At 71.0% G+C, this 50,236-nt stretch carries 31 protein-coding genes; 19 read left to right on the top strand and 12 right to left on the bottom strand.

The window, feature by feature from the left end; all coding sequences use genetic code 11:
- Positions 1-136: 136 nt before the first annotated feature.
- Both ABZ463_RS39215 and ABZ463_RS39220 read right to left on the bottom strand, forming a co-directional pair.
- Positions 137-607 (bottom strand): pyridoxamine 5'-phosphate oxidase family protein, encoded by a 471-nt coding sequence (locus tag ABZ463_RS39215; RefSeq protein ID WP_352012448.1) that lies wholly within the window; start codon positions 605-607, stop codon positions 137-139.
- Complete coding sequence (locus ABZ463_RS39220; protein ID WP_352012447.1) at positions 604-1,938, bottom strand: MFS transporter; 1,335 nt, start codon at positions 1,936-1,938, stop codon at positions 604-606. Before ABZ463_RS39220 ends, ABZ463_RS39215 begins: the two co-directional genes overlap by 4 nt.
- 97 nt (positions 1,939-2,035) lie before the next feature.
- On the opposite strand from ABZ463_RS39220, the gene ABZ463_RS39225 reads away from it, so the two are divergent.
- Positions 2,036-2,467 carry a helix-turn-helix domain-containing protein gene (locus ABZ463_RS39225; RefSeq protein ID WP_362784760.1) on the top strand — a complete coding sequence of 144 codons (432 nt, stop codon included), beginning with the start codon at positions 2,036-2,038 and terminating at the stop codon, positions 2,465-2,467.
- A gap of 149 nt (positions 2,468-2,616) precedes the next feature.
- Here the strand turns inward: ABZ463_RS39225 and ABZ463_RS39230 are convergent, their stop codons facing one another.
- The 6 genes from ABZ463_RS39230 to ABZ463_RS39255 all read right to left on the bottom strand — a co-directional run bounded on the left by ABZ463_RS39230 (position 2,617) and on the right by ABZ463_RS39255 (position 7,631).
- Positions 2,617-2,928, bottom strand: a complete 312-nt coding sequence (locus tag ABZ463_RS39230; RefSeq protein WP_362784763.1) for a hypothetical protein — start codon at positions 2,926-2,928, stop codon at positions 2,617-2,619.
- A 188-nt stretch (positions 2,929-3,116) separates the two neighbouring features.
- On the bottom strand, positions 3,117-3,953 hold the full coding sequence (locus tag ABZ463_RS39235; protein WP_362784766.1) for an NAD(P)H-binding protein: 837 nt from the start codon (positions 3,951-3,953) through the stop codon (positions 3,117-3,119).
- Positions 3,950-4,852 carry an NAD(P)H-binding protein gene (locus ABZ463_RS39240; RefSeq protein WP_362784769.1) on the bottom strand — a complete coding sequence of 301 codons (903 nt, stop codon included), beginning with the start codon at positions 4,850-4,852 and terminating at the stop codon, positions 3,950-3,952. The genes ABZ463_RS39235 and ABZ463_RS39240 overlap by 4 nt, the downstream gene beginning before the upstream one ends.
- A 234-nt stretch (positions 4,853-5,086) precedes the next feature.
- Complete coding sequence (locus ABZ463_RS39245; protein WP_352012442.1) at positions 5,087-5,728, bottom strand: response regulator transcription factor; 642 nt, start codon at positions 5,726-5,728, stop codon at positions 5,087-5,089.
- Positions 5,725-6,837 carry a histidine kinase gene (locus ABZ463_RS39250; RefSeq protein WP_362784772.1) on the bottom strand — a complete coding sequence of 371 codons (1,113 nt, stop codon included), beginning with the start codon at positions 6,835-6,837 and terminating at the stop codon, positions 5,725-5,727. Before ABZ463_RS39250 ends, ABZ463_RS39245 begins: the two co-directional genes overlap by 4 nt.
- Positions 6,837-7,631 (bottom strand): hypothetical protein, encoded by a 795-nt coding sequence (locus ABZ463_RS39255; RefSeq protein ID WP_362784775.1) that lies wholly within the window; start codon positions 7,629-7,631, stop codon positions 6,837-6,839. The genes ABZ463_RS39250 and ABZ463_RS39255 overlap by 1 nt, the downstream gene beginning before the upstream one ends.
- 263 nt (positions 7,632-7,894) lie before the next feature.
- On the opposite strand from ABZ463_RS39255, the gene ABZ463_RS39260 reads away from it, so the two are divergent.
- Positions 7,895-9,070, top strand: a complete 1,176-nt coding sequence (locus ABZ463_RS39260) for an MFS transporter (protein WP_362784778.1) — start codon at positions 7,895-7,897, stop codon at positions 9,068-9,070.
- Here the strand turns inward: ABZ463_RS39260 and ABZ463_RS39265 are convergent.
- On the bottom strand, positions 9,050-9,691 hold the full coding sequence (locus ABZ463_RS39265) for a helix-turn-helix domain-containing protein (protein ID WP_352012438.1): 642 nt from the start codon (positions 9,689-9,691) through the stop codon (positions 9,050-9,052). The genes ABZ463_RS39260 and ABZ463_RS39265 overlap by 21 nt on opposite strands.
- Positions 9,692-9,816: 125 nt before the next feature.
- Between ABZ463_RS39265 and ABZ463_RS39270 the strand changes: the two genes are divergently transcribed.
- Positions 9,817-11,076: an MFS transporter gene (locus ABZ463_RS39270; RefSeq protein WP_362784781.1), complete on the top strand. Its 1,260-nt coding sequence runs from the start codon at positions 9,817-9,819 to the stop codon at positions 11,074-11,076.
- Here the strand turns inward: ABZ463_RS39270 and ABZ463_RS39275 are convergent.
- Entirely contained in the window at positions 11,073-12,011 is a 939-nt protein-coding gene (locus ABZ463_RS39275) for a LuxR C-terminal-related transcriptional regulator (protein ID WP_352012436.1), read from the bottom strand. The two genes, ABZ463_RS39270 and ABZ463_RS39275, sit on opposite strands and share 4 nt — an antisense overlap.
- A gap of 213 nt (positions 12,012-12,224) precedes the next feature.
- On the opposite strand from ABZ463_RS39275, the gene ABZ463_RS39280 reads away from it, so the two are divergent.
- From ABZ463_RS39280 to ABZ463_RS39330, 11 genes are all read left to right on the top strand, one after another.
- A complete protein-coding gene (locus ABZ463_RS39280; protein WP_352012435.1) occupies positions 12,225-12,557 on the top strand; it encodes a hypothetical protein in 333 nt (110 codons plus the stop codon).
- A gap of 177 nt (positions 12,558-12,734) precedes the next feature.
- On the top strand, positions 12,735-12,893 hold the full coding sequence (locus ABZ463_RS39285; protein ID WP_352012434.1) for a hypothetical protein: 159 nt from the start codon (positions 12,735-12,737) through the stop codon (positions 12,891-12,893).
- 346 nt (positions 12,894-13,239) lie between these two features.
- Positions 13,240-14,046 (top strand): alpha/beta fold hydrolase, encoded by an 807-nt coding sequence (locus ABZ463_RS39290; RefSeq protein ID WP_362784786.1) that lies wholly within the window; start codon positions 13,240-13,242, stop codon positions 14,044-14,046.
- Between the two features lie 34 nt (positions 14,047-14,080).
- The gene (locus ABZ463_RS39295; protein ID WP_362784788.1) at positions 14,081-14,296 is read left to right on the top strand and encodes an MbtH family protein; all 216 of its coding nucleotides are present in this window, start codon (positions 14,081-14,083) and stop codon (positions 14,294-14,296) included.
- 37 nt (positions 14,297-14,333) lie between these two features.
- Entirely contained in the window at positions 14,334-23,675 is a 9,342-nt protein-coding gene (locus ABZ463_RS39300; protein WP_362784791.1) for an amino acid adenylation domain-containing protein, read from the top strand.
- A gap of 30 nt (positions 23,676-23,705) precedes the next feature.
- Positions 23,706-36,884 (top strand): amino acid adenylation domain-containing protein, encoded by a 13,179-nt coding sequence (locus ABZ463_RS39305; RefSeq protein WP_362784793.1) that lies wholly within the window; start codon positions 23,706-23,708, stop codon positions 36,882-36,884.
- Between the two features lie 27 nt (positions 36,885-36,911).
- The gene (locus ABZ463_RS39310; RefSeq protein WP_362784796.1) at positions 36,912-37,937 is read left to right on the top strand and encodes a hypothetical protein; all 1,026 of its coding nucleotides are present in this window, start codon (positions 36,912-36,914) and stop codon (positions 37,935-37,937) included.
- 2 nt (positions 37,938-37,939) lie between these two features.
- Positions 37,940-40,030, top strand: a complete 2,091-nt coding sequence (gene hppD, locus ABZ463_RS39315) for a 4-hydroxyphenylpyruvate dioxygenase (protein ID WP_362784799.1) — start codon at positions 37,940-37,942, stop codon at positions 40,028-40,030.
- The gene (locus ABZ463_RS39320; protein ID WP_362784802.1) at positions 40,027-41,139 is read left to right on the top strand and encodes an alpha-hydroxy acid oxidase; all 1,113 of its coding nucleotides are present in this window, start codon (positions 40,027-40,029) and stop codon (positions 41,137-41,139) included. The genes hppD and ABZ463_RS39320 overlap by 4 nt, the downstream gene beginning before the upstream one ends.
- On the top strand, positions 41,136-42,428 hold the full coding sequence (locus ABZ463_RS39325) for a PLP-dependent aminotransferase family protein (RefSeq protein WP_352012416.1): 1,293 nt from the start codon (positions 41,136-41,138) through the stop codon (positions 42,426-42,428). The genes ABZ463_RS39320 and ABZ463_RS39325 overlap by 4 nt, the downstream gene beginning before the upstream one ends.
- An 88-nt stretch (positions 42,429-42,516) precedes the next feature.
- The gene (locus ABZ463_RS39330) at positions 42,517-42,975 is read left to right on the top strand and encodes a DUF5990 family protein (RefSeq protein WP_352012415.1); all 459 of its coding nucleotides are present in this window, start codon (positions 42,517-42,519) and stop codon (positions 42,973-42,975) included.
- 40 nt (positions 42,976-43,015) lie between these two features.
- On the opposite strand, the gene ABZ463_RS39335 is transcribed toward ABZ463_RS39330, so the two are convergent.
- Positions 43,016-43,726 carry an NAD(P)H-binding protein gene (locus ABZ463_RS39335; RefSeq protein ID WP_362784806.1) on the bottom strand — a complete coding sequence of 237 codons (711 nt, stop codon included), beginning with the start codon at positions 43,724-43,726 and terminating at the stop codon, positions 43,016-43,018.
- Between the two features lie 101 nt (positions 43,727-43,827).
- On the opposite strand from ABZ463_RS39335, the gene ABZ463_RS39340 reads away from it, so the two are divergent.
- Positions 43,828-44,529: a TetR/AcrR family transcriptional regulator gene (locus ABZ463_RS39340; RefSeq protein ID WP_352012428.1), complete on the top strand. Its 702-nt coding sequence runs from the start codon at positions 43,828-43,830 to the stop codon at positions 44,527-44,529.
- 385 nt (positions 44,530-44,914) lie between these two features.
- Here the strand turns inward: ABZ463_RS39340 and ABZ463_RS39345 are convergent, their stop codons facing one another.
- Positions 44,915-45,832 carry a S1 family peptidase gene (locus ABZ463_RS39345; RefSeq protein WP_362784809.1) on the bottom strand — a complete coding sequence of 306 codons (918 nt, stop codon included), beginning with the start codon at positions 45,830-45,832 and terminating at the stop codon, positions 44,915-44,917.
- 320 nt (positions 45,833-46,152) lie between these two features.
- Here ABZ463_RS39345 and ABZ463_RS39350 point away from each other — a divergent pair, with 320 nt between their 5' ends.
- The 4 genes from ABZ463_RS39350 to ABZ463_RS39365 all read left to right on the top strand — a co-directional run bounded on the left by ABZ463_RS39350 (position 46,153) and on the right by ABZ463_RS39365 (position 50,147).
- Positions 46,153-46,425: a carbohydrate-binding protein gene (locus ABZ463_RS39350; RefSeq protein ID WP_352012412.1), complete on the top strand. Its 273-nt coding sequence runs from the start codon at positions 46,153-46,155 to the stop codon at positions 46,423-46,425.
- Between the two features lie 609 nt (positions 46,426-47,034).
- Complete coding sequence (locus ABZ463_RS39355; RefSeq protein ID WP_362784812.1) at positions 47,035-48,225, top strand: serine hydrolase domain-containing protein; 1,191 nt, start codon at positions 47,035-47,037, stop codon at positions 48,223-48,225.
- Between the two features lie 621 nt (positions 48,226-48,846).
- Positions 48,847-49,155 carry an EthD family reductase gene (locus ABZ463_RS39360; protein WP_352012410.1) on the top strand — a complete coding sequence of 103 codons (309 nt, stop codon included), beginning with the start codon at positions 48,847-48,849 and terminating at the stop codon, positions 49,153-49,155.
- A gap of 110 nt (positions 49,156-49,265) precedes the next feature.
- Entirely contained in the window at positions 49,266-50,147 is an 882-nt protein-coding gene (locus tag ABZ463_RS39365) for a PhzF family phenazine biosynthesis isomerase (RefSeq protein ID WP_362784815.1), read from the top strand.
- The last annotated feature ends 89 nt before the right edge of the window (positions 50,148-50,236 follow it).

Genomic DNA, 50,236 nt, shown 5'->3' on the forward strand with positions numbered 1-50,236 from the left:
CCCCGCCCGCGGGGCGCCCGGCCCCCCCCCGCCACGCGGGCCGCCCCGCCGCGGCCCGGCCGCCCCCCGCCCCCACGCCTTCGGCGGCGGCCCCCCCCCCCCCCCCCCCCCCCCCCCCCCACCCCTGTAGCCCGCGTCATACCGGAGGCGTCCAGATGCGGCTGCGCAGATCCGTGCCGCGGATCACCTGGATGCGCCAGGGCTCGAGGCGCAGGACGTGCAGCCTGGGGTCGGCGGGTGACTTCCAGAAGGCCCCGAGGTCGTATCCGGCCCCGCGCGGGCTGGTCGCCCGGTAGAGGTCCCAGACGTGGCGCTTGGTCTCCAGGTCGTCGTCCCAGGTGGCCGTGGCCTCGATGGCGACCGAGCTGTTGCCGGGCTTCCAGTAGGAGAAGGAGGTGTGCGGGTTGCCCGCCAGGTGGGCCGCCTTGACCGGGGTCTTGTAGGTGGCCAGCCACCCGCGCGGCTTGCCGTCCACGTTCTCCCAGATGGGAATGAGGATGCGCGTGCGGGGGCGGTTCCCGGAGTCGACGGTGACCATCGTGGCGTACCGGATGGCACCGATGTAGGCGTTGAACTCGCTCTCGATCTCGGCGAAGGACGTGGTCATCGGAGGGACTCCTTCCGCAGGCCGTACGCGCTGAAGGCGGCGGCGAGAACGGCGGCGACGATGGGGACGGACAGGGCGGCGCGGTAGGCGCCGAGCGGATCACCTTCGCCGGCGGCGACGATGACGGCGGTGCTGGCGGCGAGCCCGAGGGCCGCGCCGAACTGGAAGGACGTGTACAGCAGGCCGCCGGCCAGCCCCTGCTCGCTCTCGTCGACACCCTCGGTGGCGACGATGGTCAGCGGCCCGTAGGCCAGGGCGAAGGACAGGCCGAGGATGAGCATGGTGGGGAACATCGCCAGGTAGACGGTGTCCGTCCCGATCGGCAGGAACAACACGTAGGACAGGACGGCCAGCAGCAGCCCGCCCAGGATGACCTTGGCGTTGCCGAACCGGGTGACCAGCCGAGGGGTGAGGGTCGGGGCGAGGATGGCGTCCGCGCCGATGGCGAGCATGGCCAGGCTGGTCTGCATCGAGCTCCAGCCGCGCAGTTCCTGCAGGTAGAGCACGGCGATGAACTGGAAACCGAAGAAGGCGGCGGCGAACAGCAGGCCCGCAAGGTTGGCCCGGACCAGCGATCCGGAGCGCAGGATGCCGAGCCGCAGGAGCGGAGCCGGGGACTTCCGTTCGATCAGGACGAACAGCACCAGGAGGGCGAGTCCGGCCAGGAGGATGGCGGCGGTCAGACCGGCGCTCACGTGGGCGGCCCGCTCGATGCCCAGCACCAGCAGCATGATCGCGCCGGTGATGGTGACCGCGCCCGGCACGTCCACCCGCCGGTCCGTGGCCTGCTCCGCCGGGGTCGTGGGAATCAGCCGTACGGCCAGCACGAGGATGACCAGGGCGAGCACCGCGGGCACGAACAGCACCAGCCGCCAGTTCACCTCGGCCAGCAGGCCGCCGAGCACCAGCCCGAGCGAGAAGCCGCCCGCCGCCGTACCGGAGTAGACGAGCAGAGCCTGGTTGCGCTGGGGGCCCTCCTCGAAGCTGGTCGTGATGATCGACAGCCCGGCGGGGGTCATGACGGCGGCCGCGACGCCGGCCACGAACCGGGCCGCGATCAGCACCCCGCCGCTGTCGGCGACGCCTCCCAGGGCCGAGACGACCAGGAAGACCCCGAGCCAGGCCAGGAACATCCGGCGGCGGCCGAACAGGTCGGCCGCACGGCCGCCGACCAGCATGAACCCGCCGTAGCCCAGGACGTAGGCGCTGATGACCCACTGGAGTTCGCCGGTGGACAGGCCGAGTTCGGCCCGGATCGCCGGCAGCGCCACGTTGAGCATGGCGACGTTGATGCCCTCCAGGAAGATCGCTCCGCAAAGAACGAACAACATCCCCCAGGTCCGGGGGGATCTCACGATGGTAGACACAGTGACTTCTCCCGTGGTTCTCTTTAGTAACGAAGGAATCTTGCGTCACCGTGGGGGAACTATGGAAGACGGCACTTCAAAGGCACTGAGTTACTGCACGGGAACCGATGCCGACCAGGCAAGACAGTGGGACGTCCGGGCGGACTGCGACGTACGGAACATCCTCGACCGTGTCGCCGACAAGTGGTCGCTGCTGGTGATCGCCCTTCTTGACCGCCAGACGATGCGCTTCTCCGAGTTGCGCCGCACCGTTGACGGCGTGAGTCAGCGCATGCTCACCGTCACGCTGCGGAACCTGGAGAGGGACGGGCTGGTCAAGCGGACCGTCTATCCCGTGGTGCCGCCTCGGGTCGAGTACGAGCTGACCCCGCTCGGCATCTCTCTCCACGAGGTGATCAAAACGCTGGTGATCTGGACGGAGGACCACCAGCAGGAGATCTCCGACGCCCGCTCCGAATTCGACCAGAGGGAGCTTGAGCCCGCCGTCCCGTAGCCGCGCCCCCGCGCGTCTCAGCGGGCCTCAATACGAAACGGCCCCCGCGCCGACCGGAGTCGGAGCGGGGGCCGTGCGTCCGGCGGGTCGTCCCGCGCGGGCGAGGGGGTGCGCCTGGCCGCGCGGGACGAGCGACGCCTTGGAACGTCTTACGGAACACGCTGGCAGCCGAGGGCGACAACGCCGTCAGGCAGCTGCGCGCGGCCCCCGTCCCTGCACTGGAACTTCAGCCGCGGCTCCTGGCGGGCGACCACCAGGGACTCGCCCTGGAACTCGCCCTGGGCGACCGCGCCGTTGGAGGCGACGCAGTTGCCGTGGCCCAGCACGACACGGCCGGGCAGGGCGACGTCGCAGGTGTAGGTGGGGATGGCGTCGGCCTGGGCGGGGGCTGCGACGGCCAGGGCGCCGGCCGCCGAGACGGCGGCGAAGGTGATGGTGAGCAGGTGGCTGGAGAAACGCATGGGGGTGGTGTCCTTTCTGAGATAGGAGAGACAACCACCCGTTATGTTACCGACGGTAGTCGGATGACTATCTAGCGTTACAGCTGGGTTGATGTAACCTTCGCTCCCCACTTCGGGTGCCCTTTTCGTAAGCCCCGCGGCCCATGCCGAACCCGGGAAGGGGGCCCGGCCCCCTTCCCGGACGGGAACTACCTGAAGGCCGTCACGTGATCGGCGGCCCACTCCTCGAAGGTCCGGGCCGGGCGGCCCGTGAGACGCGGGACGAGCGTCGCCCACTCCTCGTTGAGCGGGGCGGGATCACGCGCCGACTCGGCCCATATCCCGAACAGCCAGTCCACCACGGTGGCCGGATAGCCGTGCCGAACCCACTGCTCCCGCGCCGTCACCGGGTCCTGCTCCTCGAAGCGCACCCGCTCGCCGAGAGCCCGCCCGATCGCCTCGGCCTGCTCGGCGACGGTGAGCGACCGCGGTCCGGCGAAGGTGTAGGTACGGCCCGCGTGACCCTCCCCGAGGAGGACCGCCGCGGCGACGGCGGCCACGTCCGCCTCGTGGATCGGCTGGGTCACCGCCCCGCCGTACGGACGGCGCACGACCCGCTCCGCGCGGATCGACGGCGCCCAGTCCAGCCAGTTGCGCGCGAACTCCCCCGGCCGGATGTGCGTCCACTCCAGACCGGACTCCTCGACGGCGCGCTCGACCACCTGGTAGCCGTCCGCGAACATCGCGTCGTCGGCCAGGGCACCCGACAGGTTCACGATCCGCCGCACCCCGGACTCGGCCGCCAGCGCGACGACCTCGGAGATCGCCTGTGGCACGGGAAACAGATAGAGCCGTTCCACGCCGGTCAGCGCCTCCCGCAGCGACTCGGGGCGCTCCAGGTCCCCCTCGAACACCTCGACCCCGCCGGGCAGGCCGGCGGCGGCGGAACGCCGGGTCAGGGCCCGTACGGCGTGGCCGGACCTCAGCAGCTCCGTGACGACGCACCGGCCCACCTCACCGGTCGCCCCGGTCACCAGGATCGTCATGCCGCCTCCCCCGTGAAGTCCGCCGCGTGGTCCCGGGCCCACCTGGCGAAGGTGCGCGGCGGACGGCCGGTTATCTCCTCGTACGTGCCGGTCGGCGCCAGCGCGCCGGTGCCCTCGACGGCGGCGGCCAGCAACTCGACCAGCCAGTCGGCCATCTCCGGTGGGCAGCCCTCCGCGAGCCACCGGACGCGGGCCTGTGACGGGGTCAGCTCCTCGAAGCGCACCCGCGCGCCGATGGCGGCGCCGATCGCCGACACCTGCTCGGTCTGGGTGACCTTGGCCGGGCCCGTGACGGTGTACGCCGCGCCGAGATGCTCGTCGGTCAGCAGCGCGGCCACCGCGACCTCGGCCACGTCGGCCTCGTGGACCAGCGGATACCCCGAGGCGGGGTACGGCTCGCGCACCGTCCGCTCGGCGCGGATCGAACCCGCCCAGCCGAGGGCGCGCGCGGCGAGCAGACCCGGGCGGACGTGGGTCCACTCCCTGCCGGTGGCCTCGACCGCCGTCTCAAGGCCGCGATGGGCCCGGCGTTCCTCCTCCAGGTGACGGCCCAGCGCGCTCGGATCGTCGGACGGGGCGAACCCGGCCGCGGCGGCCGAGTGCACCACGAACCTGCGCACCCCCGCCGCCACGGCCTCCTCCGTGAATCCGGGCCCGGCGGACCCCGGCTCCCGGTAGGCGTACGGGAACAGATAGACCCGTTCGACCGCCTTCAGCGCCCGCGGCCAGGTGTCCGGCCGGGTGAAGTCCCCGTGGACCAGTTCGACCCCTTCGGGAAGCCGCGTCCTGGCCGCCCGCGGGTCGCGGACCATGGCGCGTACCCGCTGGCCCGCGCCCACCAGCCCCCGCACCACATGGCGGCCGATGTTGCCGGTCGCCCCCGTCACTAAAATCGTCACGTTGCTCCTCTGAACTCCGGATGGGCAATGGGGGCCGCCGCGTCCGTTGCCGTGGTTTCGCGGCGGCGCCCCGGCCCCGGGATGGTAGGCCGGTTCCCGAGGAGCTCGCATATGGATCGTTCCAGGGCGTCACGGCGGAGCGCCGCCTGAGAACCGCGTGACCACCGGAAACGGTGCTCGACGGGCCCGTGAGGCGCCTCCGCCCGCCGGGTCGTCCCGCGCGGGAACGCGGGCTCAGGAACGGTTGTTCAGGCCGTGTTCGTACGCCCAGATGACGGCCTGGACCCGGTCGCGCAGCCCGAGCTTGCCCAGGATGCGGCCGACGTGGGTCTTGACGGTGCCCTCGGCGAGGAACAGCGATCCCGCTATCTCGGCGTTCGTCTCGCCCCAGGCGATGTGCCGCAACACCTCGCGTTCGCGTTCCGTCAGCGGGTCCGGCGTGACGTCCGGCAGGCGCCGCGCGACGTGGTCGAGCAGACGCCGCGTCGTGGACGGCGCGATCACCGCGTCCCCACGGTGGACGGTCCGCACCGCGGACAGCAACTCGTCGGCGGGGGCGTCCTTGAGCAGGAAACCCGACGCTCCGGCCCGCAGCGCCGCGAAGGCGTATTCGTCCAGGTCGAAGGTGGTCAGGACGATCACCCTCGGCCCTTCGTCCGTCATCGGCAGCCGCCTGATCGCCTCGACCCCGTCCATGCGCGGCATCCGCACGTCCATGAGCACCACGTCCGCCGTCACCGCGCGCAGCCCCGCCAGGGCCTCCGCCCCGTCGCGGGCCTGCCCCACCACGCGCATGTCCTCCTGCGCGTCGATCACCATCGCCGTACCGGTACGCACCAGATCCTGGTCGTCGACGACGTAGACCCGAATCGTCATGCCCGATACGGCAGGCGCGCCTCGACGACGAACCCGCCCGCCTCCCCCGTCCGGATCTCCAGGGTTCCGCCCACGGCGCCCACCCGCTCCCGCATTCCCGTCAACCCGTTCCCCGTCCCTGTCGCCCCCGCCGGGGGCTTGCCGTCGTCGCTGACGGTGAGGCGCAGGTCGTCCTGTGCCCACTCCAGCATGACCGTGCCGCGGGCACCGGGGCCCGCGTGCTTGAGCGTGTTGGTCAGCGCCTCCTGAACCGTCCGGTAGACGACGAGTTCCATGCCCGGTCCGAGAGGGCGGACCGTGCCCCGCACGATCTCGGTCACGGGAAGCCCCGCCCCCCTGGTGCGCTCCAGCAGTTCCGGCAGGTCGGCCAGTCCCGGTGACGGCCGCGCCCCGCCGGGTACGGCGCGCAGTACGCCGACGGCGGCCCGCATGTCCGTGAGCGCCATGCGCCCGGTGTCCTCGATCGTGGCCAGGATCTCCGCCGCGCGCGCGGGCGCGAACCGGCCGCCCCTGGCCTGGGCGACGATGACCGCCAGCGCGTGCGCGACCACGTCGTGCATCTCCCTGGCGATCCTGGCCCGTTCCGCCGCGGTCGCCCGCGCGGCGGCGTCACGGGCCCGCTCCCGCAGCAGGTCGACGTAGGCGAGCTGGGTCCGCCGGTACAGACCGAACCCCCACGCCGAGACCACCACCGCGGCCAGCAGCCCGAACAGCAGCCACGGGTTCGGCCCCAGGGCCGCGGCGGCCACGCTGGAGTCGGTCGCGAACCTGGCCGCCGCCACCCCGGCCCCCGCCAGGCCCACGGCCAGCGGAGGGCGGCGCCGGTCGTACGCGGCGCAGGAGTAGACCATGAACGGGAAGACCAACGCCGACGGCAGCACGAGGAACAGCCCGGTCACGGCGACCTGGACGGCGAAGGCGGCGGCGACCACGAGGAACGCCCAGTATGCCCGGCGGTACGCGACGGCCACGTGCGCCACCAGGCATGCCGCCACGAGCAGGCCCGCACGCGCTCCCGGCACCGAGAGCACCGCGACCACCACCGACAGCGAGAACAACGGCACCCCGGCGACGAAGGCCGACACCATGTCCGCGCGCCGTGGCGTCATCACACCGTCGCCCGCTGGTAGGCCAGCGTGGCCCCGCCGACCGCCAGCCCGAACAGCAGCCAGCTCCCGTACACCAGCCCGACCGTCACCACGGCCGCGGGATCGGCCAGCGGTACGGGCCCCCGCGTGAGGCCGAACAGCTGCGACAGCGTACCGAAAACGGACATGGTTCCCATGGTGGTCAACATAGCGGCGCCCGTCCAACCGCCCACCAGCACCAGCCTCCGCGGCAGCCACCGCCCCCACCGCTGGACCAGCGCCAGGGAACCGGCCGCCCCGACGACCAGCATGATCAGCTCGCCGTACGGCAGGCCCTCGTCGTACCCCGTGGGACGCAGCAGCGTGCCGCCGAACGACCAGTACAGCTTGGCCGTCGGATAGACGAACCCGACCGCGAAGGCGCTGTACCCGAGCCACGACCCGCCGGGCACCCGGATGTGACGCAGGACCAGCGCCCCCAGCAGCGCGCATCCCGCCAGGCTGAGCCCGCGCAGCGCCATCCCGGGCCAGTCGACCCGCGCGAACTCCCCCGCCGGGATGCCCGTGACGGCGAAGAACGCGCGGAACGCGTCAAGCACGATGCCGCCCGCCGACCACAGCAGCAGGACGGCGGGCAGCAACCCCGCGGCGTGCGGCCGCACCACGAACACCGCGCCCAGCACGGCGGCCGATACGGTCACCCAGTGGGGAGCGAAGCCCGTGGTGTAGGGAAGCGCCGGCAGCGGCACGAGGGCGAGCGCGGCGGTCAGCGCGAGGACGATCAGCGCCGAGATCTGCATTCGTTGGAGTCTCATGACGTCAACGATTCCGGCCGAGGCCCGCGGGCCGCGTCTCCGTCAGGTCCGGACGAGATCTGACCTGAGAGGTATTGACACGGCCCGCACCCGGCGGGTCAGTGCGTCCATGAGAGATCGGCCCGGTGCTCGGCCGCTCTCTCATGGAGACCCCGGCCACCGCGAAAAGGAATCGGTCAGGTCTGAAACATGCCGGTACCCGGTGCTTCGTCGCTGCTTGGCTGAGTGCCCGTACGCCACACGCACCTGTCCGAACGGGAACCATGTCCACCATCACGCTCGCCCGGCCCCGCTCGCCCCTCATCGGCTGGCTCGCGGTCGTCTCACTCATGCTGGGCATCTTCACCATCGTCACCAGCGAGATCCTGCCGATCGGCCTGCTGCCCGTCATCGGCGCCGACTTCGGCGTCTCCGACGGCACCACAGGGCTGACCATGACACTGCCCGGAGTCGTCGCCGCGGTCGCCGCGCCCACCGTCACACTGACCACCGCGCGCCTGGACCGCCGCGTGATGCTGTGCGTCCTCATGGCGGTGCTCGCCATGGCCGACGTGCTGGCCGCGGTGGCGACCTCCTACTGGGTCATGCTGATCTCCAGGGCGCTCGTCGGTCTCACCATCGGCGGCTTCTGGTCGATCGGAGCGGGGCTGGCCGGTCGCCTGGTGCCCCCGCCCGCCGTCGGCACCGCCACCGCTGTGATCTTCTCCTCCGTACCGCTGGGCTCCGTGCTCGGAGTACCGGCCGGTACCCTCATCGGCGACCTCGCCGGTTGGCGGACCGCCTTCCTGGTCCTGGCCGCGCTGGCCGTCCTGGTTCTGGCCGCCCTGCTGACGCTGCTACCGCCACTGCCCGCCCAGCAGGCCACCAGCCCTCGTGTCCTGCTCGACCTGTTGCGCGCCCGGGGTACCGCCGTCGCCCTGTCGGCGACCTTCCTCGTCGTCCTGGCCCACTTCGGCACCTACACCTACGTCACGCCCTTCCTCCAGGACGTCACCGGCCTGGCTCCCGCGGCCGTCGGCGCCGTCCTGCTGGCGTACGGCGTCGCGGGAGTCGCAGGCAACTTCCTGGCGGGCAGGGCCGTCGTCGCACACCCGCGAGCCACCTTCGCGGTCTGCGGTTGCCTGATCGCGGCCACCACCCTGGTGCTGCCCTCGGTCGGAGGAACAGCCGTCGGGGCCGTGGCGTCGCTCGTGCTCTGGGGCCTGGCGTACGGAGGTGTGCCCGTCTGCTCGCAGGCGTCGTTCATCGCCGCGAGCCCTCACACGCCCGAGGCCGCCACGGTCGTCTTCACCTCCTCCTTCCAGGCGACCTTCGCCCTCGGCGCCTTCCTCGGTGGCCGTGTCGTCGACGCCTTCTCGGTCTCCACCGTGATGATCTGCGGCGGGCTGGTCGCCCTGCTCATGGCGGTGTCCCTGTGGTCACTCGCCAGGCCCCGCTGAGGGCGCGCGTTCCTCCAGGGTCGGGTAGAGGAGGGCGTTCATGACGACGGGAAGGGCGCCGGGGCTCTCGTCGCTGTAGGCCTCCCTCTCGATCAGTTCGGTGATCGCGGTGCGCACCCGCACGTACCGCTCCGGCGTCATGTTCACCCGGACGCTGCTGATCTGGAGGCTGAGGTCGGGGCCGTAGGCGGGCGGGTCGAGCGGGACCCGGCCCGCGCGCAGGTCGGCGCGCAGCCGGTCACGTGCCGATTCGAGGAGTGCCAGCGTGGTGTCGCTGAAGTCCTCCGAGTCCTGGGCCAGGTTGAACACGTCGTTCTCGATGGTGAGCCTGCGATACGTCGGCCGGTAGCGCTTCTCGATGATCCCGGAGACCACCCTGGTCTGCGCCACGTAGATCAGGTTGGCCTCTTCGAGCTGTTTGATGTGCCGGTACAGCTTCGTCTGGTTCTCGCCGAGCCGTTCGGCCAGCTCCTTGACCGTGAGGGGGTCGGCCTGCTCTCCGCTGGGGAAGGCGGCCAGGATCGACAGGCGCAGGGGGTCCGCGACCATGCGGAGGGTCTCCAGGTCGGTGATCCTGCGGACGTCGACGACCGCGCTCTCGGACAGGCTGGCTTCCATCATCTCGGGCTCCATCGCCGGTCAGCTTCACTGGTTGCGTTACAGTAGCGCATCCGTCAACATTCACGTTAGCATGAATGAGTGTGATGATGTGAATGATCACGGCGTCGAGAACGAGAGTGAAGACGATGACGGTGACAGAAACGCCCCAGGCGCAGGCAGACTCCGCTGACCTGCCGTTACGCAGGAACCGGCGCTTCCAGGCCCTGTGGGTCGGCGGCGCGGGCGCGGCGATGTCGGTGAACATGGCCCTGGTCGCCATCCCCGTGCTGGTGCTCGCGGTGACCCGGTCGGCGATGGTCGCCGGACTGTACGGCCTGGTCACCGGGGTGGCCGCCTTCGCGGCGGGCGTCCCCGCCGGGGCGATGCTCGACCGCTACGACCGCAGGACCCTGCTCATCGTCTCCGAACTCGTGCGGGCGCTGGCGTTCGCCACGCTCCTGCTCGCCCTGGCCTACGACACGTTCGGCGTCGTTCACCTCCTCGCCGTCGCGGCGGTCACCGGAGCCACGCAGCCGCTGTCCAGCGGGGCCCGCATGCTGGCCACCCGAAGCGTCGTCCCGCCCGCCCAGCTGACCAGCGCGCTGACCCAGGAGGAGGTCAGGTCGCACAGTGCCTCGATCATCGGCCCGGCGCTCGGCGGCATGCTCTACGCCGCATCCCGCACCCTGCCCGTCATCGGCATCGCGGTCGGGTACCTCCTGTCCGCGCTCTGCGCGCTGGCCGTACCCCGGGACAGGGAGGCCAGCAGGGAGCGGCGCGCGCGGTCCGGCGGAGGCATGCTGGACGGGCTCGCGCTGCTGCTGCGCGTCCCGGTGCTGCGCGCCTCGATCATCGCGCTGAGCGTGCTCAACCTCGGCGGCTCCGCGCTCGACCTGCTGGTGGTCGTCCTGATCAAGACCAACGGAGGCTCGGAGGCGGAGGTCGGGTTCGCCTTCACGATCGTGTCGATCGGCGGGCTGGCCGGAGCCGGTCTGATCGGAGTTCTGCACAGCAGGCTGAGCCCCGGCGCGCTGCTGATCGGGCTCTACGCCTGGGGCGGCGCCCTCACCGCGGCACTGGCCGTGCCGCTCGGCTTCTGGTGGTACGGCGTGGTGCTGGCGCTGGCGGTCCTGCCGCTGCCCGCGACCATGGTGCTGGTCGACATTCTGATCTTCCGCCAGGTCGAGGACGCCCTGCGCGGGCGGACCATCACCGCGACCATCACCATGCTCACGGTCGGCGCGGCCCTCGGCCCGTTCGTCGCCGGGCTCCTGCTGCAGTACGCCGGGCCCGTTCCCGCGGTGCTCACCGTCAGCGGCGTCTTCCTGGCCGCCGGGGTCTACGCCCTGAGCAAGCGTGTCATCCGCACCGCCCGGTGGCCGCAACCACAGGACTCGGGGGCCTAATGCTCAAGCCAGCCCTGGCGCACCGCCCGCACGCCGGCCTCGAACCGGCTGCGGGCTCCGAGCCTTTCGATGAGCGTGGCGGCCAGCCGCCGGGAGGTCCTGGGCGAGACGCCCAGCCGTTTGGCGATGGCCTCGTCGGTGTGACCCTCGGCCAGCAGGGCCAGCGCGCTCTGCTCCTGCGGCGACAGGCCGTGCGCGTTGATCGGGACGGCGCTGGACAGCGGCCTGGCGTTGGCCCAGACGCTCTCGAACAGCGCGCACAGGGCGGTCACGGTGCCCTCACCGGTCAGGACGACCGCCCCGGCGGCGGTGTTGTCGCTGGAGACGGCGATGACGACGGTGTCACGGTCCAGGATGATCATCCGGTTGGGGAGCGTCGCCACGGTCCGCACCTCGGCGCCGCGCTGGACGATCCAGTTGGCGTAGTCGACGGTCGGCTGGTTGTTGCGCAGACTGTCGAGGTAGACGACGCGCAGCCGTACTCCCCGCTCCAGCACCGCCGCGTCCTGCGGGCGGGCGCTCTCCAGGTTCTCCGGTGTCTGGGCGCCGTCCGGCGCGAAGGTCATGATCTCCCTGCTCACCGCACGGCAGAGCACCGCGATCCGGTCGCGGATGTTGTCGATGCCGACGATCTGCTCGACCCCGGCGCCCCCGGTCTCGGATCTGAGGCTGGCGTGGTCGGCGATGAGCCGGGCGGCGGCGGCGCGGGACTCCTCAAGGCGCTGTTGCTGCGCGATCAGACCGGCCTGCTGCCTGCTGAGCAGAATCTGCATTCCGATGTCGGGCGAGACCGCGTGCAGATGTCCGTTCTGCTGCTGCGAGGGGCGGATCAGAGCGAGTTCGCTCAGCTCATCCAGTGCGGACCTTATGTCGCCCGCTTCGCAGGAGAGTCGTTCGGCGAGTTCGCTGACGCCCTCGTTCGGCCGGGTCAGCATCGCACGATAGACAGACTCAGCGACCTTAGTCAACCCCAGGGAAGTGAGCACCTGCATTTCCTTTTGGATCGAACATCGCCGTTGACCGGAATCGTCGCAGAGCCCCAACCGGGATAGCAAGGTTCATTTCGCCAAAAACTTTAATTTTTTATGACATACCTCCCCACTGCCGGTCAGTGGCAATCGCAATTCGCCACGAGAAAGCGAGCGCCGATGTACCTCGTGCACGTGCAGGTCAGGTCGTCGGCCGGAAGCGGCCTGCCGGCGGACGTGGCGGGCCGGGTCCTGGCCACGGCCGTCCCCGACGAGCGCATCGAGCACGTCGCCGTGCACCCGCACGCCAGGCCGTACCCGGTGCTCGGGGTCGTCCTCGGCGCCGACGGGCTTGAGCAGGCGGAGGAGCGGGCCGCCGCCGTGGTGCGCCGCGCCCTGGCCGCCCACGACGAACTGCGGGAGTGGGAGCAGGTCACGGCGCAGGTGCCCCTCGTCGGGCCCTTCTACGAGCTGCTCGTCGAGCGGGAAACCCCCGGAGAGTTCTCCGGATGAACCGGTGAACGGTTCCGGCCACGGCATAGACAGGCCAGCTCGATCCCCTTCCGAGCAGGGGAAACGGTGATGAAGATAAGTCTCACACCCCGGGATGAGCAACCTGGAAGGCGGCCTGACGAGGCGCCGACCGCCCAGCCGGAGCCACACGGCTCTGATCCGATAAGGACTCTCGTCATGTTCGACAGCCTGCGCACCCTCCCCTCCCGCGTCGTCACCCTCCTGGCCGTCTCCGCCCTCGCCGTCCTGGCCGCTTTCGCCGCCGGAGCCGTGGACACCGCCGCACCCGGCGTCTCCGCCGCCGTGGTCGCCCAGAGCGGAACCGGCTGGCAGTGACCCGGCGGTAGTCCAGCGGCGGCCCGTGTGGCCTGTTCGGGCCACGCACATGGAGCCCGGCCGTGGGACCCGGTCCCGGAACCCGGCTCGCCATTTGTTTGACTCCCCCGCCTCGGCACGGACTTTATGACGGCGGATCACCGCCCCTTCTTACTCCGGCCGGCCGTTATTGCAGGTCACCGAAGTCGCCCATTGACAGCGGGCGCCGGTGAACCCCTTTCCTCAGACGAACATTCTGCTGCCGTGTGCGTGGAAAAAACCCTCTCGCGGACGCCCGTCACGGGTTTCCCCGCCTCTCCCGAGAACCCTCATGAAAAGCCACCGTCCAGCGACGAAAGGACGCGACATGCCGCCGACGAACCCGGTCGCGACCTCGGAGCGTCAGTTCCACGCGATAAATCCGTGCCCCAGACCGAACCTCCGGCTGGTCTGCTTCCCGCACTCCGGCGGCTCCGCCGGGTATTTCCGCACCTGGAAATCGGCGGTGCCGGAAGGCGTCGAACTCCTCGCGGTCCGCTACCCCGGACGGGAGGAACGACTCTGCGACCCGTTCGCCGAGGACATGCGTGAACTGGCCGACTCCATCGCCCACGCCTGCGCGCGGTTCGACGACGCGCCCCTGGCCTTCTTCGGCCACAGCCTGGGATCGCTGGTCGCCTACGAGGTGGCCGTACGACTGTCGGCGCGGTACGGCATCACACTCAGAACGCTCTTCGCCTCCAGCTGCGCGGCGCCCTGGCTGGCGCCCAGGCTCGGGCTCGGGGACGCCGACGACGAGGCCCTGATCGAACGGGTCGGACGGCTCGGCGGGACCGACATGAGCGTCTTCGACAACCTGGAACTACGTGAACTGATCATGCCGGCGATCCGGGCCGACTACCGCCTGCTGGACCGTTACACCGAACCGGCCACGACCGCGCTGGACTGTCCCGTCCACGTCTACCACGGCACGGACGACCCGGGCGTCGGGGCGGAAACGGTCGCCGCGTGGTCCAGGGCGACCGCCCGCGCCTTCTCCACACGGGCCTTCCCCGGCGGCCACTTCTACCTCGCGGAACACCTTCCCGAGCTGGCCCGCGACCTCTTCGCCCGCCTGGAGACCCCGCCGGCCGGCCGCCCCTCCCGCTCCAACCTCCTGTTCGTCCTCGGGTGAAAGACCCAGAACCGCTGAGAAAGGAAACACCGTCATGGCCAACCCCTTCGAGGACCCGGACGCCCTTTACCTCGTGCTCGTCAACGACGAGGGCCAGCACTCGCTCTGGCCGACCTTCAGCCCGGTCCCGGCCGGATGGGAGGTGGTGTTCGGGGAGGCCGCCCGTCAGGAGTGCCTCGACCACATCGAGCGGTCGTGGACCGACATGCGGCCGAAGAGCCTGATCGCCGCCATGGAAGACAACAGCTGACGACGACGCGTACGGGAAAGCCGAAGGAGGGAACCGCATGTCCGCGGTTGGTGGGGTGCCCCCGGCGACGCTGCCGGAACTGATCGGGGCACAGGTGGCCAGGACACCGGACGCCGTCGCCCTGGTGGCCGGGAACACCCGGCTCACCTACGCCGAGCTGGACCTTCGGGCCGGTCGGCTGGCCCGGCTGCTGGCCGGGCGGGGAGTCGGCACGGAGGACGTCGTCGCCCTGGCGCTGCCGAGGTCCGTCACGGCGATCGCGGCCGTCTACGCGATCGCCAAGTCAGGGGCGGCCTGGCTGCCGGTCGACCCCTCCCTGCCCGCGGACCGGATCACACGCATGGTCGCCGACTCCGGGGCGAAACTGGTCCTCACCTCGGCGGAGACGGCTCCGGGCCTGCCCGACTGCGGCGTCCCCCTCCTCCTGGCCGACTCCTCCACCGACACCGGGACCGGGGAGGTCCCGCTGCGGCCCCTCTCCCCGGCCAACACCGCCTACGTCATCTACACCTCCGGCTCGACCGGCACCCCCAAGGGCGTGGCCGTGACCCACGCGGGGCTCGCCGCCCTGGTCGCCACCCACGCGGGCCTGACCGGCATCGACGGCACCAGCCGCGTACTGCAGGGCGCCTCCCTCAGCTTCGACGTCTCCGTCTCGGACATCGTCAACACCCTCGCCAACGGCGCCACCCTCGTGCTGCCGCGCGAACAGAGCCAGATGGTCGGCGAGGAGCTCGCCGGCCTGATCGACGAGTACGGGATCACCCACGCCGACCTGTCACCGGCGATGCTGGCCACCCTGCCCGACGTGCCGCTGCCGACCCTGCGCGCCATCGTCGTCGGAGGGGAGGCGGTCCCCCGCGAACTGGTCTCCCGATGGAGCGCCGGGCACGCCGTCTTCAACGGCTACGGCCCCACCGAGACCACGGTCACCGCCACCATGAGCGGCCCCCTGACCGATGACGAGGAACCGCCGATCGGCCTGCCCTGCCGCGACACCCACGTCCACGTCCTGGACGACGCCCTGCGCCCGGCCGCCGAGGGCGAGCTGTACGTCGCGGGACCCGGACTGGCCCGGGGCTACGTGGGCAGGCCGGGCCTGACCGCGGAACGCTTCGTGGCCTGCCCCTTCGGCGAGCCGGGCGAGCGGATGTACCGCACCGGCGACAGGGTACGGCTGCGCCCCGACGGGCAGCTCGACTTCGTCGGCCGAGCCGACGACCAGGTGAAGATCCGCGGCTTCCGCATCGAACCGGGTGAGGTCGAGGCGGTCCTGGCCGGGCACCCCGCCGTACGGCAGGCCGTGGTGCTGGCCAGGCAGGACGAGCCCGGCCGCAGGCTCCTCGTCGGCTACGTCACCGGCCAGGCCGACCCGGCCGAACTGCGTGAGCACTGCGCGGGCAGGCTGCCGCACTACATGGTGCCCGCCGCCGTCGTCGTGCTTGAGACGTTCCCGCTCAACGCGGCGGGAAAGGTCGACAGGAAGGCCCTGCCCGCCCCGGTCTTCGGCCAGGCCGACGTGGGGACGCCCGCCCCGGCCGACGAGCTGGAGCGGACCCTCCACGAGCTCTACCGGAAGGTCCTCGGCCTGGCCGACGTGGGGGTCGAGAAGTCCTTCTTCGAACTCGGCGGCGACTCGATCACCGCGATCCAGCTGGTCTCCGAGGCACGCAGGGCCGGGCTGCGGATCAGCCCGCGTGACGTCTTCACCGCGGGCAACGTGGCGGCCCTGGCCAGGATCGCCGGGACGGTCGAGGAACGACCCGCCGTGACGGAGGAGGCGGGCGCCAACCTCGGCGAGGTCCCGCAGACCCCCGTCATCGCCTGGCTGGCCGCGCAGCGGGGACCGCTGGACGGCTACCACCAGTCGATGAGCCTGTCGATCCCCGCGGAGACGACCGACGAACGGCTGACCGCCGCGCTGCAGGCCGTACTGGACCGGCACGACGTGCTGCGGATGCGGACCTCGGCGCCCGCCGTACGGCCGTGGCGGCTCTGGACCCGGCCCGAGGGCGCCGTGCGCGCCGGGGACGTGGTCGAGTTCGTGACCGGCGAGGCGGACTTCGCGGCGGCGGCGCGCACGGCACCGGCCCGGCTGCGGCCCGAGACCGGGGTGATGCTCCAGGCGGTCAGGTACGGCGCGCGCCTGCTGCTCGTCGTCCACCACGTGGTCGTCGACGGGGTGTCCTGGCGGACCCTCCAGGCGGACCTGCTGGCGGCGCTGCGCGAACCGGGAACGCCGCTCGAACCGGTGCCGACCTCCTTCCGCCACTGGGCGCGGCGGCTCGGCGAGGCGGCCCTGTCCCCCGCCCGCGTGGCCGAACTGCCGTTCTGGGCCGAGACCCTGAGGACACCGGAGACACCGCTCGGCGGACGTGCCTTCGACCCGGCCCGCGACACCTACGCCACCGTCGGCTCACTCCGCCTCGCGCTGCCGCCCGAGATCACCGAACCACTGCTCACCCAGGCCCCCGCCGCCTTCCACGCGCAGGTCAACGACGTGCTGCTGACCGCCTTCTCCCTCGCTCTCGGGCACTGGCGCGCACGCCGCACCCCCGGCTCGGGGACGCCCGTGCTCGTGGCCGTCGAGGGACACGGCCGGGAGGAGATCGTCGACGGGGTCGACCTGTCCAGGACGGTCGGCTGGTTCACCTCGGTCTTCCCGGTACGGCTCGACCCGGGCACGGTGCCCTGGCCGGAGGTGACCGCCGGAGGCGCGGGAGTCGGCGCCGCGCTCAAACGGGTCAAGGAACAGCTGCGCGCCATCCCCGACCACGGCATCGGCTACGGCCTGCTCAGATACCTCAACCCCGAGACCGGGGCCGTCCTGGGCGAACACCCCGAACCGAGGATCGAGTTCAACTACCTGGGCCGCTTCCCGATGGACGACGTCACCGGCGAGGACTGGCTGGCCGGAGCCGACCTGGTGGGTGAGGGCGGCGAACCCGGCATGTCGCTGCCGCACGCCCTCGGCCTCGACGCCCTCACCCTCGACACCCCGAAGGGCCCGGCGCTGCTGGCCGAGTGGACCTGGGCGGGCGAACTGCTCACCGAGCGGGAGACCGCCGAACTCGCCGAGGCCTGGTTCACCGCGCTGCGCGGTATCGCCGCCCACGTACGGCGAAACACCGTGAACACCTACACCCCCTCCGACTTCCCCCTCGTCGAGATCGACCAGGCCGGACTGGACGCCCTGGTGGCCGCGCACCGGCCCGCCGAGATCGGCGACGTGTGGCCCGCGTCCGCGACGCAGAGCGGCATGGCCTTCCACTCCCAGTACGACCTGGGGGCCGCCGACGTCTACACCGCCGCGTGCAGCTTCGACCTGACCGGGGAGCTTGAGGTGCCCAGGCTGCGCGCCGCCGCCACGGCGCTGCTGGAACGCCACCCCAACCTGCGCGCCGCCTTCCACCGGGGCGAGGACGGCTCGACGCTCCAGGTCGTCGTGGACGGCGCGCGGGCGCCCTTCACCGAGATCGACCTGTCCGGCGTGGACGACTTCGAGGAACACGCCGCGAGGATCGTCGAGGAGGAACGCGCCCGCCGCTTCGACCTGTCCCGCCCACCGCTGGTGCGCTGGCTGCTGCTGCGCGCCGCACCGGAACGTCACCGGCTCGTCGCCTCCATCCACCACATCCTGCTCGACGGCTGGTCCATGCCGATCTTCGCCGAGGAGCTGTGGGCCCTGTACGCGAGTTCCGGCGACGACTCCGCGCTGCCGCGCCGCGTGCCGTACCGGGACTATCTGGCCTGGGTCGGCCGGCAGGACCGGGAGGCCGCCAGGCGGGCGTGGACCGCGGCGCTGACCGGATTCGAGGAGCCCACGCTGGTCGCGCCCGGCCAGAGGGCGCCGGAACCGCCCCTGCGGCTGCGCAGGGAGCTGCCCGCCGAGACCACCGACCGGCTCGTACGGCTCGCCCGGCGGCACGGCGTGACCGTCAACACCGTGATCCAGGCGGTCTGGGGGGTGCTGCTGACCAGGCTGACCGGCCGGGGCGACGTCGCCTTCGGCATGACGGTCTCCGGCCGCCCGCACGAGATCCCCGGAGTGGAGCGGATGGTCGGCCTGCTGATCGACACCGTCCCCGTCCGGATCGGGGTCCGCCCCGCGGAGAGCTGGGCGGCGCTGCTCACCCGGGTGCAGGCCGAACAGGCCGAACTCCTGGACCACCAGCACCTGGGGCTGGCCGAGATCCAGCGGTGCGCCGGGCTCGGCGGCCTGTTCGACACCGTCGTCGTCTACGGTAACTACCCGGACAACGCGCCTCTCGGCGTCGAAGGCGTCCTGGACGTCGCACTCGTCGAGGACGCCGACAGCGCCCACTACCCGCTGCTGCTCGCGGTCACCCCCGGCGAACGGCTCGGCCTGCATCTCGACCACCAGCCCTCCGTCATCACCGGCGAGGCGGCCACGACCCTGCTCGGCCGGTTCGAACGACTGCTCGGCCACCTGCTGGACGACCCCGGGGCACCGGTCGGCCAGGCCGGAGTCCTGACGCCCGGGGAGCGGGCCGAGATCCTCGGTGGATGGAACGACACCGCGGGGCCGGTCCCCGAGCGGAGCCTCCCTGAGCTGTTCGCCGAACAGGTGGCGCGCGTCCCGGACGCGGTGGCTCTGCGCTGCGGCGATGAGGAGCTGACCTACCGGGACCTCGACCTGCGGGCGGAACGGCTGGCCGACCGGCTGGCCGCGGCGGGCATGGGCCTGGAGACGCCGGTCGCGCTGCTGATGGACCGCTCCGCCGACCAGGTGGCCGCGCTGCTCGCGATCCTCAAGGGCGGCGGCCTGTACGTGCCGCTCGACGACCGCCACCCGCTGGAACGGCTCAGCCGCGTGCTGGCCGACAGCGGCGCCGGGCTGCTGCTGGTGGACGAGGCGCACCAGGGACACCCGCTGACCGGCTCTGACCGGCTGCGGACCATCCGGGTGCACGCGGCGGAGCAGGCCGGGGAACGTCCCGCCGTCCGCGTCCTGCCGGACAACCGGGCCTACCTGATGTTCACCTCGGGGTCCACGGGGGTGCCGAAGGGCGTGGCCGTCACCCACGGGAACGTGGTGGCGCTGGCCGCCGACGGCCGGTTCGGTGGAGAGGAGCACCGCCGGGTGCTGGTCCACTCCCCGCTGGCCTTCGACGCCTCGACCTACGAGCTGTGGGTGCCGTTGCTGTCGGGCGGTCAGGTGGTCGTGGCGCCGCCGGGGCAGCTCGCCACGGCTGATTTCGCCCGGTTGTTGTCCGGTGGTGGGGTGGACGCGCTGTGGTTGACGGCGGGGTTGTTCAACCTGGTGGCGCAGGAGGCGCCGGAGTGTTTCGCGGCGGTTCGGCAGGTGTGGACCGGCGGCGACGTGGTCTCCCCGGCTTCGGTGCGCCGGGTGCTGGAGAGGTGCCCCGGGTTGACGGTGGTCGACGGGTACGGCCCGACCGAGACCACGACCTTCGCCACCTGCCACCCGATGCGCTCGGCCGGTTCCGTCCCTGCCTCGGTGCCCATCGGCGGGCCGATGGACAACATGCGGGCCTACGTCCTGGACGAGGCGCTGCAACCGGTCCCGGCCGGAGTGGCCGGCGAGCTCTACCTCGCGGGCGAGGGCCTGGCCCGTGGGTATGCCGGCAGGCCTGGTCTGACGGCTGAGCGGTTCGTGGCGTGTCCGTACGGCGGGTCAGGTGGGCGGATGTATCGCACCGGGGATCTGGTGCGGTGGAACGCCTCGGGGGAGATCGAGTTCGTCGGTCGTAGTGATGACCAGGTGAAGATCCGTGGTTTCCGGATCGAGCCGGGTGAGGTCGAGGCGGTGGTCGGGGGGCTTTCCTCGGTCGGTCAGGTTGTGGTGGTGGTCCGGGAGGATCGTCCGGGCGACAAGCGGCTGGTGGTCTACGTCACCGGGGAGGCCACTTCCGAGCAGGTGCGTGAGTATGTGGGTGCCCGGTTGCCGGGGTACATGGTGCCGGTGGTCGTGACGCTTGGGGCCCTGCCGGTCACGGCCAACGGCAAGATCGACCGCCGCGCCCTGCCCGAGCCCGAGGTCGGTGCGAACGAGGGGCGTGAGCCGCGCACTCCCCGGGAGGAAGTCCTGTGTGGCCTGTTCGCCGAGGTCCTCGGCGTGGAGCGGGTGGGCGTCGACGACGGCTTCTTCGACCTGGGCGGACACTCACTCCTGGTGATGAAGCTGGTCAGCCGGATCCGCACGGTCATGGGGGTCGAGTTGCCGATCAGGGCACTCTTCGAGAACCCGGACGTGGCCAGGTTGGAGCGGTACCTGGCCACCGAGCAGGCCGGTACCGTACGGCCCGCCCTGACCGCCATGACCCGGCCGGAGCACGTCCCGCTGTCCTTCGCCCAGCAACGCCTGTGGTTCATCGAACAGCTCGAAGGACCCAGCGCCCTCTACAACACCCCTCTGGCCGTACGGCTACGCGGCCCCGTGGACACCTCGGCGCTCGACGCGGCGCTGGCCGACGTGGTGACCAGGCACGAGGCACTGCGGACGACCTTCCCCTCGGTCGGAGGACTGCCCCGCCTGCGGCTCGCCGAGAACGCCCGCCCGGTACTGGAGACGCGCGTGTGCGCGGACGACGCCGACGTCCGCGCGGCGGTCGAACGCATCTCCGTCGAGCACGTCTTCGACATCGCCGTGGACATCCCGGTGCGGGCCTGGTTGCTGTCGCACGGTGCGGACGAGCACGTGCTGGTCCTGCTGCTGCACCACATCGCCGGGGACGGCTGGTCACTACGGCCGCTGTTCGACGACCTGGCCGCCGCCTACCAGGCACGATCGGCTGGAAACGCCCCCGACTGGGCGCCGCTGCCGGTGCAGTACGCCGACTACGCCCTCTGGCAGCGCGACCTCCTCGACACCCTCCTCGACGGGCAGCTCACCCACTGGCGGAACGCACTGGACGGGACGCCGGAGGAACTGGCGCTGCCGTACGACCGGCCCAGGCCGGACCGGGCGAGCCACCGGGGTGGGAACGCCCCGTTCCAGGTGGACGCCGAGTTGCACGCCAGGCTCGTCCGGCTGGCCGCAGGGCACCATGTCAGCCTGTTCATGCTGTTGCAGGCCGCCGTCGCGACCCTCTACAGCCGCCTCGGAGCCGGAACGGACATCCCGCTCGGCACCCCCACGGCCGGACGCACCGACGAGGCGCTCAACGACCTGGTGGGCTTCTTCGTCAACACGTTGGTGCTGCGCACCGACCTGTCGGGAAACCCGACCTTCACCGAACTGCTCGACCGGGTCCGTACGACCAACCTGGACGCCTACACCCACCAGGACGTGCCCTTCGAACGGCTCGTCGAGCACCTCAACCCTGAGCGGGTCCCGGCCAGGCACCCGCTCTTCCAGACCCTCATCGCGATGAACAGCCAGACCCCGCTGCCGGCGGAGTTCGCCGGGCTGGAGTGCCGGGAGTATCCCTTCGACCTGGACGTCGCCAAGTTCGACCTGGCCTTCAACTTCGCCGAGACCGGCGACGGCCTGACCGGCATGATCGAGTACTCCTGCGACCTGTTCGACCACGGCACCGTGACAACGCTGGCCGAAAGGCTGGTCCGGGTGCTGCGGGCGGTGGCCGACGACCCCGGACAGCACGTCGCCACCCTGGAGATCCTGGCTCCGCAGGAGCGGGAGCTACTGGTGACCGGGTGGAACGACACCGCCGTCCCGCAGGTCGTCACGACCCTGCACCGGCTGTTCGCCGAACAGGCCGCCAGAACCCCCGACGCCGTGGCCGTCGTCTCCGGCGACACCCACCTCACCTACGCCGACCTCGACACCCACGCCAACCACCTGGCCCATCAGATCATCGAGGCGGGCGCCCGGCAGGACATGCCGGTCGCGTTGCTCATGGACCGCTCGCCCGCCCTGGTCGTCGCGATCCTCGGCATCCTCAAGGCCGGAGCCGCCTACCTCCCCCTCGACCCCCGGCAACCCACCGAACGCCTCCAGCGGATCCTGACCGACGCGGGCGCCACCCTCCTGCTCACCGACACCACCCACGATCTCCACATCACCACCCTGACCATCACCCCACCCACGACCCCGGTGCCCGTCACGGCCCCACCGGACACCGCCCGGCCAGAACACACGGCCTACGTCATGTTCACCTCCGGATCGACCGGGACGCCCAAGGGCATCACGATCACCCACCAGAACGTGATCGACCTGGTGACGGACAGGTGCTGGCGGCAGCCGTACGAACAGCGGATCCTGTTCCACGCGCCGCACGCCTTCGACGCCTCCACCTACGAGCTGTGGGTGCCGCTGCTCTCCGGCGGCCAGGTGGTCGTCGCGCCGGCGGGCAACGTGGACGCGGCCGGGATCCGTGCCCTGGTCGGACGGCACGACCTCACCCACGTCCACGTCACGGCCGGTCTGTTCCGGGTGATCGCCGAGGAGGACCCCGACGCCTTCGCGGGGGTGCGGGAGGTGCTGACCGGAGGCGACGTGGTCTCGCCCGCCGCGGTGCGCCGGGTGCGCGAGGCGAACCCCGGCGTCACGATCCGGATCCTGTACGGTCCGACCGAGACGACGCTCTGCGTGACCCAGCTCGAGGCCGGGTCGGGGCGGCTGTCCATCGGCCGCCCGATGGACAACACCCGCGTCTACGTGCTGGATGAGGGACTGCGGCCGGTCCCGGCCGGCGTCGCGGGCGAGCTGTACATCGCGGGCACCGGCCTGGCCCGCGGTTACGTGGGCAGGTCCGGTCTGACGGCTGAGCGGTTCGTGGCCTGCCCGTACGGCGGGCGGATGTACCGCACCGGGGACGTCGTCCGCTGGAACACCTCAGGAGAGATCGAGTTCGTCGGCCGTAGTGACGACCAGGTGAAGATCCGTGGCTTCCGGGTCGAACTCGCCGAGATCGAGGCCGTGACCGGTGAACACCCCTCGGTACGGCAGGCGGTCGTGGTCGCCCGTGAGGACCGGCCGGGAGACAAACGCCTGGTCGCCTACGTCACCGGGGAGGCCGTCCCCGAACAGGTGCGTGAGCACGTCGCCGCCCGGTTGCCCGCCTACATGGTGCCGACGGTGATGGTCCTGGACGCCCTGCCCGTCACGGCCAACGGCAAGATCGACCGGCGCGCGCTGCCCGCACCCGACTTCGGCACGGCCGGTGGTCGTGGCCCGCGCACCCCGCGGGAGGAGATCCTGTGCGGCCTGTTCGCCGAGGTCCTCGGTCTCGAACGGGTGGGCATCGACGACGGCTTCTTCGACCTGGGCGGCCATTCGCTGCTCGCGACCAAGCTGGTCAGCCGCATCCGCACCGTTCTCGGCGCCGAGTTGCCGATCCGCTCCCTGTTCAACGCCCCCACCGTCGCCGGTGTCGTCGACGAACTCCCCAAGTCCGGCCCGGCCAGGCCCGCGTTGCGGCCCAGGCGCTGAGCAGCCCGTGATCTCCGTCGGAGGAAGACCATGATTCCGCTTTCCTACGCGCAGCAGCGCCTGTGGTTCATCGAACAGCTTGAGGGGCCGAGCGCCCTGTACAACACGCCGCTCGTGCTGCGGCTCGGCGGCCGGATCGACGCCGGAGCCCTGGAGGCCGCCCTCGGGGACCTGCTGACCAGGCACGAGGTGCTCCGCACGGTCTTCGTCTCCTCTGACGCCGGGCCGTACCAGGAGATCCGGGAGGCCGGGGCCCGGCCGGTGCTTGAGGTGCTGACCTGCGCGGACGACGCCGAGGTGCGGCGGGCGGTCGAGCGGGCGGCGGGGTACGTCTTCGACATCTCGGCCGAGTTGCCGGTGCGGGCCTGGTTGCTGTCGCGTGGCGCCGATGAGCACGTGCTGGTCCTGCTGCTTCACCACATCGTCAGCGATGGCTGGTCGGTGGGCCCGCTCTTCGTCGATCTGGAGACGGCCTACGAGGCGCGGCTGGCCGGGCGGCTCCCGATCCAGGAGCCGTTGCCGGTGCAGTACGCCGACTACGTGCTGTGGCAGCAGGACCTTCTCGAAACCGTTCAGGATGAGCAGCTCGCCTACTGGCAGGGCGCGTTGGACGGGGTGCCGGAGGAGTTGGCGCTGCCGTATGACCGGGCCAGGCCTGCTGTGCCGAGTCATCGGGGTGGGGTGGCCGGGTTCGGGCTGGACGCGGAACTGCATGGGCGGTTGGTCCGGGTGGCGGCCGAGCGGCAGGTCAGCCTGTTCATGCTGTTGCAGGCCGCCGTCGCGACCCTCTACAGCCGTCTGGGGGCCGGGACGGACATTCCGCTGGGGACGCCGACGGCTGGACGTACCGATGAGGCGCTCAACGACCTGGTGGGCTTCTTCGTCAACACGTTGGTGCTGCGGACGGACTTGTCGGGGAACCCGACCTTCGCCGAGTTGCTGGGCCGGGTTCGTACGGCGAATCTGGACGCCTACACCCATCAGGATGTGCCGTTCGAGCGGCTGGTGGAGCATCTCAATCCGGAGCGGGTCCCGGCCAGGCATCCGTTGTTCCAGACCGCCGTCACCCTGGACAGCCAGACCCCGCTGCCCGAGGAGTTCGCCGGACTGGAGTGCCGGGAGTATCCCTTCGACCTGGACATCGCCAAGTTCGACCTGTCCTTCGCCTTCACCGAAACCGGAGACGGGCTGACCGGTCTGCTGGAGTACGCAACCGACCTGTTCGACCACCACACCGCCACCACCCTGACCGAACGACTCCTGCGGGTACTGCTGGCCGTCGCCCACGACCCGGACCTGCCGATCGCCGCCATCGACGTGCTCGCCCCCGAGGAGCGGGCCGAGATCCTGGACGAGTGGAACGAGACCGCCGGTCCGGTGGCCGGGGGAAGCATTCCCGAACTGTTCGCCGAGCAGGTCGCGCGCACCCCGGACGCGGTCGCGCTCAACCAGGACGAGCGGACGCTGACCTACGCGGAACTCGACGCCCGCGCCGAGCGGCTGGCGCGGCGCCTGACGACCGAGGGGGTGACCAGGGAGACCCCGGTGGTGCTCTTCCTGGAGCGTTCCTTCGAGGCGGTGATCGCCGTCCTGGGGGTGCTCAAGGCGGGTGGCGTGTACGTTCCGCTCGATCCTCGCTATCCGGCCTCGCGCATCGAGGTGATCCTGCGGCAGAGCGGGGCTCACCTGGTCCTGGGTGACGAGACCGCCCGGCGAGTGACGTTCCCGGACGACATGACGGTGCTCGACGTCGCCACCCTGCTCAACGAACCGGACGTAGAACCCACCGGGCAAAATATGCCCATTTATCAGGATCAGCTGGCGTACGTCATGTTCACCTCGGGGTCCACGGGGGTGCCGAAGGGCGTGGCCGTCACCCACAGGAACGTGGTGGCGCTGGCCGCCGACGGCCGGTTCCGCAAGGAGGAACACCGCCGGGTGCTGGTCCACTCTCCCCTGGCCTTCGACGCCTCGACCTACGAGCTGTGGGTGCCGCTGCTCTCCGGCGGTCAGGTGGTCGTGGCACCGCCGGGCGAGCTCGACCTGGACGCCATGTCCACGCTGCTGATCGAACGGCGGCCGACGGCGGCGTTCTTCACCACGGCGTTGTTCAACCTGCTGGCCGAGCACGGGTCGCGTCCCCTGGCGGGGGTGCGGGAGGTGTGGAGCGGCGGCGAGGCCGGATCGGTCACCGCGATGCGCCGGGCCGTCGAACGCTGCCCGGACCTGGCCTTCGTCCACGTGTACGGTCCCACCGAGACCACGACCTTCGCCACCTGCCACCCGGTGCGGCGCCCGTTCGCCTACCAGGCGGTTCCGCCGATCGGCGGCCCCATGGACAACATGCGGGCCTACATCCTGGACGAGGCGCTGCAACCGGTCCCGGCCGGGATCGCGGGCGAACTCTACCTCGCGGGCGAAGGCCTGGCCCGAGGCTACGTCGGCAGGCCGGACCTGACCGCCGAACGCTTCGTCGCCTGCCCGTACGGCGGGCGGATGTACCGCACCGGGGACCTGGTCCGCTGGAACACCTCCGGACAGATCGAGTTCGTCGGCCGTACCGACGACCAGGTGAAGATCCGTGGCTTCCGCATCGAACCGGGTGAGATCGAGGTCGTCGTCGCGGAGCATCCCTCGGTACGGCAGGCCCTGGTGATCGTCAGGGAGGACCGTCCCGGCGACAAGCGGCTGGTGGCCTACGTCACCGGGGACGCCACCCCAGAGGGAGTGCGCGAGTACGTGGGCGCCCGGCTGCCGGCCTACATGGTGCCGTTCGTGGTGGTTCTCGACGCCCTGCCGGTCACGGCCAACGGCAAGATCGACCGCCGTGCGCTGCCCGCCCCCGATCTCAGCACGTCCGAGGGTCGCGAGCCGCGCACTCCCCGGGAGGAGATCCTCTGCGGCCTGTTCGCCGAGGTCCTCGACGTTGAGCGGGTCGGGGTCGACGACGGCTTCTTCGACCTGGGTGGGCACTCGCTGCTCGCGACCAAGCTGGTCAGCCGGATCCGCACCGTCCTGGGAGTCGAGTTGCCGATCAGGGCACTTTTCCAGAACCCGGACGTTGCCCGCCTGGAGCGGTACCTGGCCACCGAGCAGGCCGGTACCGTACGGCCCGCCCTGACCGCCATGACCCGGCCCCAGCACGTCCCGCTGTCCTTCGCCCAGCAACGCCTGTGGTTCATCGAACAACTCGAAGGACCCAGCGCCCTCTACAACACCCCTCTGGCCGTACGGCTACGCGGCCCCGTGGACACCTCGGCACTCGACGCGGCGCTGGCCGACGTGGTGACCAGGCACGAGGCACTGCGGACGGTCTTCCCGTCGGTGGACGGCGTGCCGTACCAGAAGGTGCTTGAGGACGCCCGGCTGACGCTGAACGTTCGGGACTGCGCCGACGACGAACAGGCGCGGGCGGTCGTGGAGGACCTGGCAGTCGGGGTCTTCGACATCTCGGCCGAGTTGCCGGTGCGGGCCTGGTTGCTGTCGTACGGCGCGGACGAGCACGTGCTGGTCCTGCTGCTGCACCACATCGCCGGGGACGGCTGGTCGCTGCGGCCACTGTTCGACGACCTGGCCGTCGCCTACCAGGCACGATCAGCCGGGGACGCCCCCGACTGGGCGCCGCTGCCGGTGCAGTACGCCGACTACGCCCTCTGGCAGCGCGACCTTCTCGACACCGTCCAGGACGAACAACTCGCCCACTGGCGCAACGCACTGGAGGGGATGCCGGAGGAGTTGGCGCTGCCGTACGACCGGGCCAGGTCTGCCGCTCCGAGTCATCGGGGTGGGGTGGCGGGGTTCGGGCTGGACGCGGAACTGCATGGGCGGTTGGTCCGGGTGGCGGCCGAGCGGCAGGTCAGCCTGTTCATGCTGTTGCAGGCGGCCGTCGCGACGCTCTACAGCCGCTTGGGGGCCGGGACGGACATCCCGTTGGGGACGCCGACGGCGGGCCGTACGGATGAGGCGCTCAACGACCTGGTGGGCTTCTTCGTCAACACGTTGGTCCTGCGGACCGACCTGTCGGGGAACCCGACCTTCACCGAACTGCTGGGCCGGGTTCGTACGACCAACCTGGACGCCTACACCCATCAGGATGTGCCGTTCGAGCGGCTGGTTGAGCATCTCAATCCGGAGCGGGTCCCGGCCAGGCATCCGTTGTTCCAGACCGCCGTCACCCTGGACAGCCAGACCCCGCTGCCTGAGGAGTTCGCCGGACTGGAGTGCCGGGAGTATCCCTTCGACCTGGACATCGCCAAGTTCGACCTGTCCTTCTCCTTCACCGAGACTCCCGATGGGCTGACCGGTCTGTTGGAGTACGCCACCGACCTGTTCGACCACCACACCGCCACCACCCTGACCGAACGGCTGGTCCGGGTGCTGCGGGCGGTGGCCGACGACCCCGAACTGGCGGTCGGCGCCATCGACGTGCTCTGCGACCAGGAGCGGGAACTGCTGCTGGTCACGCGGAACGACACCGCCGTCCCGCAGGTCGTCTCCACCCTGCACCGCCTGTTCGCCGAACAGGCCGCCAGAACCCCCGACGCCGTGGCCGTCGTCTCCGGCGACACCCACCTCACCTACGCCGACCTCGACACCCACGCCAACCACCTCGCCCACACCCTGATCGGCCAAGACCTGGCACCGGACACCCCGGTCGCGTTGCTCATGGACCGCTCTCCCGCCCTGGTCGTCGCGATCCTCGGCATCCTCAAGGCAGGAGCCGCCTACCTCCCCCTCGACCCCCGGCAACCCACCGAACGCCTCCAGCGGATCCTGACCGACGCGGGCGCCACCCTCCTGCTCACCGACACCACCCACGATCTCCACATCACCACCCTGACCATCACCCCACCCACGACCCCGGTGCCCGTCACGGCCCCACCGGACACCGCCCGGCCAGAACACACGGCCTACGTCATGTTCACCTCCGGCTCGACCGGGACGCCCAAGGGCATCACGATCACCCACCAGAACGTGATCGACCTGGCCCACAGCCGCTGCTTCGACGGGATCACCTCCAGGAGTGTGCTGCTGCACTCGCCGACCGCGTTCGACGCCTCGACCTACGAGTTGTGGGTGCCGTTGCTGTCGGGCGGTCAGGTGGTCGTGGCGCCGCCGGGGCAGCTCGCCACGGCTGATTTCGTCCGGTTGTTGTCCGGTGGTGGGGTGGACGCGCTGTGGTTGACGGCGGGGTTGTTCAACCTGGTGGCGCAGGAGGCGCCGGAGTGTTTCGCGGCGGTTCGGCAGGTGTGGACCGGGGGTGACGTGGTCTCTGCGGCTTCGGTTCGGCGGGTGCTGGAGAGGTGTCCCGGGTTGACGGTGGTCGACGGGTACGGCCCGACCGAGACCACGACCTTCGCCACCTGCCATCGCATGGACGAGTCCTCGGCTCCCCAGGCTTCGGTGCCCATCGGCCGTCCGCTGGACAACATGCGCCTCTACGTGCTGGACGAGGCCCTGCGGCCGGTCCCGGACGGGGTCGCGGGCGAGCTGTACATCGCCGGTTCGGGCCTGGCCCGTGGGTATGCCGGCAGGCCCGGTCTGACGGCTGAGCGGTTCGTGGCCTGTCCGTACGGCGGGCGGATGTACCGCACCGGGGATCTGGTGCGGTGGAACGCCTCGGGGGAGATCGAGTTCGTCGGTCGTAGTGACGACCAGGTGAAGATCCGTGGTTTCCGGATCGAGCCGGGTGAGGTCGAGGCGGTGGTCGGGGGGCTTTCCTCGGTTGGTCAGGTCGTGGTGGTGGTCCGGGAGGATCGTCCGGGCGACAAGCGGCTGGTGGCCTACGTCACCGGGGAGGCCACCTCCGAGCAGGTGCGTGAGTATGTGGGTGCCCGGTTGCCGGGGTACATGGTGCCGGTGGTCGTGACGCTTGGGGCCCTGCCGGTCACGGCCAACGGCAAGATCGACCGCCGCGCCCTGCCCGAGCCCGAGATCTGCGTCACCGAGGGGCGTGAGCCGCGCACGCCGCGGGAGGAGATCCTCTGCGGCCTGTTCGCCGAGGTCCTCGGGGTCGAACGGGTCAGCCTGGATGACGGTTTCTTCGATCTGGGTGGGCACTCGCTGCTCGCGACCAAGCTGGTCAGCCGGATCCGCACCGTCCTGGGAGTCGAGCTGCCGATCAGGGCGCTCTTCCAGAACCCGGACGTTGCCCGCCTGGAGCGGTACCTGGCCACTGAGCAGGCCGGTACCGTACGGCCTGCCCTGACCGCCATGACCCGGCCGGAACACGTCCCGCTGTCCTTCGCCCAGCAACGCCTGTGGTTCATCGAACAACTCGAAGGGCCGAGTGCCCTCTACAACACGCCCTTCGCCGTACGGCTCCACGGTTCCGTCGACACCCGGGCGCTGGAGGCGGCCCTCGGGGACCTGGCCGACCGGCACGAGGCGTTGCGGACGGTCTTCCCCTCGGTGGACGGCGTGCCGTACCAGAAGGTGCTTGAGGACGTCCGGCCGGTGCTGCACCTGACGGGTGAGCTTTCCGAGGTCGTCGGCCGCGCCTTCGACCTGGCGGCTGAGCCGCCACTGCGGGCCTGGTTGCTGTCGCACGGCGCGGACGAGCACGTGCTGGTCCTGCTGCTGCACCACATCGCCGGGGACGGCTGGTCACTGAGGCCACTGTTCGACGACCTGGCCGTCGCCTACCAGGCACGATCGGCTGGAAACGCCCCTGACTGGGCGCCGCTGCCGGTGCAGTACGCCGACTACGCCCTCTGGCAGCGCGACCTTCTCGACACCGTCCAGGACGAACAACTCGCCCACTGGCGCAACGCACTGGAGGGGATGCCGGAGGAGCTGGCGCTGCCGTACGACCGGGCCAGGCCCGCTGTCCCCAGCCACCGGGGCGACCTCGCCGAGTTCAGGGTGGACGCGGAACTGCACGGGCGGCTGGTCCGGGTGGCGGCCGAGCGGCAGGTCAGCCTGTTCATGCTGTTGCAGGCCGCCGTCGCGACCCTCTACAGCCGCCTCGGAGCCGGAACCGACATCCCGCTCGGCACCCCGACGGCCGGACGCACCGACGAGGCACTCGACGACCTGGTGGGCTTCTTCGTCAACACGTTGGTGCTGCGCACCGACCTGTCGGGAAACCCGACCTTCACCGAACTGCTCGACCGGGTCCGTACGACCAACCTGGACGCCTACACCCACCAGGACGTGCCCTTCGAACGGCTCGTCGAGCACCTCAACCCGCCCCGTACGCCCGCCAGACACCCGCTCTTCCAGACCGTCGTCACCTTCGACAACCAGACCCGCGCCGAGCTGGACTTCGCCGGGCTGCGCGGGACCATGGAGCCGGTCGGTGAGGCGCACGCCCAGTTCGACCTCAATGTCACCTTCACCGAGACCCCTGACGGCCTGACCGGTGCGATCGGGTACGCCTGCGACCTGTTCGACCACGGCACCGTGACGGCTCTGGCCGAACGGCTGGTCCGGGTGCTGCGGGCGGTGGCCGACGACCCCGAGCTGATGGTCGGCGCCGTCGACGTGCTCTCCGACCAGGAGCGGGAACTGCTGCTGGTCACCCGGAACGACACCGCCGTGGAGACCGACTTCGGCCGTTGCGTCCACGAGCTGTTCGAGGCCGAGGCCGCCGCCCACCCCGGCACGGTCGCCGTGGTCCTCGGCGAGACCGGTGTCACCTACGCCGAACTCAACGCCCGCGCCAACCACATCGCGCGCACCCTGCTCGACCGGGGGCTGGTTCCCGAGGAGCCGGTCGCGGTGCTGATGGAGCGGAGCGTCGAGCTGGTCGCCGCGATCCTGGCCGTGGCGAAGGCGGGCGGCACCTACGCGCCGCTCGACCCGCGTTATCCGCTGCCCCGGCTGCGGCACGTGCTGGACGCGACGGACGCCCGTTTCGTCCTGGTCGACACCGAGCACACCGGGCACCCGATCGCGCAGGACCCGCTCAGGAGCGTCCTGGAGATCACCGGCTCCGGAGCCGTGGCGGAGAACCCCGGGCTGAGGATCCACCCCGACCGGCTTCTCTACGTGATGCACACCTCGGGTTCGACCGGCCTGCCCAAGGGGGTCGGGGTCACCCACCGCAACGTCGTCGACCTGCTGGCCAACCCGCAGTTCCTGACCGGCGCGCATGAGCGGACGCTGCTGCACTCGCCGACCGCGTTCGACGCCTCGACGACGGAGGTCTGGGTTCCGCTGGTGACGGGAGGCCGGATCGTGCTGGCCCCGCCGGGCGCGCTGGACGCGCACACCCTGGCCAGGACCGTCGCCGAGCACCGGGTGACGCTGGTCCAGGCCCCCTCGGGGCTGCTCAGTGTGCTGGCCGCGGAGTCGCCGGAGAGCTTCCGCGAGGTGCGGCAGGTGTGGACGGGCGGGGACGTGGTCTCGCCCGCCGCCGTCCGCGACCTGATGGCGACATGTCCTGAAATAACGGTTGTCGCGGTCTATGCCCCGACGGAGACCACGGCCATCAAGACCTGCCACATCATGACCGCCGAGACCGGCGTCCCCGCGACGGTCCCCATCGGCCGTCCGATGCGCAACACCAGGGTCTACGTCCTGGACGCCGGGCTGCGACCGACCCCGGAAGGGGTCGCGGGCGAGCTGTACATCGCGGGTACCGGCCTGTCCCGGGGCTACGTCGGCAAGCCCGGCCTCACCGCAGAGCGGTTCGTCGCCTGCCCGTACGGCCCGCCCGGCGAGCGGATGTACCGCACCGGGGACCTGGTCCGCTGGAACGCCTCCGGCGAACTGGAGTTCGTCGGCCGTGTCGACGACCAGGTGAAGATCCGTGGCTTCCGGGTCGAGCTCGCCGAGGTCGAGGCGGTCCTGGCCGCCCACTCCTCGGTACGGCGCGCCCTGGTGGTTGCCAGGGACAACCGGCTGGTCGCCTACGTCACCGGGGAGGGCGATCCCGAGCAGGTGCGCGCCTACGCCGCCGGCAGGCTGCCGGACTACATGGTGCCCGCCGCGGTCATGGTGCTGGACGCGCTGCCGGTCACGGCCAACGGCAAGGTCGACCGGCGCGCGCTGCCTGAGCCGGACTTCGGCACGGCCGGAGAGGGACGCGGACCGCGCACCCCGCGGGAGGAGATCCTGTGCGGCCTGTTCGCCGAGGTCCTCGGCGTGGAGCGGGTGGGCGTCGACGACGGCTTCTTCGACCTGGGCGGACACTCGCTGCTCGCCACCAGGCTCGTCAGCCGCATCCGCACGGCCCTGGGCGTCGAGGTGTCCGTCAGGACCCTCTTCCAGCACCCCGACGTCGCCGGGCTCAGCCGTCACCTGGAGCAGGCGGGACGGGACGACGTCCGCCCGCTGCTGCTGCCGGTCGTCCGTCCGGAACGGGTGCCGCTCTCCTCCGCCCAGTCGCGGCTGTGGTTCATCGAGCAGATGAAGGGCACCGGCGGCCTCTACAACTCGCCGCTGGCACTGCGCCTTTCCGGCCCTCTCGACCTGGCCGCCCTGCGGGAGGCGCTCGGCGACGTGGTGGAACGGCACGAGGTGCTGCGCACGGTGTTCCCGGTCGAGGGCGGCCTGCCGTACCAGGAGGTGCTGGCCGGGGTGCGTCCCGAGCTGCACGTGCGGGACGTCAGGGACGAACGGCACCTGCGTGAGTGCCTCGGTCTGGCCCAGGGGCACGTCTTCGACCTGGCGGTCGAGCCTCCGCTGCGGGCCTCGCTGTTCGTCCTGGGTCGTGGAGAGCACGTGCTCGCGCTGGTCATGCACCACATCGCCGGGGACGGCTGGTCCATCGGGGCGCTGCTGCGCGACCTGGGAGAGGCCTACGCGGCGCGGCTGGCCGGGGAGGCACCCGGCTGGGCGCCGTTGCCGGTGCAGTACGCCGACTACGCCCTCTGGCAGCGCGACCTCCTCGAAACCGTCCAGGACGAGCAGCTCGCCCACTGGCGGCGGACGCTGGAGGGGGCGCCCGAGGAGCTGGCGCTGCCGTACGACCGGCCCCGGCCGGCGATCCCGACGAACCGGGGCGACTCGGTCGAGCTGCGGATCGGTCCGGAGACGCACGCCGCCCTCACCGCCCTGGCCAGGAGGGAGAACGCCAGCCTGTTCATGGTGGTCCAGGCGGCGCTGGCCGTACTGCTCGGCGGGCTCGGCGCGGGCACCGACCTGCCGGTCGGCACCGTGATCGCCGGGCGCACCGACGACGCGCTGGACGACCTGGTCGGCTTCTTCGTCAACACGCTCGTCCTGCGGACCGACCTGTCGGGCGACCCCACCTTCACCGAGCTGCTCGGCCGGGTGCGGACGCTGGACCTGGACGCCTACGGTCACCAGGACGTGCCGTTCGAGCGGCTGGTCGAGGCGCTCAACCCGGCCCGTTCGATGGCCAGGCATCCGCTCTTCCAGGTGATGCTGACGCTGCACGACACCACGGGAGAGACTCCTGAGCTGCCCGGCCTGCGTGCGGAGGTCATGGAGCTCGAGACCGACGTCGCCAAGTTCGACCTGTCCTTCGGCCTGTGCGAGACACGCACCGGAGACGGCCTGACCGGGGTGCTCGAATACGCGACCGACCTGTTCGACCGGATCACGGCCGAGGAGATCGCGGGACGGTTCGTCCGGGTGCTCGAAGCGGTGGCGGCCGATCCCGGCCTGCGGGCCGGTCAGGTGGACGTGCTGACCCCCGCCGAACGTGAGCGCCTGCTGCGCGGTACGGAGTTCACCCCGGCGCCGGGCACGCTGAAGGACCTTTTCGAGGCGCAGGCGGCCCGCACCCCGGAACGGGTCGCGCTGACCTTCGGTGAGGAGGAGCTGACCTACGCGGAGCTGGACGCCAGGGCCAACCGGCTGGCGAACCTGCTGGTCGAACGCGGGGTCGGTCCTGAGGGCCTGGTCGCCCTGGCGCTGCCGCGCTCCGCGGACCTGGTCGTGGCGATCGTCGCGGTCATCAAGGCGGGTGGCGCCTACGTGCCGATCGACCCCGGCTACCCGGCCGACCGCATCGCCTACACCATCGACGACGCGGCCCCGGTCCTGCTGGTCAGCACGGCCCCGACCGTGGCCGGGCTGCCCGCGACCGCGCTGCCGTACGTGCTGCTGGACGAGCTGGACCTCGGCGGCCACACGGTGACCGGCCCGGTGACCGGCCCGGCGCCGGAGAACCCCGCCTACGTCATCTACACCTCCGGCTCGACCGGCAGGCCCAAGGGCGTGGTCGTCCCGCACGGCAACGTGGTCCAGCTGATGGCCGCGACCGAACGTCACTTCTCCTTCGGCCCCGACGACGTGTGGACCCTGTTCCACTCCTGCGCCTTCGACTTCTCCGTCTGGGAGCTGTGGGGCCCCCTGCTGTACGGCGGACGCCTGGTGGTCGTGCCCTTCGAGGTCAGCCGCTCGCCGAGGGAGTTCCTCGGCCTGCTGGCCAGGGAGCGGGTCACCGTGCTCAACCAGACCCCCTCGGCCTTCTACCAGCTCGTCCAGGCCGAGGCGGAGGACCAGGAGACCGGTTCGAAGCTGGCGCTGCGCAGCGTCGTCTTCGGCGGTGAGGCACTCGACCTGAGCAGGCTCGCCGACTGGTACGGCAGGCACCCCGACGACGCGCCGGTCCTGGTCAACATGTACGGCATCACCGAGACCACGGTGCACGTCTCCTACCGGGCCCTGGACGCCGCGACCGCGGAAGGGCAGAGCCGCTCGCTCATCGGGACCGCCATCCCCAGCCTGCGCGCCTACGTTCTGGACTCCGCGCTGCGGCCCGCCCCGGTGGGGGTCGCCGGGGAGCTGTTCGTCGCCGGGGAGGGCCTGGCCCGGGGCTACCACGACCGGCCCGCGCTGACCGCGGAACGGTTCGTGGCCGACCCCTACGGCCCGCCCGGCACCCGGATGTACCGCACCGGGGACCTGGCCCGCCGGACCCGCGACGGGGAGCTGGAGTACCTCGGCAGGATCGACGACCAGGTCAAGATCCGGGGCTTCCGCATCGAGCTCGGCGAGGTCAACGCGGTCCTCGGCGCCCAGCCGGGCGTCGCGCACAGCGCGGTCGTCGTCCGGGACGACCGGCTCGTCGGTTACGTCGTCCCCAGAGGCGGTGCCGGGATCGGGGCCGGGATCGGGGCCGGGATCGACGTGGCCGCGCTGCGGGCCGTACTGGCCGCGACGCTGCCCGAGCACATGGTGCCCGCCGCGCTGGTCGTCGTCGACGCGCTGCCGCTGACCCCGAACGGCAAACTCGACCACCGGGCGCTGCCCGCCCCCGAGTACGCCGCCGCCCAGGACGGTCGAGGACCCCGCGACGCGCGGGAGGAGGTGCTCTGCGAGCTGTTCGCCGACGTCCTCGGCCTGGACAGGGTGGGCGTCGACGACAACTTCTTCGACCTGGGCGGGCACTCGCTGCTCGCGGCCAGGCTGGTGGCGGAGGTCCGGCTCAGGGCGGGGCTCGACGTGGGCGTCCGCGACCTGTTCCAGGCGCCGACCGTCGCCGAACTGGCCGCGCTCGGCGGTTCGCCGAACCGGGAGGCCTTCCCCGTGCTGCTGCCGATCAGGGCACGCGGGACGCGCAACCCGCTGTTCTGCGTGCATCCGGCGGCGGGCATCAGCTGGGTCTACACCGGCCTGCTGGGGCACATCGACGCGGACCGCCCGATCTACGGTCTCCAGGCGCCCGGCCTGGGCGACCTGTCCCTGCACCCGGCCAGCGTGGAGAAGCTGGCCCTGACCTACGTCGAGCAGATCAGGGAGGTTCAGCCGGAGGGCCCCTACGCCCTGCTCGGCTGGTCCTTCGGCGGGGTGGTCGCGCACGCGGTCGCCGCCGAGCTCCAGGCCATGGGTGAGCGGGTCGAACTGCTCGCGATCCTGGACGGCTATCCGGAGCTCGACGAACGTCCCGCCGACCGGGACCCCGCCCTGCTCGCCGCCATCCTCACCTCCCTCGGGCAGCCCGTGGGAGAGATCCCCGCCTGGCCGGAGACCCCGCAGGAGCACGCCGCGCTTGTCGCGCACGGTCAGGGACCGCTGTCCGGGCTGAGCGGTGAGGCCGTCGCCCGCGTCATCGGGGTGTTCCTGGCCAACCTGGCGCTCGCCGCGGACAGGCCGAGACGGGCCTACGACGGCGACGTGCTCTTCTTCCTCGCCGCCGCGGACCGTCCCGGCGACGCCCCCGACCCGGCGGCCTGGCACCCGCACGTGACCGGCCGCCTCGACATCCACCCCGTCCCCGTCACACACGGCGAGATGACCGGCGCGGACGCGCTGTCGGTCATCGGTCCCGTGCTCGACTCGCACCTCTGAACCCCTCCTGAGATTGGACGAAAAATCATGAACAAGTACGACATTCCCGAGCAGTGGCACGGCCAGGCGTCCACCCCGATCGCCCCCGCCGACGCCTACAACGGATACATCGCCGCGAACGTGGTCTTCGCCCTGGACCGCCTCGGCCTGATGGAGCGGATCGGCAGGGGCGACAGGCTCTACACCGAGGACTACGCGGACAACGGGCGGGCGGTGGCCCTCCTGCGCGCCGCGACCTGCTGCGGCTACCTCAAGGCCGACGACGACGTCTACATCCCCACCGAAGCCGGCCAGGAGATCGCCCGCTCGCGCGGCTACTTCACCTGGGCGGTCGGCGGCTACAACGAGGTGTTCGCCAACGCCGGGCAGCTCACCGGGGGCTTACGCCACTACGACCCCAGCGACATCCACCGCGAGGAGTCGATGGTCGCTCTCGGCTCCGCCCAGTGCGACCAGGCCATGTTCGCCGCGCTGCTGGACGAGGTGCTCGACGACGTCGAGTTCGGCACCATCGCCGACCTCGGCAGCGGCAACAGCGCCCGGGTCAGCCGGGTCGTGGCCCAGCGGCCCGGAACCCGCGGCATGGGCATCGACATCAGCGAGCCCGCGACCCTCATGGCCAGGCGCGACATCGCCGCCGCCGGCCTGCAGAACCGGGTCCAGGCCGTCCAGGCCGACGTGCTCGACGTCCTCGACAGGCAGCGGCAGCTGGAGATCACCGGCGAGGTGGACACGGTGATGAGCTTCTTCCTCCTGCACGACCTGCTCGCCGACCCGAAGACCCGCGCCGACATCATGCCGCGGATGCGGGAGGCCTTCCCCAACGCGCGCAGATTCATCCTGGGCGACACCATGCTCCGCGACCGGATCGACCACGAGAGCATGCAGCCGATCTTCTCGGTCGGGTTCGAGCTGGCCCACGCCATGATGGGCGTCCCCCTGCACACCAGGTCCACCTACGACCGGCTCTTCACCGACGCGGGCCTGCGCATCGCCAGGGTCGAGCCGTTCGCCACCCCGCACTCCTGGCTCTACGTCCTCGACGTGGTGTGATGATGAAGCACCTTCTGGCACAGAACGAGAACCCCTTCGGGCCGCTGCCCTCCGTCCGCGCCGCCCTGGTCCGGGCGATCGACGGCCTCAACCGCTACCCCGAGTTCCGGCCCGCCTCGCTGACCCGGACGATCGCCGCCTGGCAGGGTGTCCAGGACTCCGAGGTGATCGTGGGCACCGGCTCCGCGGGCGTCGCACACGACCTGTTCCGCGGTCTGCTGCGCCCCGGCGACGCGGTCCTGCACAGCGACCCCTGCTTCGACGTCTACCCCATGCTCTGCGCGATGGCCCAGGCCGAGTCGGTCGCCGTGCCCCTCGGCGCCGACGCCCGGCACGACCTGGCCGCCATGGCCGGGAGGATCGACGAACGGACCCGGCTGATCGTCCTGTGCAACCCGCACAACCCCACCGGGACGGTCTACACCTGGGACGAGCTGACCGCCTTCTTCGCCCTGGTCCCGCCCTCGGCGGTGATCCTGCTGGACGAGGCGTACGTGGACTTCGCCCCCGACCTGGGGGCGCCCGAGGTGGCCGGCCGACTGGCCGACTGGCCCAACCTCGTGGTCCTGCGCACCTTCTCCAAGTCACACGGCCTGGCCGCGCTGCGGATCGGCTACGCGCTGGCCAACGCCGAGATCGTCGAGCGGGTCACCCCGCACCAGGTCCCCTACACCCCCGGACAGCTCCAGCTCGCCGCCGTCCAGGCCGCGATCGCCGCCGACGACGAGGTACGGCAGCGCATCCGGCTGATCTCCTACCAGCGTGACCGGCTGCGCGGGAAGCTGGTCGAACTCGGCTGGTCGGTCACCCCGAGCCGGACGAACTTCCTGTGGATCACGGCGGGCGACCCCGCCCGGCTCGACCTCGCGCGAGCCGCCCTCGAACGGCACGGCGTGGCCGCCCGGACCTATCCGGGACGGGCCATCCGGCTGGCCGTCGGCGACCAGGTGGCGAACGACGCGGTGATCACCGCACTGTCCACCCTCAAGAACGAGAGCACCATGCCTGTTGACGTCACCCTGGACCACATCGAACTCTACGTCGAGGACATCGCCTCGCAGATCGACCGGCTCACCACGGGCTACGGCTTCGACCTGCTGATCCCGCCGAGCCGCCGCGCCGGCTACGAGGAACAGCTGTCGGCGCTGCTCGGCCAGGGCGGCATCCGCATCCTGCTCACCCAGCCGTTGTGCGCCGAGCACCCGGCCACGGGCTACCTGAGACGGCACGGGGACGGCGTGGCCGACATCGTGCTGCGGGCCTCCGACGCGGGCGCCGTCTACACCGAGCTGATCGAACGCGGCGCGGACGGCCTGTCCCGGCCCGCCGGACGCGCCGGATGCGTCGTCGCCACGGTCTCCGCCTTCGGCGACGTCGCGCACACCCTCCTCGAACGCGCCCCCGGCGTCCCCGCCGACCGGATTCCCGGGCTACCCGACCCGCTGTCACCGGGCGCGGGAGGGGTCGGGCTGCGGACCATCGACCACTTCGCGATCTGCCTGCCGCTGGGCGAACTGGACAAGACAGTCCGCCGCTACAACGAGGTCTTCGGCTTCTCCACCATCTTCTCCGAGCGGATCGAGATCGGTGCGCTGGGCATGGACTCGACGGTCGTGCAGAACGCCGACCGGACCGTCACCTTCACCCTGATCGAGCCGCTCTCGGTGAACTCCGGCGGCCAGATCGTCACCTTCCTCGCCGACCACGGCGGCGCAGGGGTGCAGCACGTCGCCTTCGACTCGCACGACATCGTCGAGACCGTCGGCACGATGGCCCGGCGGGGCGTGCCCTTCCTGCGCGCCCCCGAGGTCTACTTCGACCGGCTGCTCGACCGGCTCACCCCGATGCGCCACTCGGTGCAGCAGCTCCAGGACCTGCACCTGCTGGCGGACCAGGACCACGACGGCCAGCTCTACCAGATCTTCACCCGCTCCGAGCACCCACGCGGCACCCTGTTCTTCGAGGTGATCGAACGGGCCCGCGCCAAGACCTTCGGCAGCAACAACGTGCGCGCCCTGTACGAGGCGGTCGAACTGCAGAACAGCGCCAGGGAGAGCACGGGGAGCCCGGGGAGCCCGGGGAGCGCGGAATGACCCGGCTCGCCGTGACGGACTTCGCGGCCGAGGCGAGAGCCGTACTGGACACCTCGGTCTGGGACTGGCTCGACGGGGGCGCCGAACGCGAGTGGACGGTCGCGGGCAACAGGGCGGCGCTCGACCGCGTCGCCCTGGTCCCCCGCGTCCTGGCCGACGTCTCCGGCTGCGACACCAAGACGACGCTCGTCGACAGCGGGGCGAGCCTGCCGGTGGCGATCGCGCCGGTGGCCTACCACCGGCTCTTCCACCCCGAGGGGGAACTGGCCACCGCGCGGGCCGCCGCCGCGGCGGGCGTGCCCTTCACCGTCGGCACGCTGAGCAGCGTCGGCCTTGAGGAACTCGCCGAGACCGGCGCGGTCCTGTGGTTCCAGCTGTACTGGCTGCGCGACCGGGGCCGCCTCCTCGACCTGGTACGGCGGGCCGAGGAGGCGGGCGTCGAGGCGCTGGTCGTCACGGTCGACGTGCCCTTCATGGGGCGGCGGCTGCGGGACGCGGCCAACGGCATGACCCTGCCGCCGACGGTCCGCGCCGCGTTGCTGGACGAGGGCTCCTCGGGCCGCGCCCACCGGTCGGCCCGGGACTCCTCCGCCATCGCCTCGCACACCGCCGAGATCTTCTCCCCCGCCGTCACCTGGCACGACATCGCCTGGCTGCGCGGCCAGACCCGGCTTCCCCTGCTGCTCAAGGGGGTGCTCGACCCCGAGGACGCCGTGCGCGCGGCGGCGGAGGGGGCGCGCGGCGTGGTCGTCTCCAACCACGGCGGCCGCCAGCTCGACCAGGCCGTCCCCGCGGCCATGGCGCTGCCCGCCGTGGCCGAGGCGGTCGCGGGGCTGCCGGACTCACGCTTCCAGGTGCTGGTCGACAGCGGCATCCGCAGCGGCTCCGACATCCTGTCGGCCCTCGCGCTCGGCGCCTCCGGCGTCCTGCTCGGCCGGCCGGTGATCTGGGGCCTGGCGGCCGGAGGCGAGAGCGGCTGCGCGCGGGTGCTCTCCCTCCTCGAAACCGAACTGCGCAACGCCCTGGGGCTCGCGGGCTGCCCGGACCTGCGGTCCGCGACGCGCCTGCGGGTCGCCCGCATGCCCTACTTCCCGGGAAAGACGCCATGACCGTACGGACGCCACTCCGAGACGACCTGAGCCTGGACGACCTGCACGGCTCGCTGACCGACCCGGCCATGAGCTCGATGAACCTGCTCAACGAGATATCGATGCGTTACCCGGCGGCGATCTCCTTCGCCGCCGGGCGACCGGCCGAGGACTTCTTCGACGTCGCCGACGTCCACGAGTACCTGGAGGTCTTCCACGACCACCTGCGCACCGAGCGGGGCCTGACCGAGCGGGAGGCCCGGAGCCTGCTGCTCCAGTACGGCAGGACCAAGGGAATCATCCACGATCTGGTCCGTGAACACCTGCGGGTCGACGAGGACGTCCACGTCCCCGCCGAGTCGATCGTGGTGACCGTCGGCTGCCAGGAGGCGATGTTCCTGGTGCTGCGGGCGCTCGCCACGACGCCGCGGGACGTGCTGCTGGCCGTCTCCCCCACCTACGTCGGCCTGACCGGCGCCGCCCTGCTGACCGGGTTGCCGGTCTGGCCGGTGCGCGGCGGGGAGGAGGGGCTGGACCTGGCCGACCTGCGCGCCCAGATCGACCGCGCCAGAGCCCGGGGGCTGCGACCCCGCGCCCTCTACCTGGTGCCGGACGCGGCCAACCCCACCGGGGTCAGCCTGCCCCCTCACGTGCGTCAGGAGGTGCTGAGCCTGGCGTCGGCCGAGGACATCCTCCTGCTTGAGGACAACCCCTACGGCTTCTTCGGCGGGGGCGAGCCGCTGCCGACCCTCAAGGCCATGGACACCGAGCGAAGGGTCGTCTACCTGGGATCCTTCGCCAAGACCGCGCTGCCGGGCGCCAGGATCGGCTACGTCGTGGCCGACCAGCGGATCTCCGACGGGTCGCTCCTGGCCGACCGGCTGGCGATGATCAAGAGCATGACGACGGTGAACACCTCGCCGATCGCCCAGGCCGTCATCGGCGGCGCCCTGCTCAAGCACGGCTGCAGCCTCCGCGCGGCCAACCGCAGGCAGATCGACCTCTACCGCAGGAACCTGCGGCTCGTCCTTGACGGGCTGGCCGAACGCTTCCCGCCCGGACGCGGGGTCACCTGGACCACCCCGTCCGGCGGCTTCTTCCTCGTGGTGACCGTCCCCTTCCCGGTCGACGACGAACTGCTCGAACACTCGGCGAGCCACCACGGCGTCATCTGGACGCCGATGTCGCACTTCTGCCCGGACGGCGGTGGGGAACGGCAGCTCAGGCTCTCCCTCAGCCAGGTCACCCCGGAGACGGTCGGTCAGGGCCTGGACCGGCTGTCCGCCCTGATCGAGGAACGGCTGCGCTGAGCGGGACCTCCAGGTGCGGGGTCCCCGCTCTTCCGCCCACGGCCTCCGGGACGCGGTGACCGTCAGCCCGGTGGAGGATGATGCAGGGATGCTGATCCGTATTGAGGCGTCCGAGTTGCCGGGACGGGAGTGCGAGCGGGCACCGGGTTTCCCGGGCTACCGGAACATTCACGTGGGAGTGCAACGAAGGGAGCACCCCGGCGAGTTGCTCGACCCGCGTCCGGCGGACGTTGCCTCGGTGGTCTGGGAGCTGGAGGCGACCACGAGCCGCAGGGAGACCGGGTGGGACCTGCGGGGCCCGTATGTGCAGGGCAGGCCGGGCGGCCGGTTCGTGTACCTGTCGTGGGGGGCGGTCGACGACGCCGGGGTGTTCTCCATGTTCCGCCGCGCGAAGCTCATGCTGGACGGAGTTCCCGCGGCCGTGCTGGACACCGCGGTGGAAGGCGGGCTGCTGGTGGCGCGGCTGGGGCTGACGGACTCCCACGGTCACCCGTTGTGCGCGGCCGTCCGCCCGCCGCTGGTGGAGTGGTCGGCCCCCGCTCGCTGAAACCCGCCGCCGGCGGGACAGGCGCCAAGGAGACGGCGGTTCAGTAGCCGATGGTGAAGCGCCGCTGGACGAATCGAGGCAGTTCCGCCTCGTCGACGAGGGCGACGGCGGCGTCCTCCGAGGAGATGCGGCTGCGTCCGTCCGCGTCGAGGACCGGCTGGTCGCCGCCGATCCTGAATCGGCCGGTGCGCGGGCCGGGGGCGATCTCCTCTGCCGGGCTGAAGTAGGTCCACAGCCGGTTGGAGGTGCGCAGGACGTTCAGGGCGTCCCGGTGCCCGCGCACGGCGGCCGCGTACTCTCTGGGCAATCCCAGCTGGTCGAGGCTCCGGTGCAGGAGTTCGTCGGAGTCCGCCCGGGTGAGGCCGGGCTCGATTTCCAGGCTGCCCGCGCCGCCGATCACGATCAGCCGGGTCCGGGGGTGGCTCTCCAGCGCCTTGAGCAGCGCCCGGGCGGCGGCGGCGTAGACCGTGGGGTCGGCGATCGAACGCGACACGGTGTCGTCGAGGTCTCGGGCGGCGTTGCCGGGCTGGTACCCGCTGATCAGGACATCCATTCCGGGCAGGACCGCGGCGATGCTTTCGGCGTCGAGGACGTCAACGGTCTTCCAGACGATGTTCTCCCGGTTCTTCTGCTCTTCGCCGATCCGGGTGGCGTCGCGGGTGAGCGCCGTGACGTGATGCCCTCGCAGGAGGGCTTCGGTGACGACACGGCTTCCGATGCCGCCGGTGGCTCCGATGATTCCGATGCGCATGGGTCTCCCTGTTCATTGAGTGGCGTGAAGGAACTATACGGCGTGAAGTTTCCGTACGCCAGTCATCCAAGTGACGCTGTAGAGTGATCGCTGTGGGAAGCATGGGAGGACGACGCGAACGGCTGCGGGCCGAGACCACAGCGGAGATCAAGCAGGTCGCGCTCAAGCTGATGGCCACGGGCGGACCCGACGCGATCACCCTGCGGGCCATCGCCCGCGAGATGGGCATGACCGCCAACGCGATCTACGGCTACTTCGCCACCCGTGACGACCTGGTCACCACACTGATCAACGAGGTGTACACCGCACTGGCCGACGCCGTGGATTCCGCATGGGCCGAAGCCGCCGCCGCTCATCCGGCCGGTCGGATCCAGACATGGGCGCGAGCGTTCCGGGACTGGGCCCTGGCCAACCCCGAGGGATTCCGCCTCATCTACGGCGACCCCGTGCCCGGTTACCAGGCACCCGAGGGCGGTGCCGCCCCGGACGCCGCACACCGGGTCTGCACCGGCATCGCCGCCCTCGCCGACGCCGCCTGGCCGTACGCCGAATCTCTTTACGCGCACAGCGACTTCCAGTGGTCCGACTTCGACGACGGGCTGCTCGGCAAGGTTCGTCCGGCGTTTCCCGACCTGCCACCGGCCGGCGTGGCACTCGCACTACGCATCTGGGGCCATCTGCACGGCCTGGTGTCACTGGAGATCTACGGACACCTGCACACCCAGACGATCAACCCCGACAAGCTCTTCCAAGAAGAACTGACCCAGCTCGTCCGATCACTGGGCGTTGCGCCCGAGACATGACAGCGACCGCGGGCCTGCCCCGGGCCCAAGCACGTCCGCGTCGCGACGTGGTCTTCTCGTCGCCCGCCCCTGAAGCCCGTAGACGGACAAGGCGCGAGGGCTTGGCCGCCGCCCAGAGGGATGTCGGCATCAGGGGCCGGAAAGCCGAGCCGACGTCGACCGATGAGGACCGCACCTGTGAGCGCCGCCGGATCACTCACCCAGCGTCGACGCGGGAACAAGGAACCGCCGAGTACGGCCTACGGCGGCCGGTACAGGCGAGCCGAGGCGGCGGGTCACCGAGGGTGGGCCAGGACAAGCCCGGGTTCGCGGTGATCGTGCGATGGGAACCACCGGGTCACCGGCCCCCGGCGTGGTTGATCGAACCGGAAGCCGATGGGTGACGTCAAGGCAGCGGGTATACGAGGGCGTCCCCTCCGCCCTCGGGGCCTCCGCTGATCAGGGCGACCCCGGTGGAGCCCTCGTAGACCGAGCCGCCGCTGTCTCCTTCGGCCGCCTGAACGGTGGTGAGGGCCAGGCCGTAGACCGGCCCGTCACCGTAGTTGGTGGTGACGTCAAGGCTGACGACCGTGCCGCAGGTGGTGCCGGTCGTGGCGCCGGTCTTGCACAGCTCCTGGTTGATCGACGGCCTGCCGAACCGGGTGATCGGCTGGATGCTCCCGTCGGCCTGACGGACAGCCGAGGGATGCTGCCAGCCGGTGGCGGGGGTGATGTAGGAGATGTCGCCGCCCGGATAGTGGAAATCGGTGATCCTACCCAGGAGCTGGCCGGCCAGACCCCAGGTGATCCCGGCCTTGCGGCAGTGTCCTGCGGTGAGGACGGCCGGCTGCCCGTTCCTGGTGACGTTGAAGCCGGTCGTGCAGTAGACGCCGCTCTGGGTCACGATCTGCTGGCCCCCGTAGACGGTCTCGGCCAGGGCGGCGGAGCCGGTCATCGGCGGACGGAGCGGTGCCGTCGCGGTGGAGACATAGGGCCTGACGGGCTCATCCACGGTGAACGTGCTGGTGAGATCGGAGGGGCCGGCCGTCAGGAAGGATCTGGTCGTGACATCGAGGGGACCTTTCAGTACCGCGATGCGGACCTTGCCTTCGGCGGCGTTGATGTACCAGTACTGCGCGTTGCCGGCTTTTCCCTGTTGGGCGAGCCGGTCGAGCTGCGTCTTCAGCGCTGTCAGTTCGGGAAGCGGGACTGTCGTCCGCGGGGTGCCTGAAGCGGCGGACGCGGGGAGCGCGTATCCGGAGACGATCACTGTGAGGACCGTCGCGAGGGCGTGGGAGAAGAGTCGGGGGAAGCGCGATCGCACAGGGGACTCCTGTAACCAGAAGGGTTCAGTAACACACAGATATCTACCAACTACTTAGAGTTACCAAACCCGGGATCTACGTCCGGCGGGCAGGAGGTCCTTCCTGCGACCGTGTCCTCAACCGTCAGGCAACCCGCTCCAACGCCCCAACAGGAAGGCGGAGCGACCGCCGGTCAACTGAGCCGAGCCGATTCGGGTCCGATCCGGCGAGCCACGGGGCGGGACCATTCAGCCGAAATATGGCGAAAAGGAAGGTCCCCGTCCCCGCCGATCGGTGCTCACCTGAAGGTGCCCTCTCACTTGGCCATGAGGAGCCACCCATGAGAATTCGCCGCTTACTCGCGGTCCTCCTCGCGACGGCGTTGAGCACCGGCATCCTGGCCGCACTCGCGCCCGCCCCCGCGATCGCGTCCACCGGCCGCCAGGCCAGTGCGGTCACGAGCATCGTGTGGATGCCTTACTGGAACTACGAAGTCGGCGACCTCGTCTACGGCCTGACCAACCGTTCCGCTATGTACAGGTGCCTTGTCGACCACTTCTCCATGCCCGAGTGGGCACCGGAGGACACCCCCGCCCTGTGGCAGCGGATATGACCTGTCCGCTCTCCTTGGCGGACTTCTGCGGCGTCACCCATTGGGGAGAGCGAGCAGGACGGTCGACGGGCCCCCGTCGGCGCGGGTTCGAGCCGTTGGCGTAGGCGGTCCGCGCAGGGCCGCAGCGTACAGCCGGTCCCAGGGCCGGATGAGATCGCGTACGGCTCGTTCGACACGAACCATGAGTGGTACCGAATGCGTACGCGCCGCCCGTCGAACGCCGTGATTTCTCGACAGCGACCACCGTCAGCGCAGCCGTGACACAACCATGACACGGCGCGGACGCGGCTGGGATGCGGCCGATCGACAGTGGACGAGGTCGACGGCGAGAGAGCAGGGCCTCGAACCGCTCCTGACCTGAACCGTTCTCCGTGGGCTGGAAGCCCTGCCTGCCAGGTCGGAGGCGGTCTGCGGCACGGTGACCGTACCGGTCGACGGGTCGAAGCCGAACGGGCCGCCTGCCCAGGGGGCCCGGCCCGATGTGAGGCCATGACCCGGTGCCTGCGTCGGGCCGGGGCGTCTCCCCCGTCAAGCAGGGCGAGATGAGCCGGCCGTGACCGTCCTTCGGGCGGAAGGCCACGGCGAAGATGATCACGAAAAGGAGAAGGCGTGACTGATGACAGGAACCGGGGTTGGCGTTCGCCGGTGTGGGGCGCCGCCGGTGTCGTCATGTTGATGATGGCCTGTGCCGGGCCCGCCACCGCCGCTCCGGCGCGGGCCGGGAACGTGCAGAGGGCGATGGAGGAACTGGCCAGGGTCCCCGGGGTCGTGGGGGCCGTCGGCGGGGCCTACGTCGATGGGAGATCCATCGGGCTGGGCAGCGCAGGCTCCCGGTTGCTGAACGGCAGGGGCGGGAGGATACCCACGAACGCCCGCTTCCGGATCGGGTCGCAGACCAAGGAGATGGTGGCCACCGTGGTGCTGCAACTGGTCGAGGAGGGCAGGCTGGGCGTGGACGACAAGCTCGGCGACCTGCTGCCGGTGGTGGCGAAGGAGAACCTGGTGGCGCGCGCCGATGAGATCACGGTACGGCAGATGCTCCGGCACACCTCCGGCATTCCCGACTGGTACGCCAAGGAGCCGAACCCGGACGGGAGCGAGGGAGACGTCTCGTTCGACGTGTTCGACTTCACGACCCCCTATCAGCCGCTCGATCTGGTGAAGTGGAGCCGCGGTCGGCCCCGTACCGGGGAACCTGGTGAGAAATACTCCTACTCCAACACCAACTACACCCTCCTCGGCATGATCATCGAGAGGCTGACGGGCCACGACCTGGCCACCGAACTGCACAGGCACCTGTTCGGCCCGCTCGGGATGACCAGGACCTACCTTCCCGTCAGGCCGCCGGAAGGCATCAAGGGGCCACACGGCCATGGCTACTACCCCGACGCCGACGGCGAACTGCGCGACGTGGACCGGTTCAACGCCGGTTTCGGCGGAGCGGCCGGAGGGGTGGTCTCCACCGCGCACGACGTGAGCGCCTTCAAAAGGGCGTTCTCCCAGGGCAAGCTACTGCCGCCGACGCTCCAGCGAGTCCTGACGGACCGGTTGCCCAACGACCCACCCCCGGGTGGGGGCGGCCCCGCCTTCTGCGACGGCGAACTCGACGGCTTCTTCATGGGCGGGAGCACCGCCGGATACCTCGCCATGACCTTCTACACGAAAGACGGCAGCCGTCAGCTCTCGATGTCGACCACCCTGAGCGTCAAGGACATCAGCGGGCCGGCCGAAGGCATGTTCAAGGCTGTGGAGACCGTCTTCTGCCCATCCTCGTCAGCGACGGCTCCGGGCCCCTCTTGAGGCTGAAAGCGAAGGTGTCCGTTTCCGGAGGTCTCTGCGCCTGATCGACCGGGAAAGACAGCAGTACTGAGTTCCGCCTTCGATCGGCGCGTCCGGGTGCTGAGCGCGGGTTGTGCGATATCGATCCGTACGGCCGCGCGGGTGAGGTCATCTCCTGCGCCGGCACCAGGAAGTACCGCAGGTTCACCGTATCCGGCGCTATGTGCCCTTCCTGCTGATTGATAATGATCCGTTCTGGGTCTATCCCGTATTGGTCTTTCCCTCGTCTGCACATCGAGCCCTAACCTGCGCATATGACGCTTCAACTGACCGCAGCACCGGACATCGCACTCACGCACACCGCCGATTTCGAGTCCGCTCTCACGGGTCTCGCGAAGGCCGCGGCCACCGAGCCCGGTGTGCTCGACGACGGATTCCGGCGCGACCCGACCCACCCGGGTCCTCCCCGATGTCGTGACCTTCGTCGGCGACCTCCCGCTGCGGTCGGCCACCGACTCCCACGCGCTCCTCGAAACCACCTCCGTCCTCACCCAGATTCCGATGCTCCGCACCCAGCGAGGCCGGCGGCAGTTCTCAGCAGGAGCTTCCAGGTCACCCGGAGCGTTCTGGACGGAGGTCGTCATGCATAAGTTGGTGGTCCTGTATTCCAAGCCCGCCGACCCTGACCACTTCCGCGACTACTACGTGACCAACCACCTTCCGCTGGTCATGAATTGGCCCGGCCTGCTTGCGTGGCGCTACAGCTTCGACGTGGCGGCCACGGGAGAAGCGCCGTATTTCGCGGTCTTCGAAGGCGACTTCGCTGACGCCGCCGCCATGACCGCGGCGCGGGAGTCGCCGCAAGGCCGGCGACTGGCCGCCGATGTCGCCAACTACGCCACCGGCGGTGCGGTCATCATCCACTATCCGGTGCAGGACGGCACCGGCTGAGGCAGGACGGTACGCTCCGGTGCGCGTTCGGTCGGCCGTCGCGGCCGGGTCGGGCTGTCGGCGCGACGCCGTTCGCGGTTGCCGGTTCGTTGAGCGTCAAAGGGGGGCCGATGTCCTGGCCGGATGTCACGGTGGTCGATGCGTGCGTGCGGCGTGACGGCCGGGGCGGCAGCCCCACGGCCGTCACCGACGACGACCCGGCGGCGACGGACGCGGACCGGCGTGCGGTCGCTGCTGCGGCCGGCACCTCGCACGCGGCGTTCCTCGGCCCGGAGCGGACGCCGGACGGTGGCCGGCCGGTCCGGTTCTTCACCGCCACCGCCGAACTGTCCGGCTGCGGCCACGGCACCGTTGCCGCGCAGGCCGTCCGGTTGACCCGCACCGCGCTGGGCGAGCTGAACGACCGCCAACACACCGGCGGGCGCACGTTCGACACCGTGGCGATCCGCCGCCCCGCCGGCATCGAGGTGTGGTTCGACCAGGGCCTCGTCGCGCTGCGTCACCCGGCGCCGGACGAGAGCGCCGCGATCGTCGCCGCGATCGGGCTCACCGCGGACGACGCGCATCCGACCGACGCGCCGCGGATCGCCGCGCCCGGCGCACCACGCATGCTGGTACCGGTCCACGACCGGTCGGCGCTGCTCCGGGTCCACCCACACCTCGGCAGGCTGACAGCGGCGTGCCGGCGGTACGGGCTCCTCGGCTGTTTCGTGTACGTACCGCCGGTGGGCGACCGACCGGGTGCGGCACGGATGTTCGCGCCGGCGATCGGCGTCGACGAGGACGTCGCCAACGCCAACAGCACCGGCTGCCTGGCCGCCCACCTGCTCGACACGACAGGGGCGCAGACGGTCACGATCGAGGTGGAGCAGGGCGACGCCCTCGGCCGACCGGCCAGCGTGCTCGCTTCGGCCCGACGCGGACCGGCGGGCATCACGACCCGGGTCGGTGGGTTAGCGGTGGTCCGCGACGGACACCGAGGCGACGACTAGGTCCTGTTTCGAAGTCCGGTGTGTCGGGATCGCTAAGTAAGTGAGGTCTCCGGTAGATGGGTTGATCGACCAAGAACAACCAGTACCGG

It is taken from the genome of Streptosporangium sp. NPDC020145, from assembly GCF_040631275.1.
Classification (GTDB): Bacteria; Actinomycetota; Actinomycetes; order Streptosporangiales; family Streptosporangiaceae; genus Streptosporangium.

Excerpts from the sequence above, each read along its gene's own strand:
- ABZ463_RS39340 (WP_352012428.1), top strand. The coding sequence starts at position 43,828 with ATGGGAGGACGACGCGAACGGCTGCGGGCCGAGACCACAGCGGAGATC.
- ABZ463_RS39265 (WP_352012438.1), bottom strand. The coding sequence starts at position 9,691 with ATGATGGAAGCCAGCCTGTCCGAGAGCGCGGTCGTCGACGTCCGCAGG.
- ABZ463_RS39300 (WP_362784791.1), top strand. The coding sequence starts at position 14,334 with ATGTCCGCGGTTGGTGGGGTGCCCCCGGCGACGCTGCCGGAACTGATC.
- ABZ463_RS39350 (WP_352012412.1), top strand. The coding sequence starts at position 46,153 with ATGAGAATTCGCCGCTTACTCGCGGTCCTCCTCGCGACGGCGTTGAGC.
- ABZ463_RS39220 (WP_352012447.1), bottom strand. The coding sequence starts at position 1,938 with ATGTTGTTCGTTCTTTGCGGAGCGATCTTCCTGGAGGGCATCAACGTC.
- ABZ463_RS39330 (WP_352012415.1), top strand. The coding sequence starts at position 42,517 with ATGCTGATCCGTATTGAGGCGTCCGAGTTGCCGGGACGGGAGTGCGAG.
- ABZ463_RS39305 (WP_362784793.1), top strand. The coding sequence starts at position 23,706 with ATGATTCCGCTTTCCTACGCGCAGCAGCGCCTGTGGTTCATCGAACAG.
- ABZ463_RS39270 (WP_362784781.1), top strand. The coding sequence starts at position 9,817 with ATGACGGTGACAGAAACGCCCCAGGCGCAGGCAGACTCCGCTGACCTG.
- ABZ463_RS39260 (WP_362784778.1), top strand. The coding sequence starts at position 7,895 with ATGTCCACCATCACGCTCGCCCGGCCCCGCTCGCCCCTCATCGGCTGG.
- ABZ463_RS39295 (WP_362784788.1), top strand. The coding sequence starts at position 14,081 with ATGGCCAACCCCTTCGAGGACCCGGACGCCCTTTACCTCGTGCTCGTC.
- ABZ463_RS39325 (WP_352012416.1), top strand. The coding sequence starts at position 41,136 with ATGACCGTACGGACGCCACTCCGAGACGACCTGAGCCTGGACGACCTG.
- ABZ463_RS39285 (WP_352012434.1), top strand. The coding sequence starts at position 12,735 with ATGTTCGACAGCCTGCGCACCCTCCCCTCCCGCGTCGTCACCCTCCTG.
- ABZ463_RS39230 (WP_362784763.1), bottom strand. The coding sequence starts at position 2,928 with ATGCGTTTCTCCAGCCACCTGCTCACCATCACCTTCGCCGCCGTCTCG.
- ABZ463_RS39290 (WP_362784786.1), top strand. The coding sequence starts at position 13,240 with ATGCCGCCGACGAACCCGGTCGCGACCTCGGAGCGTCAGTTCCACGCG.
- ABZ463_RS39215 (WP_352012448.1), bottom strand. The coding sequence starts at position 607 with ATGACCACGTCCTTCGCCGAGATCGAGAGCGAGTTCAACGCCTACATC.
- ABZ463_RS39225 (WP_362784760.1), top strand. The coding sequence starts at position 2,036 with ATGGAAGACGGCACTTCAAAGGCACTGAGTTACTGCACGGGAACCGAT.
- ABZ463_RS39335 (WP_362784806.1), bottom strand. The coding sequence starts at position 43,726 with ATGCGCATCGGAATCATCGGAGCCACCGGCGGCATCGGAAGCCGTGTC.
- ABZ463_RS39235 (WP_362784766.1), bottom strand. The coding sequence starts at position 3,953 with ATGACGATCCTGGTGACCGGGGCGACCGGTGAGGTGGGCCGGTGCGTC.
- ABZ463_RS39320 (WP_362784802.1), top strand. The coding sequence starts at position 40,027 with ATGACCCGGCTCGCCGTGACGGACTTCGCGGCCGAGGCGAGAGCCGTA.
- ABZ463_RS39360 (WP_352012410.1), top strand. The coding sequence starts at position 48,847 with ATGCATAAGTTGGTGGTCCTGTATTCCAAGCCCGCCGACCCTGACCAC.
- ABZ463_RS39275 (WP_352012436.1), bottom strand. The coding sequence starts at position 12,011 with ATGCTGACCCGGCCGAACGAGGGCGTCAGCGAACTCGCCGAACGACTC.
- ABZ463_RS39365 (WP_362784815.1), top strand. The coding sequence starts at position 49,266 with ATGTCCTGGCCGGATGTCACGGTGGTCGATGCGTGCGTGCGGCGTGAC.
- ABZ463_RS39245 (WP_352012442.1), bottom strand. The coding sequence starts at position 5,728 with ATGACGATTCGGGTCTACGTCGTCGACGACCAGGATCTGGTGCGTACC.
- ABZ463_RS39250 (WP_362784772.1), bottom strand. The coding sequence starts at position 6,837 with ATGACGCCACGGCGCGCGGACATGGTGTCGGCCTTCGTCGCCGGGGTG.
- ABZ463_RS39310 (WP_362784796.1), top strand. The coding sequence starts at position 36,912 with ATGAACAAGTACGACATTCCCGAGCAGTGGCACGGCCAGGCGTCCACC.
- hppD (WP_362784799.1), top strand. The coding sequence starts at position 37,940 with ATGAAGCACCTTCTGGCACAGAACGAGAACCCCTTCGGGCCGCTGCCC.
- ABZ463_RS39255 (WP_362784775.1), bottom strand. The coding sequence starts at position 7,631 with ATGAGACTCCAACGAATGCAGATCTCGGCGCTGATCGTCCTCGCGCTG.
- ABZ463_RS39280 (WP_352012435.1), top strand. The coding sequence starts at position 12,225 with ATGTACCTCGTGCACGTGCAGGTCAGGTCGTCGGCCGGAAGCGGCCTG.